Origin of the sequence: Bradyrhizobium niftali (assembly GCF_004571025.1) — a bacterium.
GTDB classification, from domain to species: domain Bacteria; phylum Pseudomonadota; class Alphaproteobacteria; order Rhizobiales; family Xanthobacteraceae; genus Bradyrhizobium; species Bradyrhizobium niftali.
Genome location: NZ_SPQT01000033.1, coordinates 55,822 through 112,617 on the forward strand (window position 1 = coordinate 55,822; position 56,796 = coordinate 112,617).

Below are 56,796 nucleotides of genomic sequence, written 5' to 3' on the forward strand. Positions count from 1 at the left end.
CGACGTCCCGGCGGAGTGGGCGAAGCGCGCCTGGGTCGACCAGGCCAAGTACAAGGAAATGTACGCCCGCTCGATCTCGGACCCGAACGGTTTCTGGGCCGAACAGGCCAAGCGCATCGACTGGATGAAGGCGCCGACGAAAATCGAGAACGTCTCCTTCGCGCCGGGCAACGTCTCGATCAAATGGTTCGAGGACGGCGTCCTCAACGTCGCCCATAACTGCATCGACCGGCATCTGCACAAGCGCGCCAACCAGACCGCGATCATCTGGGAAGGCGACGATCCCTCGCAGTCGAAACACATCACCTACAAGGAGCTGCACGACGAGGTCTGCCGGATGGCCAACATCCTGCGCACCCGCAACGTCAAGAAGGGCGATCGCGTCACCATCTACCTGCCGATGATCCCGGAAGCGGCCTATGCGATGCTGGCCTGCGCGCGGATCGGCGCGATCCACTCCGTGGTGTTCGCGGGCTTCTCGCCCGACAGCCTCGCCCAGCGCATCAACGACTGCCAATCCAAGGTCATCATCACCGCCGACGAAGGCCTGCGCGGCGGCAAGAAGGTGCCGCTGAAGGCCAATGTCGATGCTGCGCTCGCCAAGGCCGACGGCGTCGACTGGGTCGTCGTCGTCAAGCGCACCGGTGGCAGTGTCGAGATGAATCCGTCGCGCGACCTCTGGTACCACGACGCGGCCAAGATGGTGACGACCGAGTGCCCGGTCGAGCACATGCACGCCGAGGATCCGCTGTTCATCCTCTATACCTCAGGCTCGACCGGCCAGCCCAAGGGCGTGCTGCACACCTCGGGCGGCTATCTCGTCTTCGCCTCGATGACGCATCAATACGTCTTCGACTATCACGACGGCGACATCTACTGGTGCACCGCCGACGTCGGCTGGGTCACGGGCCACAGCTACATTCTCTACGGGCCGCTCGCCAACGGCGCGACCACGCTGATGTTCGAGGGCGTGCCTAATTATCCGGACAATTCGCGATTCTGGAACGTCATCGACAAGCACAAGGTCAACATCTTCTACACCGCGCCGACGGCAATCCGCGCCCTCATGCAGAGCGGCGACGAGCCGGTGAAGAAGACCTCGCGCGCCTCGCTCCGCCTGCTCGGCTCGGTCGGCGAACCGATCAATCCCGAAGCCTGGGAGTGGTACTACCGCGTCGTCGGCGACGACCGCTGCCCGATCGTCGACACCTGGTGGCAGACCGAGACCGGCGGCATCCTGATCACGCCGCTGCCGGGTGCGACCAGGCTGAAGCCGGGCTCGGCGACGCAGCCGTTCTTCGGCGTAGCACCTGAAATCGTCGACGCCGACGGCAAGGTGCTGGACGGCGAGACATCAGGCAATCTGTGCCTGACGCGGTCGTGGCCGGGCCAGATGCGCACGGTCTATGGCGACCACGCCCGGTTCGAGCAGACTTATTTCTCGACCTACAAGGGCAAGTACTTCACCGGCGACGGCTGCCGGCGCGACGCCGACGGCTATTACTGGATCACCGGCCGCGTCGACGACGTCATCAACGTCTCCGGCCACCGCATGGGCACCGCGGAGGTCGAGAGCGCACTCGTTGCGCATGAGAAGGTGTCGGAAGCTGCCGTGGTCGGCTTCCCGCACGACATCAAGGGCCAGGGCATCTACGCCTATGTCACCCTGATGGCCGGCGTCGAGCCGACCGAGGATTTGCGGAAAGAGCTCGTCACCTGGGTGCGCAAGGAGATCGGCCCGATCGCCTCGCCCGACCAGATCCAGTTCGCGCCGGGCCTGCCGAAGACCCGCTCCGGCAAGATCATGCGCCGCATCCTGCGCAAGATCGCCGAGGACGAGCCGGGCAGCCTGGGCGACACCTCGACGCTGGCCGATCCCGCCGTCGTCGATGATCTCGTCAAGAACCGGCAGAACAAGAAGTCGGCGTAACAAGTCGGCGCAAAGTTCGCTTGAGTGCCCCGGACGCGGCGCAGCGCTAGCGATGCGACGCAGAGCCGGGGCCCATGCCGCTTGCTGGGTCCCGGCTCTGCGCCGCGTCACTTCGTGCCGCGCCTTGTCCGGGACACGCGACCAAACCTCGCTCCGCACTTTGTCGCCCTCCCGAAACAACAGCCGTTCACACCTTCACGCTCTTGTCAGGGCGCGTGCCGGCTTGGCCGTGTCTTTCCCGCCAAGTGTTGTTTTCAGGTCATTTACTTTATTTCGAACATTTTCTTTGTTCCCCGTGCTTGCTGGCCCTTGGCGGCCGCGCGTGGAAACCATCCGGTTAACAGGCGCGGTTAAGAATATCCGGGCATGCGGGCAATTGCCGGTTCTGCGTAGTTTTGGACGATCCGTTCGGGGCAGGGGGAAAGTTGATGTCGATAAGGATTGCTGTGGCGCTCGCTGCCACCATCGGGGCGGGGATCTTGATGTCAACGGCGGCAGAGGCGCGGCCGGAAATGGTGGGGGCGCACCTGGCCGACTATTCGCCGGGCACCATCGTGGTCAAGACCAACGAGCGGCGGCTCTATCTCATTCTCGATAACGGCCACGCCGTGCGCTATCCGGTCGGCGTCGGCAAGTCCGGCAAGCAGTGGGCCGGCACGACCCGTATCGACGGCAAATATCGCAATCCGGCCTGGTCGCCGCCCGCCGAGGTGAAGCGCGACAAGCCGCAGCTTCCCGACGTCATTCCCGGCGGCTCGCCGCGCAACCCGATGGGCGTTGCGGCGATGACCCTCGCCGGCGGCGAATATGCGATCCACGGCACCAACGTGCCGGGCTCGGTCGGCGGCTTCGTCTCCTATGGCTGCATCCGGATGCTCAACGACGACATCACCGATCTCTACAGCCGCGTCTCCGTCGGCACGACGGTGGTCGTGACGCGCTGATCGAAGGATCAGGACAAGACAGCGAAAGCCGCGTCATTCGACGCGGCTTTTTCGTTACCAGAAGCGCCAGCTGCGCCCGCACCAGCCGTCGCGATGGCCGCCATTGTAACTGCGCGCATAGCCACCCGCGAGCAACACGGCCGAGACGTTGGCAGTGCGTTTGGTCGCGACGTCGGCGAGAACACGCCCATACTTGTCAGGGCCGAGATTGGTGATCGTGACGCCGCCCTGGCCGAGCAGATCGCGCAACGCGTCAGTGGCGGCTTCGGCCTTGTCCAGTTCCTCCCGGCAGGACGCCTTCATCTCGGGCGCGTCGATGCCGCGCAGGCGAACGCGCGCGACGAGAACGCGTCCGTCACGCTGGTGCACGCGAGCGAGAAAGGTATCACCGTCGATCGTGCGAATGACGTCGACCGGCTGACGGATGTCCGGATTGGCCTGCTGCAAAATGATCTCGGCATCTCGCGATTGACCGTCGGTCGCATGCGGGAAGGGCCAGTTCGTCCCGTGCCGGAACGTAAGCACGACGGCCACCACGATCCCGACCACGAACATCCACGGCAACAGCCCCGAAAAGTGACGGCCGAACGGCGAGCCACTGTATGAGGGCCGGTATGGATGGCTGGGATCGAAACGCGGCATCCGTGCACGCTAGGGCTGAGTCGGGCGATCCGGCAAGACAACCTAAAAAGACAGCCTAAAAAGACAGCCTTAAAAGTCCGAGGCGATACCCTTGCGCTCCCAATCGCCGTAGCGGGTGGGCTCAGGGCCCTTCGGTCCCTGCAATTCTTTCGGCGCCGCCTCGGCGTGGGCAACAGCAGCCTGCCGGCGCGCTTCGGCCTCGGCCAGCGCACGCTGGGCGGCCGGCGTGAGCTGCTTGCGATCGGAAACGGAGGGCTGGTCACTCATCGTGGAGGTTCCTAGCGCAGGATCACGGGGCGTGCGACGCCCAATAACGCATTGCTGAAATGGTCATGGCGGGCTGTAAACGCGAGAGGCCATTCTTACATTTGGCATATTCGCGTGCCAGATATCGCTTTCTCAAGGCATGCGCCCATATCGGCGGAACTGCCGCTTGCTCAGAACCTTACTTCCGCATGCCATCTCAACGTTTCGCCCCACCATCCGAAGTGCCTGGTCTTGCGGCGCGGCGGATTGCCGCCGACATCGTCGACGGCGTCCTGCACAAGCACCGTACGCTTGACGATCAGCTCGACGGCGGCGGCGCCCATCCCGGACTGAAGACGCTGGCCGACCGCGACCGCGCACTGATGCGCCGCCTGGTCGCGACCGTGCTGCGCCGGCTCGGCACGCTCGGCCATGTGCTGTCCCGCCTGCTCGACAAGGGCATTCCCTCCGACGCCCCGCGCGCGCAGAGCGCGCTGCTGATCGGCGCCGCCCAGATCCTCTGGATGGACGTGCCCGATCATGCCGCCGTCGATCTCTCCGTCCGCCTCGTGCAATCCGACCGGCGCGCTGCGCGCTATGCCGGCCTCGTCAACGCCGTGCTGCGCCGCTGTGCGCGCGAGGGCCAGGCGCTGGTCGAGGAAGTTGCCACGCAATCGCTCGACCTGCCGCCATGGCTGCTGGCGCGCTGGAGCGCCCATTATAGCGAGGCGACCGCAAGGAACATGGCACTGGCACTCGGCCACGAGCCGTCGCTCGATCTGACCGTGAAGTCGGACACCGAACAATGGGCGAGCCGCCTGCATGGCGAGACGCTGCCGACGGGGACGGTGCGGATGCTGCTGCATGGCTCGGTGACCATGCTGCCCGGCTTCGCCGAAGGACAATGGTGGGTGCAGGATGCCGCCGCCGCGTTGCCGGCCCGGCTGTTCGGCGACATCAAGGGTAAGTCCATTGCCGATCTCTGCGCCGCCCCCGGCGGCAAGACCGCGCAACTGGCGCACGCGGGCGCGCATGTCACGGCGGTCGACCGCTCGCCTGCCCGGGTGGCACGGCTGCGCGAGAATCTGGCGCGGCTGTCGCTCCAGGCCGAGACCGTCGTCGCTGACGCCGCGGAATGGGCGGGCCCCGCCGAAAGTTTTGACGGTATCCTGATCGACGCGCCCTGCACCTCGACCGGCACGATCCGCCGTCATCCCGACGTGGCCTGGCTGCGACAGGAGTCCGACATCGCCGCCCTGACCGCGCTCCAGCAGCGGCTGCTGCGAAAATCGGTCGCGTTGCTCAAGCCGGGTGGGACGCTGGTCTACTGCACCTGTTCGCTGGAACCTGAGGAGGGCGAGCACGCCATCGCCGCGCTGCTGGCCGCCGAGCCTGCGCTTCGCCGCCTCCCGATCGAGGCATCGGAGGTCTCGGGGCTGTCCGAGATCATCACCGCCGAGGGTGACCTGCGCACCCTGCCCAGCCATCTGCCGAACGCCGATCCCAAGCTCGGCGGGCTCGACGGATTCTTCGCCGCCCGGCTCGTTAAATCCTGATTTTGCACTGGTTTTTACAAACTCGACGTTGATTCCCGCCGTTCAAGGTGGTGTCAGACGGCCGATTTTGGGATTAATAAGGATTCGTCGGAATCCTCCTCTCCCCCTTCAAGGCAAGGCGTGTCGGTCGCTCAACGCAGACGTATCTCGACGCTGGTGATGAACCGCTTCGCGCGGAACATGCTCGCGCGCGCGAGCGGCGGTTCCGTTGCGCTGTCGCGGGTCTGGCCCGGCCGCACCGACCGCCTGATCATCGCGCCGCACGATCTGCGCACGGCGGACGCCACCCGTGCCGCCGAGATCTATGCCGGCCGTTTCGTCTTCGCTGGCAAGATCGTCAATTGCCAAGGCCGTTCGATCTTCGATCTCGAGCCGCCGTCGGACGATTGGGAGGTTGCGCTGCTCGGCTTCGGCTGGCTGCGCCATCTGCGCGCCGCCGACACCGCGCTGACGCGCGCCAATGCGCGCGCGCTGGTCGAGGACTGGATCGCCAATCCCGCCAACAAGCGCCGCCCCGTCGCGCGGCGCGCCGACGTGCTGGCGCGGCGCGTGATCTCGCTGTTGTCGCAGGCGCCCCTGGTGCTCAACGACACCGACAACAAATTCTACCGCCGCTATCTGCGCGCGCTGGCCCGCGAGATCCGCTTCCTGCGCTACACCATGGTCAACATCCCGGACGGGGTGCCAAAGCTCCAGGTGCTGATCGCGCTTTGCTACACGACGCTCTGTCTCGCCAACCAGGCGCGGCACATCCGCAGCGCCTCGAAAAAACTTTCGGACGAGTTGCAGCGGCAGATCCTGCCCGACGGCGGACACATCTCCCGCAATCCGGGCGCGCTGATCGAACTCCTGATCGACCTCTTGCCGCTGCGGCAGACCTTCGCCGCGCGCAACATCGCGCCGCCGCCGGCGCTGCTCAACGCGATCGACCGCATGATGCCGATGCTGCGCTTCTTCCGGCACGGCGACGGTAATTTCGCGCTGTTCAACGGCATGAGCGCGACGCCCTCGGACCTGCTCGCGACGCTGCTTGCCTATGACGACACCCACGGCGCGCCGATGTCGAACATGCCGCATACCGGCTTCCAGCGCCTCGATGCCGGCCAGACCACGCTGATCATCGACACCGGCCCGCCGCCGCCGGCGGGCGTCAGCCACGACGCCCATGCCGGCTGCCTGTCGTTCGAATTGTCCTCCGGCATCAGCCGCATCGTAACCAATTGCGGCATGCCGACCACGGGGCGTGACAATTGGCGGCCGTTCGCGCGCGGCACGGCGGCGCATTCGACGCTGACCTATCACGACACCTCCTCATGCCAGTTCGTGGAGATGTCGGCGATGAAGCGGCTGTTGCATGGTGCGCCTGTCACCAGCGGCCCCGTCGAGGTCGAGAGCTATCGCGAAATCGTGCAGAACGGCACGCTGCTCACGACGTCGCATGACGGCTATCTCGCCAAATTCGGCGCGATCCATCGCCGCGTCCTGATGATCGCCAATGACGGGGCGCGCATCGACGGCGAGGACACGCTGTCGCCGCCGCAAGGCGGACGTTTCAAGGGCGCCGATGCCGATTTCGCGGTCCGCTTCCATCTGCATCCGGCGGTGAAGGCGAGCCGGCTGTCGGATGCCCGCGGCGTCATGCTGGTGCTGCCGAACCGCGACGTCTGGACCTTCGAGGCGCTCGACGACAAGGTCGATCTCGAGGACAGCGTGTTCCTGGCCGGCAATGACGGCCCCCGCCGCACCGCGCAGATCGTGATCCGGCAGGATGCCCGCCAGGCGCCCTCGATCCGCTGGAGTTTTGTCCGCTCCACCGCTTCGCCCGCGGTCACCAATGCCCGCCGCAACGCCCGGCGCGAGCCGGAACTTCCGCTGTAGAAGCGCACGATTCGGCCCCATCTCATCGTTGTGAAAATGACCGAAAGCTGCTATCGAGCGCTCGCTCGCGCGACTGGCGACCTTGGATGGAGCACCATCGGGAAGCGCGGGACTGAGACGCCGCGCGCCTGGGCATAGACACTCCTTAAGACCGAGGATCTTGCTCATGACTGACCATCCCCGCCGCGTCACCCGCGCCCTGCTTTCCGTTTCCGACAAGACCGGCCTGATCGAATTCGCCAAGGCGCTTGCCGCCCATGACGTCGAACTGGTTTCGACCGGCGGCACCGCCAAGGCGATCGCAGCGGCCGGCCTCAAGGTGAAGGACGTCTCCGAGCTGACCGGCTTTCCTGAAATGATGGACGGCCGCGTCAAGACGCTGCATCCGAAGGTGCATGGCGGCCTGCTCGCGATCCGCGACAACAAGGAACATGCGGAGGCGATGAAGGCGCACGGCATCGCGCCGATCGATCTCCTCGTCGTCAATCTGTATCCGTTCGAGGCGACCGTCGAGAAAGGCGCGAGCTTCGAGGATTGCATCGAGAATATCGACATCGGCGGCCCCGCGATGATCCGCGCCGCCGCCAAGAACCATGACGACGTCGCCGTGGTGGTCGAGGCCGAGGACTACAAGGCGGTGCTCGACGAGCTCGCCGCCAACAACGGTGCGACCACGCTGAAACTGCGCCGGCGGCTTGCGGCAAAGGCCTATGCGCGCACCGCGGCCTACGATGCTGCGATCTCGAACTGGTTCAACCGGCAGCTCGAGATCGACGCACCCGATTTCCGTGCCTTCGGCGGCAAGCTGATCCAGTCGCTGCGCTATGGCGAGAACCCGCACCAGACCGCGGCGTTCTATGCGACGCCCGACAAGCGGCCGGGCGTCTCGACCGCGCGGCAGCTCCAGGGCAAGGAGCTCTCCTACAACAACATCAACGACACCGATGCGGCCTATGAATGCATCGGCGAGTTCGACGCCAAGCGCACCGCGGCCTGCGTCATCGTCAAGCACGCCAATCCCTGCGGCGTCGCTGAGGGCTCCGACCTCGTCAGCGCCTATCGCAAGGCGCTGGCCTGCGACTCCACCTCGGCGTTCGGCGGCATCATCGCGATGAACCGCGCGCTCGACGCCGACACCGCGCGCGAGATCACGAAGATCTTCACCGAGGTGATCATCGCCCCCGATGCCAGCGAGGAGGCGATCGCCATCATCGGCGCGCGCAAGAATTTGCGTTTGCTGCTCGCGGGTAGCCTGCCCGATCCGCGTGCGCCCGGCCTCACCGCCAAGACGGTGGCCGGCGGCCTCCTGGTGCAGAGCCGCGACAACGCCGTGGTCGACGACATGACGTTCAAGGTCGTGACCAAGCGTGCGCCGACCGATGCGGAGATGCGCGACCTCAAGTTTGCGTTCCGCGTCGCCAAGCACGTCAAGTCCAACACCATCATCTACGCCAAGGATCTCGCCACCGTCGGCATCGGCGCGGGCCAGATGAGCCGGGTCGATTCAGCCCGCATCGCGGCGCGCAAGGCGCAGGATGCGGCGGCTGAGCTGAAGCTCGCCGAGCCGCTCACCAAGGGCTCGGTGGTGGCATCGGATGCGTTCTTCCCGTTCGCCGACGGCATGCTCGCCTGCATCGAAGCCGGCGCCACCGCCGTGGTGCAGCCCGGCGGCTCGATGCGCGACGACGAGGTGATCAAGGCCGCCGACGAGCACGGCATCGCCATGGTGTTTACGGGCACGCGGCATTTCAGGCACTAAGCCCCCGCTGTCGTCCCGGACAAGCGAAGCGCAGATCCGGGACCCATAACCACAGGACGTCGTTTGGCGAAGACTCGGAGTTGCCGGCTCGCACGACGACTCCTCCCTGGGGTTATGGGTCCCTGCGTTCGCAGGGACGCCAGTGGAGATTTATCGCTCCCCCACCCGCATCAACAGCCCCAGTCCCGCGACGAAGAACACGACCAGTACGGCCATGCCGGCCTTCTGGCTCGCCGTCGCCGCGGTGATGATGCCGATCAACAGCGGGCCGATGAAGGACGTCACTTTCCCGGTCAGTGCGAACAGGCCGAAATACTGCGCGATACGGTCCTTTGGTGCGAGGCGGATCAGGAGCGTGCGCGAGGCGGCCTGAAGTGGTCCGCCGGCAGCGCCGATCAGGCAGCCCAGCACGAGATAGGCGCGCTCCGCGGCGCTCGAGAACAGGGGCGCGCCCGGCTGGGGGGCTGCGACCTTGACGAACAGCACGCTGTCCTTGTCGACCAGAAGGATCGCCGCCACCGACAGCAGCAGGATCAGCAAGCTGCCCGCAATGACGCGCTTCGGCCCTAGTCGATCGTCGAGCTTGCCGCCAAGCCATGCGCCAAGGGCGCCGGCAATCGCGAGCATGATGCCGAAAGTGCCGATCTGGATCGTGTGCCAGCCGAAGGTGCCCGCGGCATAGATGCCGCCGAAGGCGAACAGCGACACCAGGCCGTCGGTGTAGATCATGTTGGCGAGCAGGAACGCTGCGAGCGATTTCTGCTGCGGCAAACTCCTGATCGATTGCTTCAGCTCCGACAGGCCTTCGCGCAACGCCTCGCGCACCGGGCGCTTCGCCGGATAGTCCGGCGTGAACAGGAACATCGGCGTCACGAAGATGATGAACCACAACCCGGTCAGCGGTCCGGCGGCGCGATCTCCCTGATGACTGGCGGGATCAAGCCCGAACAGGGGCGTGAGACCGAGCAGCGTGCGTCCGGTCTCGGGATTCGCCGCGAGCAAGCCGAGCACGATGATCAGGCTGACGATGCCGCCGATGTAACCCGTGGCCCAGCCGGTGCCGGAGAGCCGGCCGATCCGCTCCGGCGGCACCAGGGTCGGCATCATCGCGTTGTTGAAGACGGTGGCGAATTCCGCGCCGACGCTGGCGAGCGCGACCGCGGTGAGCAGGGGCGGAATGACCGAGGGATCGCCGGGCTTGCCGATCCACAGCGTGCAGGACGCCAGCACCAGCAGCGCGCCGAACCCCGCGATCCATGGCTTCCTGCGGCCCGAGGCATCCGCGATCGCCCCCAGCACCGGCGACATCAGCGCGATGGCGAGGCCCGCAGCCGCCATCGCAAAGCCCCACAACGATTGGCCGGTGGCAGGATCTGGCGCAATGCTGGTGGCGAAATAAGGCGCGAACACGAAGGTCGTGATCAGCGTGAAATAAGGCTGCGCGGCCCAGTCGAAAAAGATCCAGCTGACGACGGCGGCGCGCGGCGGATAGGTCCGCTGGGCGCTGGCCATGCGCGCATCCGAGGCGATCGTCGTCATCACGCAGTCCTCATCACGAACAGTTTTGCCTGTCTTGGAGCAACCGTATAGCATTGCAGCGGTACGTGTGAACCGTCCCGAGGACCCGGCGGAAATTTTGATGATGTCGTCATTTTCGACACGGCGGACATTTTTAGCCTTCCTTGCCGCTCTGGCGCTTGGAGTGGCGTCTGCGACCGCGCAGGATGCGCGGCGCGCCTATGTCCCGCCCGCGCTCGACACGGTGCATGCCGTTGCAGCCGAGCACGGCATGGTGGTGGCGCAGGAAAAGATATCGGCGCAGGTCGGCGCCGATATCCTGCGACGCGGCGGCAATGCCGTCGATGCCGCGGTCGCGACCGGCTTTGCGATGGCCGTGACCTATCCACGCGCCGGCAATATCGGCGGCGGCGGCTTCATGGTGATCCATTCCGCTGAGCGCAACGAGGACATCGCGATCGACTATCGCGAGACCGCGCCGGCAGCGACCACGCCACAGATCTTCCTCGGTCCCGACGGCAAGCCCGACACCGCGAAGTCGCGCGATTCCGCGCTCGGCATCGGCGTGCCCGGCACTGTCGCAGGCCTCGCGCTGGCGCTGGAGAAATACGGCTCGGGCCAGTTCACGCTGGCGCAATTGCTCGAGCCCGCGATCGCGCTCGCCCGCGACGGATTCATCGTCAGCGACGATATCGCCGATAGCCTGCCGGGTTGGCACCGGCGCCTCGTGCGCTGGCCCTCTTCGGCCAGGATTTTTTCGCGGCCTGATGGCACCTCACTCGGCGAAGGGGATCGACTGATACAGAGCGATCTCGCCGAAACGCTCTCGACCGTCGCCACGCAAGGTCCGCGCGGCTTCTATGAGGGCCCGGTTGCGGAAAAACTCGCCAAGGCCCTGTCCGACGCCGGGGGCATCATGACGGCTGCCGACCTGAAAGCCTATCAGGCAGTGATCCGCGCGCCGGTGCGCGGCACCTATCGCGGCTACGACATCGTGTCGATGCCGCTGCCTTCCTCCGGTGGCGTGGTGCTGGTGGAGACGCTCAACATCCTCGAAGGCTTTCAGCTCGCGGAGTTGAAGCAGGGCTCGCCGGCGTCGCTGCATCTCCTGATCGAGGCCATGAAGCGCGCCTATGCGGACCGCGCGCGCTATCTCGGCGATCCCGCCTTCGTCAACGCACCGATCGAGACCCTCACGGCAAAGGACTACGCCGCCAAGCTGCGCGCCGGTATCTCCGCCGATCGCGCCACGCCGTCGAAGGAGCTCGTGTCTGCCGCCACCTCACCGCGCGAGGGCAGCAACACCACGCATTTCTCCGTCGTCGATAGCCGCGGCAACGCCGTCAGCAACACTTATACGCTGAACTTCAGCTATGGCGTCGGCCTCGTCGCTGATGGCACCGGCGTGCTGCTCAACAACGAGCTCGACGATTTCACCGCGGCGGTCGGCGCCTCCAACGCCTATGGCCTCGTCGGCTTCGAGGCCAATTTGCCTGGGCCCGGCAAGCGGCCGCTGTCGTCGATGTCGCCGACCATCGTGCTGAAGGACGGCAAGCCTGTGCTGGTGACGGGCTCGCCCGGCGGCAGCCGGATCATCTCCACCGTGCTCCAGGTGATCGTGAATGTGCTCGATTACAAAATGGATGTGGCCGCCGCCGTTGCCGCACCGCGGCTGCACCATCAATGGCTGCCGGACGAGGTGCGCGTCGAGCGCGGTTTTCCTGAGGATGTCCTGTTCGCGCTGAAGGCGATGGACCATCTCATCGTCGAGCCGATGGGACAGACCTCCGCCAATTCGATCGCGGTGACATCGAACGGCCCCCTCGGCGCACCCGATCCGCGCACGCGCGGCGCGGAGGCGGCGGGACAATAGCAACCTGAGCCGGGCGCTGGGCTTTTGAGACAGGCTACGGCGTGATATCGACGCAGCCTCCGATTTCACGACGAGCTTCCATGAAACTTTTCTTTCGTATCTCCGCCGCGCTCGTTGCGCTGGCGCTGCTGACAGCCGTCGCGCTCAGCTTCATCTACCGGCCGGGCGACGCGATCCGGGTCGCGACCGGCTTCGTCGCGCACAACGTTTGCAGCAAGACCTTCGTCTCCGGCCTCGACCCGCAGGCCGTGTTCGCGGAGACGACCGAGCGCGACGGCATACGCCGCCTGCGCCCGCTGATGCGGCTTGATCTCGATCACGCAGCGAAGGCGGCCGACGTCACCGTGCTCGGAGGCTTTCGCAGCCACGCGATCTTTCGCGACGGCTTTGGTTGCGTGCTGCAGCATGGGACGACCACGCCCTATCTGCCGAAGATCGACCTCGTCGCGGCGAAGACGCCGAAGGCGCCACCGCTGCTGCCCGACATCGCCGACGATGCCGTGGTCGCGCCTGGCGATCCCGCGTTGAAGGCGGCGCTCGATCATGCCTTCGAGGAGCCGGCCAGCCCGCCGTTCCGGCGCACCAAGGCGATTGTCGTGGTGCGCGACGGCCGCGTGATCGCCGAACGCTATGCACCCGGCATCGGCGTCGATACCCCGCTGCTCGGCTTCTCCATGACGAAATCCGTGATCAACGCGCTGATCGGCACCATGACCCAGCATGGCCTTTTGAGCCCGTCCTATCCGGCGCCGGTGCCGGAATGGCGCAACCCGTCCGATCCGCGTCGCGAGATCGAGGTCGAGCATCTCATGCGGATGACGACGGGACTCGACCTCGATGAGACCAACAGCGGCTTCGATCCGTCGAGCCGGATGATGTATCTGCCCGACGACATGGCGGGATTCGCTGTGCAGGCAGCCCTCGTGGCACCCGTCGGCCAGCGCTGGCGCTATTCGAGCGGGACCACGCAGATCCTGGCGCGCATCGTGCGCGACGGCACCGGTGGGCCCGAGCAAAGCCTGGCCTTTGCCTGGCGCGAATTGTTCAACCCGCTCGGCATGCGTCACGTCACGCTGGAGCTCGACGGCACCGGCACCATTCAAGGCACGACCTACATGCTGGCGAGCGCGCGCGACTGGGCGCGTTTCGGCCTGCTCTATCTCAACGACGGCGTGGTCGGCGGAAAGCGCATTTTGTACGAGGACTGGGTGGATTCTTGCGCGGCCGCCACGCTCGACACGGATTACGCAGCCGGCTTCTGGACCAACCGCAGCGAGCACCCGCACGCAAAAGGCCGCGTGCAGGCGGGCATTCCACGCGATGCCTTCTTTGCGTCAGGCGATCTCGGCCAGCGCGTCTTCATCATCCCCTCGCAGCGTATGGTCGTCGTCCGCCTCGGCGATTCCGTCGATCCGAGCGGCGACATCCGCGGCGTGGCGCGGTTGATCAAGGAGGTGATCGCGGCCGTGAACTAGGCCGTCATTCCGGGGCGATGCGCAGCATCGAACCCAAGAACTCGGGATTCCGGGTTCACGCTTCGCGTGTCCCGGAATGACGGTCTACCGCGCCAGCTCGTACGGCCCGCCCTTTTTCAGGGCGCCTTGATAGGCGGGACGCGCGTGGATGCGCTTGAGGAACGCCATCGCCTTGCGATGGCCCTGCTCCAGCCCGCCCTTGCGCGGCTTCGAGCGGGAAGCTCATCTGGATGTCGGCCGCGGTGAACTCGTTGCCGGCGAACCACTCGCTCTTCGCAAGCGGCCTTCCCAGTAATCCATTTGAGCTGTGGATTGACCAGCGCGGTCAGCGCCTGGTTCGAGACCTTGCGCCCGCTGCCACGCGTGCTACCACCGCGCAGCTTCAGAAACTGCCGGGGAAACGCACATGACCACAGCCGATCCGAACCGGCGCATCGAACGCGCCGAGATCGAGGATACCAGCCTTCTCGCCTTCTATCGCGACATGAACGCGCCGGAGCGGCGGACGTTCTGGGCCTGCGCGGCGGGCTGGGCGCTCGACGGCATGGACTTCATGATCTATCCGCTGGTGATCGGCACCATCATCGCGCTGTGGAAGGTCGACGCGGCCTCGGCAGGTCTCGCCGGCACCGTGACGCTGCTGGCCTCTGCGATCGGCGGCTGGCTTGGCGGCTACCTCTCCGACCATATCGGACGGGTCAGGACGCTTCAGATCACCATCATCTGGTTCTCGTTCTTCTCGCTGGTCTGCGCCGTCGTGCAGAATTTCGACCAGCTCCTGATTGCACGCGCCGTGCTCGGCCTCGGCTTCGGCGGCGAGTGGGCGGCGGGCGCCGTGCTGATGGGCGAGGCGATCCGGCCGCAATATCGCGGACGCGCGGTCGGCTCGGTGCAATCGGGCTGGGCGGTCGGCTGGGGTCTCGCCGTGCTGTCGCAGGCGATCCTGTTCTCGGTCTTGCCGGCCGAGACGGCATGGCGCTGGATGTTCGTGATCGGCGCGCTGCCGGCGCTGCTGGTGTTCTACATCCGCCGCTCTGTCACCGAGCCCGAGATCGCGGCTGAAGCCCGCGCCAAGCAGGCCGCGAGCGGCGATCGTCCGGCGATCTGGGAAATCTTCTCCGGCCCGGTCCTGAAGACCACGATCCTGGCCTCGTTGATGGCGACGGGCTGCCAGGGCGGCTACTACGCCGTCACCTTCTGGGTGCCGCAGTTCCTGACCAAGGAGCGGCACCTGTCGATCGTCGGTTCGACCGGCTATCTCTCGACGCTGATCATCGGCTCCTTCATCGGCTACCTCGTCGGCGCCTGGCTCGCGGACCGCATCGGCAGGCGCAATCTGTTCCTGATCTTCTCGATCGGCGCGATGGCCGTGGTGCTGCTCTACACGCAGCTGCCGCTGACCAACGAGATCCTGTGGGTGCTCGGCTTCCCGCTGGGCTTCTTCGCCTCGGGCTATTTCTCCGGCATCGGCGCGTTTCTCACCGAACTCTATCCGACGCGGCTGCGCGGCTCCGGCCAGGGCTTCTGCTACAATTTCGGCCGCGGCATCGGCGCGCTGTTTCCGTTCCTCGTCGGTGCGCTGTCGGCAACGACGTCGCTTGCGAACGCGATCGCGATGTTTGCGGTGGTGGCCTACGCGCTGTTCTTCATCGCCGCGTTTGCGCTGCCGGAGACGCGCGGTCGCGTGCTGCACGCGGACTGACTGCTCGGCGTCATCCCGGGGCGGCTCGAGGAGCCGAACTCTCGAGATTGTGGCGCGAGATTCCGGGTTCGGTGCTGCGCACCGCCCCGGAATGACGGCAGAGTGGCTTACCGCCCTACCTGGTACGGCCCGCCTTTTTCCAGCGCCCTGGCGTAGGCCGGCCGCGCATGGATGCGCTCCAGAAATGCCATCGCCTTGGGATGGCCCTGCTCCAGCCCGCCGCGCGCTTGCGCGGCTTCGAGCGGGAAGCTCATCTGGATGTCGGCTGCGGTGAACTCGTTGCCGGCGAACCACTCGCTCTTGGCAAGCTCGCCTTCCCAGTAATCCATGTGCTGCTTGAGCTGTGGATTGACCAGCGCGGTGAGCGCCTGGTTCGAGACCTTGCGCACCAGCGGACGAAGCAGCGCCGGCGCACGCTTCGGCATCAGCGTGAACAGCAGCTTGAGCAGCAGCGGCTGCATCGCCGAGCCTTCCGCGTAGTGCAGCCAGTAGGTGAAGCGCAGGCGCTCGGGCGTGTTCGGCGGCGGGATCAGCCGGCCGTTGCCGTAGGTGGCGATGAGATATTCGATGATCGCACCGGATTCCGCGATGGTGTTGCCGTTGTCGGTGATGACGGGCGACTTGCCGAGCGGATGGATGGCGCGCAGCTCCTTCGGCGCGCGCATGTCCGGCTGGCGCTGATAGCGCACGATCTCGTAAGGCACGCCCAACTCCTCGAGCAGCCAAAGCACGCGCTGCGAGCGGGAATTGTTGAGGTGATGGACGGTCAGCATCGGTGGGGTCCCCAGGCTAGGCGTGGTCGGTTGGCCGCGTTCGTGCCAGCCCGGGAACGCAATGTCGAGCCATCCGGACGGATATTTTCACCCGGGTATATTGACGTGAGCAATTTACCCGGGTATTAAACGGCCAACGTCATCAATTTTGGCAATGATTCCAATGCAAAGGACTTTCACAGCTTTCCAGGGCCAGCGCCGCCTGGCGTCCGGGCCGGCAGGAGAGGTCGCGCTGGTCGTCAAGCGGATCGCGCCGCCGCCGGACGAGCCCATCATCATCTTCGAGGACTCGACGGGCCGATCGATCGACTTCGATCTGCGCGGCGGGGACCGCGAGGTGCTGGCGCGGGTGACGAAGCTCGTCCCGCCCCCGGTGGAGGAGACCGCACCGCCGGCCGAGCCGCGCGGGCGCGGCCGGCCGAAGCTCGGCGTGGTCGCGCGCGAGGTGACGCTGCTTCCGCGGCACTGGGAGTGGCTCAACGCGCAGCCGGGCGGCGCCTCGGTCGCGCTGCGCAAACTCGTCGACGAGGCAAGGCGTGCCAGCGGCGACAAGGACCGCGAGCGGCAGGCGCGCGATGCGGCCTATCACTTCATGTCGACCATGGCGGGCAACCTGCCGCAGTTCGAGGAAGCCTCACGGGCATTGTTCGCGGATGACCGGCGGCGCTTCACCGGGCTGATCGCGGACTGGCCGACTGATATCCGCGACCACATCGTCAAGCTCGCCTACAGCGACCGCGCGTAAACCGCGCGGCGCTTTCTCTCAACCCTATCGACGCCGAAGCCGCGCCTCGCGCGGCAACGGCTTCGCATGCCCTGATGAAAGGCCAATCCATGTCCGCCGCCACGCCGCTCTGGACGACATTCCTCCGCTTCCTCGCACCCCTGATGCTGAGCAACGCACTGCAATCGTTGTTCGGCACCGTCAGCAACGTCTATCTCGGCCAGATGATCGGCGTCGACGCACTCGCGGCGGTCTCGGCGTTCTTCCCGGTGATGTTCTTCCTGTTCGCCTTCGTCATGGGCCTGAGCACCGGCGCCACCGTGCTGATCGGCCAGGCGTTCGGCGCCGGTGAACATGGCCGCATCAAAATCGTTGTCGGCACGACGCTCGCGGTCGGCCTGCTGCTCTCGATCTCGATTGCACTGGTCGGCGGCCTGTTCAGCCGGCCATTGATGATGGCGCTCGCGACGCCCGCGGACATTCTCGACCAGGCCTCCGCTTATGCGCGCATCATGCTGCTGACGATGCCGCTCGGCTTCGTCTTCCTGCTGATGACGGCGATGATCCGCGGTGTCGGCGATGGGCTGACGCCTCTGCTGGCGCTGGCGTTGTCGACCGCGATCGGCCTGATCCTGACGCCGATGCTGATCCGCGGCGCGTTCGGATTGCCGGCGGCCGGCATCGCCAGCCCGGCATGGGCGGCCGCGATCGCCAACGCGCTGACGCTGATTGCGCTCGCCGTCTATCTGCGGCGAAAGCAGCATGCGCTTGCTCCTGATGCCGCGCTGCTGCGTCATCTGCGGCTCAACGGATCCGTGCTCGGCAAGATTCTCGGCATCGGACTGCCGAGCGCGATCGGCATGGTGGTGATGGCGATCGCGGAGCTCGTGCTGCTCGGGCTCGTCAACGGCTTTGGCTCCGACGCCACCGCCGCCTATGGTGCCGTCAACCAGGTGATGGGCTATACGCAGTTCACGGCGATGTCGATCTCGATCGCGGTCTCGATCCTCGGCGCGCAGGCCGTCGGCGGCGGCGACAGGGCCCGGCTCGACGGCATCGTGCGTACCGGCCTCGCGTTCAACCTCGTCCTGACCGGCGGCCTCGTGGCGCTGATCTATCTCGCGCCACGCGCCGTGCTCGGCGTCTTCATCACCGACGGCGCCGTGCTCGATCTGGCGAAGGAGTTGCTCACCATCGCCTTGTGGAGCTCGGTGCCGTTCGGCCTGGCAACGGTGTTTTCCGGCGCCATGCGCGCCGCCGGCGTGGCGCTGACGCCGATGCTGCTCTCGATCTTCGCGATTCTCGCGATCGAGCTGCCGGCTGCGGTCATCCTGAGCCGCACGATTGGCCTGAAGGGCGTATGGGCCGCCTATCCGATCGTGTTCTGCGCCATGTTCGTTTTGCAGATGGGCTATTACCTCCTGGTGTGGCGCCGGCGGGCAATCCGTCGTCTGATCTGACCGGATCATCAAGGTATTATGACCATCATTAAACGGTGGACCCGTGGCGCGCCGTGCGCCACAATGGATGAAAAGCCAGATCAAAAGTCAGGTCAGGGAGAACGATTTGACCCGCACCGCCCCGCAGTTCCTGTTCGATTTCGGCAGCCCGAACGCCTATCTCAGCCACCTGGCGATCCCGGCGATCGAGCAGCGCATCGGCGTCAAATTCGAATATGTGCCGATCCTGCTCGGCGGCATCTTCAAGTCGACCAACAACAGGTCGCCGGCCGAGACGCTCGCCGGCGTCAAGAACAAGCGCGAATTCCAGGCGGTCGAGACCGAACGCTTCATCAAGCGATTCAAGGTCCAGCCTTACGTCTTCAACCCGCACTTCCCCGTCAACACGCTGAACCTGATGCGCACCGCGATCGCGGCGCAGCTCGAGGGCGTGTTCGAGACATATGTCGAGGCCGCCTTCCACCACATGTGGCGCGAGCCGAAGAAGATGGACGACCCTGAAATCGCGGCGAAGGCGCTGGCGTCCTCCGGCCTCGATGCGCAAAAGCTGTTCGCGCGCGCCCAGGAGCCCGAGGTGAAGGGCAAGCTGATCAAGAACACCGAGGAGGCGGTCGCGCGCGGCGCGTTCGGCTCGCCGACCTTCTTCGTCGGCAACGAGATGTTTTTTGGCAAGGAGCAGCTGCGCGAGGTCGAGGAGATGGTATCGGGAAAGTGATTCCCCGATCGTGCGCGGAACGAGCAATCTCCTCACCGTCGTCCTGGCCTAGTGCGCAATTGCGCACGGGAACCAGGACCCATAACCACCAAAGGTTATTGATGTGACGGGCTGTAGCTCCAACTTGTCCGACAACATGCAGTCGGGGTAATGGTTTCTGGCTCCCGTGCGCAATTGCGCACTAGGCCAGGACGACGGCAAAGAAGAAACAACAAGGACAATCCCATGCGTATCCTCGTGGTCGGCGCCGGCGCCATTGGCGGCTATTTTGGTGGCAGGCTGTTGCAGGCCGGCCGCGACGTCACCTTCCTGGTCCGGCCGCGCCGCGCCGCCGAGCTGGCGAGCGCCGGCCTCGTCATCAAGAGCCCGAACGGCGACGTGACGCTGAAGGCTCCGCCGACGGTCGAGGCCGACAAGCTCAAGGACAAGTTCGACGTCGTGCTCTTGAGCTGCAAGGCGTTCGATCTCGACGATGCCATCAAGTCGTTCGCAGCGGCGGTCGGGCCTGATACGGCGATCATTCCGATGCTGAACGGCATGAAGCATCTCGACACGCTCGATGCCAGGTTCGGCAAGGAGCGCGTGCTCGGCGGGCTCTGCGCCATCGCGGCGACCTTGAACGAGAAGCGCGAGGTGGTGCAGCTCCAGCCGATGCAGGCGATCAGCTACGGCGAGCGCGACGGCAAGCCGTCCGACCGGGTCAAGGCGATCGACGAAGCCTTCAAGAGCGGCATCGTTGGTGCCACGGCCAGCCAGAACATCATGCAGGACATGTGGGAGAAGTGGGTGTTCCTCTCCTCGCTCGCGGCCTCCACCAGCCTGATGCGCACCTCCGTCGGCAACATTCTCGCCGCGCCCGGCGGCCGGGACTTTTTGCTGGGCATGCTGGATGAGACCAGCGCGATCGCCACCGCGTCAGGCTATCCGCCGGGTGGCCCGTTCTTCGAGCGGGTGAAGGGCAACCTCACCACCGAGGGCTCGCCGATGACGGCGTCGATGTTCCGCGACATCAAGGCCGGCCTGCCGGTCGAGGCCGATCACGTCATCGGCGATCTCATCGCACGCGGCGATGCCGCCAAGGTGCCGGTGCCGAAGCTGCGCATCGCGTATACGCATTTGAAGGCGTATGAGAAGCAGCGGGCGGGGTAGCGGCCAGCCACGCGCTCGGTGTCGTCCCGGACAAGCGTAAGCGCAGATCCGGGATCCATAACCACAAGATTACATCGTACGCGAAGTCGTCACTCCGAGTCCCCGTAACCACGTCTTCCTGTGGTTATGGGTCCCGTATCTGCGCGCGCTTGTGGCGCGCTTGTCCGGGACGACGGTAGTGTTTGCAGCTATTCCCGCACTACTGCAAATGCGCCAGATAATGCGCGACCGCCGTAATCTCTTCTTCGCTCATCGCATAGGCGACATCGGCCATCGCGGCGACGCCGCCGCCGACGCGCTGGCCGGCCTTGTAGTCGAAGAGCGCCTTCACGAGATATTCCTCGCGCTGACCTGCGAGGCGCGCGACGGCCTTGGTGCCCGCGTAGGTGTCCGTGTGGCATGAGGCACAGCGGCGGCCGGTGGCGACTTGTGCGCCTTTCTTCGACAGATCGGGGTCCTTGTCCTCCGGACCCTTCGGCGGCGCGAGCTGCGAAAAGTAAGCCCCCAGGCTGCGGATGTCCTCGTTGCCGATCTCCTCGACGATCGGCTGCATCTGGTCGTTCTTGCGCGAGCCGGCGCGGAAGAACACGAGCTGCCATTGCAGGAATTGATCGGGCTGGCCTGCGAGCGAAGGAATGTTCTCGGTCTGCGAGATGCCGTTGTCGCCGTGACAGCCGGCGCAGGCGGCGGCCTTCTCCTTGATCGCCGCATTGTCGGCGGCGCTTGCGGAGAGGGCGCCGAGCGCGATGAGCGCAACCGTGCTGATTGCGTGCGAGATGAACTGCCGGGGCATGGTGGGGATTCCGATCTATCGAAGTCGTCATTCCGGGGCGCGCCGCTTGGCGCGAGCCCGGAATCCATAACCACGAATCGGGGTTATGGGTTCCGGACTTGCGCGCAAGCGACGCGCAATCCGGAACGACAGCATTGGACTGTGAAAATGAACGAGGCTGCGGCCGTCACCCGGTCGCAGCCCCGTTATCGTGTCGCGCTACTTCTTGCTGTACCTGATGCGATAGATCGCGCCGGCCCAGTCGTCGGCGACGAGAATCGAACCGTCCTTGGCGAGGATGATGTCGTTGGGACGGCCGAGATAGCCCTGGTCGCCCTCGATCCAGCCGGAGGCGAACACCTCCTGCTTGGCGTTCTTGCCGTCGGGCCCGACGATCACGCGCATGATGCGGCCGCCCTGGTACTTGTGACGATTCCAGGAGCCGTGCTCGGCGATCAGGATGTTGTTCTTGTACTCGGCGGGGAATTGATCGCCGGTGTAGAACTTCATGCCGAGCGGAGCGACGTGCGCGCCGAGGTTCAGCACGGGCGGCGTGAACTCGGAGCACTTGTGACCCATCGCGAACTTCGGATCGGGCAGGTCACCCTGGTGGCAATAGGGATAGCCGAAATGCTCGCCCATCTTCGAGATCATGTTCAGCTTGTCGCTGGGCAGATCGTCGCTGACCCAGTCGCGCGCGTTCTCGGTGAACCAGAACCTGCCGGTACGCGGATCGACGTCGCCGCCGACCGAGTTGCGAACGCCGAGCGCATAGATTTCGGCGTTGCCGGTCTTGGGATCGACGCGGCGGATCTGCGAGACGCTGGTCGGGGGCACGCCGACGTTGAAGGGCGGTCCGAACGGCAGGTAGAACCAGCCTTCCTTGTCGACCGCGATGTACTTCCAGCCATGCGCGGCATAGGAGGGCATGTCGTCATAGACGACCTTGCCGTCGCCGAGCTTGTCCAGATTGGCCTCCGCGTTGTCGTAGCGGATCAGCTTGTCGACGGCGATGACGTAGAGCGCGCCGTCCTTGAAGGCGAGACCGGTGGGCATGTTCAGCCCCTTCAGGATGGTCTTGACCTCCTTCTTGCCGTTGTTGTCCTTGATGGCATAGACGTTGCCGAGGCCGAACGAGCCGACGAACAGCGTGCCCTTGTCACCCCAGGCCATCTGCCGCGCGGCGAGCACGCCGGGCGCATAGACCTCGATCTTGAAGCCCGCCGGCAGCTTGATCTTCTTCATCATCGCCGCGAGCTCGGCCTCCGATGCGCCGGTCGGCGGACCCGACGGCGGCGCCAGGCCCTTCTGTGCCTCGGTCTCGTCGCCCAGGAACCAGTCGTCCGGCGGATGGGTCCAGAATTCCTTGGTGCCGGATTCGTATTTCTTCAGCTGCCGGTTCTTGTCCTGTTGCTGCGCATTGACAACGCTGGTCCCGGCAAGAAGGGCAACCGCTGCAAGCGCCAACACGGATCGATGGAACATCGATGTCATCGCGTCACTCCCCTATGGCAGCCGTCAGGGCTGCACGTTATTTTGTTATGGCTAGTCGAGAGGCGAAGTTTTGAGTCCGCCTGAGAGGCAGACGCAAAAAGGTTAGCACATCTGCGAGCGGTGAGAAGCGCGTGGCGCGCACTGCGGTTGCGCTCAATAAGAATTGAGACGGATTTTCTTCGGACGCTGGCACAGCAGCCGCAATGATCTCGCTGCAACGCGGAATCAAGATCGCGCGCGGCTGATTTTCAGGCAGCCGAAGGGGCGGTCACACAAAAAACGCGAAAACAACCCCATGCACAGTAGAACGGCAAAGACCATGTTGCGCCCGGTGACGGCACGCAGACATTTGATGCATCGAGCAAAACAGCAGCAGTGGCGCTTACGAGGCGACGGGGTAGGGTCCGTCGTCGAACACCGTGTCATGATAGCCTTTCGACCCGATCTCGCGCGCCAGCGTGCTGCGAAAATCCCGTCCCGCGACGAGGCTTTGCAGCACATGCGCGAAGTCGAATTCAGGCCGCCAACCCAATTCGCGCTGCGCACGATCGTTGACGTAGACGCGGTCGATCTGCGGAAACAGGCGCCAACTGTGCGCCGCATAGAGCTGCGCGCAATCCGGATAGAGCTCGCGCACGACACCCGCCGCGTCGCGCGCGATCGCCGCGAGATGGTGCGGTTCGAACGGACTCGTGGCCGACACGATGTAGCGGGCGAAGCCGATGTCGGGCGCGCGTTCGACGGCGAGCAGATGGGCGCTCACAGCGTCCGCTATATCCAGCCGGCGATAGAGCAGTTCGTTGGCCTGTGCGTTCTCCAACGTGTAGGCCGTGCGCATCGCCGGATCGTCATCGTCTTCCGGAAAGAAGCGCGAGGTTCGCAAGGTGAGGACGGGCAGGCCGCGCTCGCGAAAGAACAGCTCGCACAGGCTCTCCGCCATCAGCTTGGTCGTGCCGTAGATGTTCTTCGGCACCGGCGGCAGATCCTCGGTGACCCACACCGCGGCCTGTCCGGCTTCGGGGCGAAGCTGCGAGCCGAACGCGCTGGTGGTGCTGGTGAAAACGACGCTACGCACGCCGGCGGCGGCCGCCGCCTCGAGCAGATTGAGCGTGCCGGTGACGTTGGTGTCGACGAAATCCTGCCTGCTGTGGGTCGCCACATGCGGCTTGTGCAGCGTCGCGGTGTGGATCACGGCGGTGACGCCGTCCATCTGGCGCCGTACGAAATCGGGATCGACGATCGAGCCGACGGCATCGGTGAAGGGCGACGGCTTCAGATCGACCCCGTGCACAGGTGACCCGCGCCCGCGGAGCGTGCGGAGAAGGGCCTCCCCGAGATGGCCCGCGCTACCGGTGACCAGAATTGTCATTGCAGACCCAATACAGCCGCCAGCGGCGTGGAAAACCACGATTCCGTCCGGTTTGGCTGGATGCTCTGGGAAAAACTGGAGCGGGCGAAGGGGCTCGAACCCTCGACCCCGACCTTGGCAAGGTCGTGCTCTACCACTGAGCTACACCCGCATCCTGTGTCGGTCGCATGACGCGCCGGCAACGGCTGTCGTATGCCAAAAGCGGGAGGGGAATGCAACAGCTACCGGCGGCATAGATTGGTATCTTGGGGCCTATATGAACCCCGAAAGCGGCCAAATCGACGGAAAATGCCCCGGAACCGCCGAATCAGTCCTGATGCATTGAAATTCGGCCGTCCCGGCCCAATTTAGGAGCCGACGACGAAGCATATGCGTTGGCGACGTGCTAAAGACCCGCCATTCCAGACATAAGACGAGGGGATCCCGTGACGATCATCGACCAGGGTAACGGAGCGGCGGGCCCGGCTGCGGCCGACCTGATCAAGGACACCACCACCCAGACCTTCGTGAAGGACGTCATCGAGGAATCGAAGCGCCAGCCGGTGCTGATCGATTTCTGGGCGGAGTGGTGCGGGCCCTGCAAGCAGCTCACCCCCGTGCTGGAAAAGGCGGTCAAGGCGGCCAAGGGCAAGGTCAAGCTGGTCAAGATGAACATCGACCAGCACCCGGCGATCCCGGGCCAGATGGGCATCCAGTCGATCCCGGCCGTGATCGCCTTCGTCAACGGCCAGCCGGCCGACGGCTTCATGGGCGCGGTGCCGGAGAGCCAGCTCAACGCCTTCATCGAAAAGCTGACCAAGGGCGTGACGGCGCCGGGCGAGCCCAATATCGCCGAGATCCTGCAAGAGGCCGAGGCGGTGCTCGCCGAGGGCGACGCCGCCGCCGCGGCGCAGATCTATGCCGAGGTGCTGCAGCACGATTCGACCAACATCGCGGCGCTGGCGGGCCTCGCCAAGTGCTACGCCGTCTCCGGCGCGATGGAGCAGGCCAAGCAGACGCTGGCCATGGTGCCGGAATCCAAGCGCAACGACCCCGCGGTGAAGGCCGTGCAGACCGCGATCGATCTCGCCGAGCAGGCGGAGCAGCTGGGGCCGGTGGCGGAGCTGGAACAGAAAGTCGCCGCAAACCCGCTCGATCATCAGGCACGGTTCGATCTTGCGACCGCGCTCAACGCGCAAGGCAACCGGGCAGCCGCAACCGAGCAGCTGCTCGCGATCATCAAGCGTGACCGCAAATGGAACGACGACGGCGCCCGCAAGCAGCTCGTGCAGTTCTTCGAGGCTTGGGGCGGCACGGATGAGGCAACCATCGAGGGACGCAAGCGCTTGTCGACGATCCTGTTTTCGTGAGGGCAAGGCGCTAACACCGGCAGCGGGGACCAGATGCCGATCAACATCGAATATCGCGGGCCCGCCGACCTTCCGGAGATCATTCCGGTATTTCCATTGCCGGGCGCGCTCTTGCTGCCGCGCGGCCAAATGCCGCTCAACATCTTCGAGCCGCGCTACCTCGCGATGGTCGATGACTCCTTACGCGACGGCCATCGCCTGATCGGCATGATCCAGCCCGATGTGGCGCACTCGCCGAAGAATTCCGACAAGCCGGCGCTGTTCCGCGTCGGCTGCGTCGGCCGCATCACCCAGCTCGCCGAATCCGGCGACGGCCGCTACATCCTGGAGCTCACCGGCGTCTCGCGCTTCAGGATCGTCGAGGAGCTCGAGGTGCTCACCGCCTACCGGCAGTGCAAGGTGGATTTCTTCACCTATGTCGACGACTTCACCGCACGGATGGGCGAGGACGAAGTCGATCGCGAGGCGCTGCTTTCGGTGCTGGCGGACTTCTTGAAGGCCAACAATCTCAAGGTCGACTGGGAGGGCGTCGAGAGCGCGCCCAACGAGGCGCTGGTCAACGCGCTGGCGATGATGTCGCCCTATGGCCCGGCCGAAAAGCAGGCCATGCTGGAGGCGCCTGACTTGAAGACCCGCGCCGAGATTTTGATCGCGGTGACCGAGATGGATCTCGCCAAGAAGCGCACCAGCGGCGATCCGCCGCTGCAGTGAGGGCCTGAATGCTCAGGCAGCGCGTACGGCTGCTCCGGCACCCCGCCGCAGAATTCTGGCGATGTCGGATGCAGGCACCGGCCGGCTGAAATAGTAGCCTTGCGTTTCGACGCACCCCTCTTCACGGAGGATATCCAGCTGCTCCTTCGTTTCGACGCCCTCGGCGGTCGTCGTCTTGCCGAGGCTGACCGCGAAACGAACCACCGCTCGCGCGAGATGATGCGCCTCTGCCCTCGCGCTGGACAGTTCGTTGACGAAACTGCGGTCGATCTTGATCTTGTCGAACGGGAACTTTTGCAGAAAGCTCAGCGATGAATAACCGGTGCCGAAATCGTCGAGGGCGATTCGCACACCGAGATCGCGCAATTGGCCGAGGACTGCGAAAACAGCTTCGCTGTCATGCATGATCACCGTCTCGGTGACCTCGAGCTCGAGCCTGTGCGGCGCAACTCCCGAGCTCGCCAGCGCGCCGATAACGACCTGAACAAGCTCCTTGCTCCTGAATTGAGCGGGAGACAGGTTGACCGCGATCCTGACATCCGCCGGCCATTTGGCGGCTTCCGCACAGGCGGTTCTCAAGACCCATTCTCCCAGCGGCACGATCAAGCCGGTCTCCTCCGCAAGGGGGATGAATTGGCCCGGCATGACCAGACCTTGCTGCGGGTGATGCCAGCGTAGCAAGGCCTCGAAGCCGTTGACCTTGCCGGTCGCCGGGCTGACGAACGGCTGGTAGTGGAGCTCGAATTGACGGCCGGCAATCGCAACCCGCATGTCGCGCTCCAGATTGCGTCGCGCATGCATGAGCTCGTCGAGTTCCGGCTCGAAGAAACGGAATGCACCACGTCCACCACTCTTGGCCGAGTAGAGGGCGAGATCCGCGCTCTTCATGATCACGTCGGAATCGTTGCCATCGCGCGGCGCGATGGCGATGCCGATGCTGGTGCCCACCGTGACCCGGTGATCGCCGAGATCGAACGGCTCGCAAAGCGCCTTTCTGATGTTCTCGGCAAGGGCGGCGGCCTCCACGGCCGGGTTGGTCACGTAATCGATCACGGCGAACTCGTCGCCGCCCAGTCGAGCAATCAACGCGGTTTCCGTGGTGCATTCGCGCAAACGCGCAGCGACGGCGCGCAACAGGGAATCACCCGTCGGATGTCCTAGCGTGTCGTTGACTTCCTTGAAGCGGTCGAGGTCGAGCATGAGTACAGCCAGATCGAGGCCGCCATTGCGCGTAACTGCAATGGCATGCTCCATCCGATCCCTGAGCAGCACGCGATTTGGCAAGTCGGTCAACGCATCGTGTTGTGCCATATGAGCGATCTTGGCCTCGGACCGGCGTTGTTCGGTGACGTCAAGATGCGTGGCCACCCACCCGCCGCCGGCCATTGGCTGTCGCGTCACGCAGATCAACCGGCCATCAGCGAACTCGTCGATTCTGCTCGAGACTGCATCGTACGGCAACGCGGCCAGTTTCGAGAGGAATTGCTTGGCAGCGCCTTCGCTGGTGTCGCTCTTGAGGAGGCCGGTCACGACGCGATGCCTGATGATGTCGGCGTGCGGTGTCCCCGTCCTCAGCAGTTCCGGCGGCAGCTGATAGAGTCGGGCATAACGCTCGTTGCAGACGACGAGCCGCTTCTCCGCATCGAACATGCAGAGAGCCTCGACCATGTTGTTGATGGCCGTATCGAGCCTGAGTTTCTGGTCCTGGATTTCCTGTTGCGAATCTTCCACCTGCTGCCGGGCGAGCGAGAGCTCGCTGATGATCTGCTCGAATCTGCTGGTTCTGGTCGCAAGGCGGCGATCCGCCAGCACGCCGACGAAGCTCATCCCGAGCACCGACAGGGCCACGCCCGCAATTGCCACGGCAAGGAAGTTCGGAGAAAGCGACAATGTATCGTTTGCCAGCGTGGGGTCTGGAACGATCTGCACGGCCCCCATGGCCGTGAAATGGTGCGACACGATGGCGAGCGTCAGCAGCAGCGCCGCAGCAAAGGTCCCCCGCTTGTCCTTGCGGCCCAGGGCAACGGCGAGCGCAGCGTAGCCCAGGACCATGCCGAGGACGATCGAGATCAACACCAGCCCCGGCGACCAGGTCACACGACCCGGCACCTCGAGGGCCCACATGCCGATATAGTGCATGCTTGCAATGCCGGCGCCGATAATGCCGCCACCGGCAGCTGCGCGCCACCGGCCGGAATTGCTGACGGCAACGCCAAAACCGCCTGAGGTCAGGATCATCGCCGCGGCGAGCGACAGCGCAGTCAGAACGAGGCCGTAATTGGTCGAGACGCCGGGCTCGTAGGCGAGCATTGCGACAAAATGCGTTGCCCAGATTCCGTAGCCGATGGCGGCGCCGGCAATCGCAATCCAGATCACCCGCGCCCAGGCTCGCGAGGCGACCGCACGATGAAAGATGCTGACCGCAACGATACTTGCAACGAAGCAGACCAGGCCGGCAAGCAGGACGAGGCGCCAATCGTGCTCGACCGTAAGGCAGGAATAAACACGGAACATCCAATACCGCTCCCCTCGTCAATGTCGTCGATGGTGGATCGGCTAAACGTGCTTCGCGTTAATTTTGTGCAACGCCTGATTGCGTGCTTACCAGCGGGTTAACGCTGCCTGTGGAATTTACGGAAATTTGCGTTTGAGGTGTCGCGCCATCGACGGCAGGCGGACGTGCGCGGTGATCGGCAACGAACGTCTAGAGGTGAGTGCGGATGCGCTTGCGTCCGGTGATCATCGCGCGGATCAGGTTCTCGCGCTGGAGAATCCCCATCAGCACCACGCCCACGACGTGCAGCACGACCAGGACGATGACCGCGTCCGATGAATAATGGTGGGTGTCTTCGACCCACCAGACGCCGAAGAAGGTGACGGTCACCGACATCGCTCCCGTGATCGTCGAGACGGCGAGCGAGGCCAGCAGCGCCACCAGCATCAACGTGCCGGCGGGATTGAGACCGATATAGCGGCCGGTCATGCCGCGGCGCAGGTTCCAGAGATAGCCTGGCGCCGCGCGAAGCCTGACGCCGACCATGCGGAAGCGCGAATAGCGGCTTCCCCAAAAGCCCCAGACCAGGCGGAAGGCCAGCAGCCCAAGCACGGTATAGCCGACGATGCGGTGCAGGCGGTCATAGACGGTGGGGGTGAACCACGCGGCCAGAACACAGATCGCGAGGGCCCAGTGCCAGAGGCGCAACGGGAGGTCCCAGACCGCGATCGTCCGCGGAGCGGTTCGATCCGCGGGGGTCCTGTCGGACGCCCCGCGCGCTTCTGGCACCGCTTCTTCGATCAAGCGCAGACCACCCTCAAGCCTTACTTTGCGCAGATCACTTCGCGCAGGTTATTTCGCGGAAATTATTTCGCGACCGTGTGCTTCAGGCTGAGGTCTTCAGGGCTGTAGAACAGCTCGTAGAGCTTGCCTTCCTTGACGCCATAGACCTCATAGCACGAGCCTTCGATCTTGGAGCGCCGCACCTCGTAACCGAGCGCCTTGGCCTTGGCTTCGGCTTCGCTCGCCGGCTTCCACGACGCCTTGTCGAGCTTGGTGCAGTCCTTGAAACCGTCGGCCATGGCCGTCGATCCCGCGCCAATCCCGATCGTCAGTGCCATGGCAACAACACGAATGACCTTCACGAACCTCTCCTCCTTTGTCGTGGGCGCTGCGCGGGAAGCCGCGGAGCGAGACCGAAGGAAGCGAAGGAGGGTGTGAAGTCAATCCGGTTCGGGCATGGATCGCTTTAGATAAGTTCTAACGTCGGCCAAAAGCTGAGTGCTCTCCGTACGCAGTGTGCTTTTGGCGGGCCTCTGCGGCCTTACGTCTCACGGGCCGCAGGCGCGCCGGTCGGGCCGGTCATCGCTGGGTCGCGCTTCGCGCAACGGGATCGTTGCGTTGCAGCCAATCCGTCCAGGAGAGCCGACCGCGAACGCCGTGGCTGACGACGAAGCCCATGCCGCGCGCCTTCGCGTCCGAAAGGTTCATCGGCAGGATTTTTCGATGCAGTCGCCTCGCGTCCTGATACCGGCGAGCCAGCGAGACGAGCTCAAGGTCTTCGGGACCGCCAATCTCCGCGCGCTCGCCACGCATCCCGTCGAAGGCGCAGGCCACGACGTGGTCGGCGACATCCGACGTATCGACGGGATTGAACAGCGTCGTCGGCACCGGCCAGACCGGAAGCCAGGCGAGGCCCGAGAGCAGCCTGTCGAGCAGATAGTAGAACGGCATCGCGCGGACCAGCGACCAGGACAGAGCCGACGCACGCACCAGCCGTTCGCCAGCAAGCTTGACGCGCGCGTAGGGCAGGGTTGCCTCATCGAGGCCGACGATCGAGACGTGGAGGAAGTGCCGCACCCTGGCCTCCCCGCAGGACGACAGCAACCGCCCGGTGCCCTCGACGTCCACGGCGGAGGGCGACGTGAAGAAGTCTGTCGGGCGAATGCCGCCGCGCCGCGCGATCGGCGAATAGGTCGCCGCATTGATGACCGTATCGACATCATGCAGCGCTTCCCGCAACCCTGCGCCTGTAGCGAGATCGCCGCTCGCCCATTCGACATCCGATCGCGTGCCCGGCGATCGCGCAAACACCCGGACGTGACGTCCGTCGCGAACGAGGCGATCGACGATATCCCGGCCAAGATGGCCTGTGCCTCCGGTGACGAGTGTCAGAGCCATGCTTGAAGCTCCATCTGTAACGGCTCGCCGTTCGCCGTGGCGAGATAGCGTTCATTCGCGAGGCTCAATAGCCGGCAACCGCCATGGCAACGACGGCGCTGAGCGCCATCCAGCCGAAATGCCGGCCGCGCGTGGCCCATGCGTTGGCGCAGGCGGAGAAACCGAACACGCAGGCCATGGTGATGACGATCCAGTGGCGCGCCGGCGCCGAATCCATCCAGGGCGCCGCGATCAGGAGCACGCCACCGCCGATCCAGGCGACGGTCGATGCCTGCCAGACCAGGCGGATCAGGGTGCGCAGCCGTTCCGGCTCGATGCTCGCGCGAGGAAAGACCTTGGTCTCGCCGAGGATGCCATGGATCAGGGCCACGATGATGGTCAGGACGCCGGCGCACTGAAGCAAGAGATCACGCATCGATATCTCCATACATAACTGTACGGAGACATAGGGACTGGCCTGCCGCCTGTCAATACAGTACTGTATGGACTGTATGGTCCGATTCCGGAACCCGACATGACCGAACAGCTCTCCGCCGACGACTGGACCAGCCAGGGCCTGAAGGCCCTCGCGAAAAGTGGTTTCACCGCGCTGAAGGCCGATCCGCTCGCGAAGGCCATCGGCGTCTCGCGCGGCAGCTTCTATTGGCATTTCGCCGATCTCGGCGCGTTCCATGCCGCCGTGCTGAAGCGCTGGCGCGAGATCGCGGCCGAGCAGATCATCGCCGATGTCGAAGCCGCCAGCGACGAGCCGCTGAAGGCGCTGCTGCGCAGGTCCTTCGGCGCGCGGCTCGATCTCGAACGGGCGGTCCGCAACTGGGCGGCATTCGATGCCGCCGCGCAAGCCGCGGTGCGCGCGATCGACCGCCGCAGGCTCGACTATATCGAGCAGCTCCTGGGCAAGCGCGAGCTTGACCCGGCAACGGCGCAGGCTCGCGCGCAGATCCTCTATTGGACGTTTCTCGGCTTCGCCCTGTCGGGCCCGCCGGTGCCGGCGGCACGGCTCCGGGGCCTGATCGACGAGCTGCTGCGGATGATCTCTGCCGAGTGACGCCAACCGGCATCCCCTTCGCTCGAAAACGCCCTGGCCGGCGCGATGGGCGGACGCGAATTTCTGTGCTAGAGGCAGCCAATCGCCGGAGACCCCCATGAACGCGCCCACCGAACGCCCCGAAACCAGCGTCGATCCCAAATTGCTGGAGATCCTGGTCTGCCCGCTGACCAAGGGCCCGCTCGAGTTCGATTCAGCAAAGCAGGAGCTGATCTCGCGCAGCGCCAAGCTCGCTTATCCGATCCGCGACGGCATCCCGATCATGCTGCCGGAAGAGGCGCGCAAGATCGATTGATCTTGGCGCGATGGCTACATTTTCGCTGTCGTCCCGGCGAAGGCCAGGACCCATAACCACAGGGAGAGGTTGTGGCGCGAAGCTGGCAACTCCAGGTCTTCGCAAAACTGATGCTGCGGCGTATGGATCCCGGATCTACGCGCGCTTGGGGCGCGCTTGTCCGGGATGACGAGCGGAGTTTAGAGCGGCGACATTTTCCTAAAGCGCCTCGCCCTTCAACAACCTTGGCACCTCGCCCGTCAGCCCCGCGGCCTGGCGGATGAAGAGATTCTTCAGCGGGGGCGCGCGGTCGACGAGGCCGAGGCCGATGTCGCGCACGGTGCGCAGCAGCGTCGACTGGTTGGAGAACAGGAAATTCAGCGAGTTTGTGGCAAGGCCCATCGCCATGGTGTCGAAACGGCGCCAGCGCTGGTAGCGCTCGAGCACGTCGGCCGCGCCGAGATCCATGCCGAGCCGCGCCGCATCGACCACGACCTCGGCCAGCGCCGCGACATCCTTCAGCCCCATGTTGAGGCCCTGGCCCGCGATCGGGTGGATGACATGGGCGGCATCGCCGACCAGCGCGAGGCGCTCGGCGATGAAGGAGCGCGCCACGAAATAGGACAGCGGAAACGCGCGCGGCTTGTCGAGCGCCTTCACCTCACCGAGATGCAGGCCGAAGCGCTGCTCGAGCTCGCCGTGAAATTCCTCGTCGCTGAGCGCAATGATGCGCGCAGCCTCAGTCCGGCGCTCGGTCCACACCAGCGAGGAGCGCTTTCCGGATAGCGGCAGGATCGCGAAGGGACCTGCGGGCAAGAAGTGCTCTTCGGCGCGGCCTTCGTGATCGCGCTCATGGCCGACGGTGACGACGATGCCGGACTGATCATACTCCCAGCCATGGGTGGCGATGCCGGCGCGCTCGCGCAGCTTCGACCTCGCACCATCGGCGGCGACCAGCAGGCTGGCCGCGATCACGCTGCCGTCGCCAAGGGTCACGTCGATGCCGTCGGAACGCGCGTCGTAGGAGGCAACCGTGGTGGCGCGCAGATCGATGCCCTCGGCCTCGGCACGCACCACCAGCGCGTCGATCAGGCGGCGGTTCTCGACCATGTGTGCAAAGGGCTCGCCCGGCGCGACGTCGCCGGCGAAGTTCAGGAACACCGGACGCGTGGCGTCTTCGAGCTTGGAATCGGTGACGACCATGTCGAGGATCGGCTGCGCCTCGCCCCTGACGTCGTCCCAGGCGCCGATCGCCTCGAACAGGCGGCGGCAGGCGGCCACGATCGCGGTGGCGCGCGGATCGCGGCTGGGACGCGTGCTGAGGGCCGGGTCGGCGACGATGACGGGAATCTCCGGCCCGAGCCCCTGACGCAGCGCGAGCGCCAGCGCCAGGCCCGCAAACGCGCCGCCGCCAATGACAATGCTACCCTGTACCGACATACCCGAATTCCCGGCTAACTCTTGGTCTTGCTAGCAGACTTGAGCTGGGCGAAACAGTGCGGTGAAACAAGGGCGGAACGGCCCAATTCCGTCATTCCGGGGCGCGCGGAAGCGCGAACCCGGAATCCAGAGGTTATCGCTCGGGATTCCGGGTTCATCGTTGGCGCGATGTCCGGAATGACGAGGCATTTGAAAGCACCATCATGTCCAAGAGCCTGATCGACCTCATTTCGATCCTCGACCTCGAGCAGCTCGAGGTGAACCTGTTCCGCGGCAACAGTCCGAAGACGAGCTGGCAGCGGGTGTTCGGGGGTCAGGTGATCGGGCAGGCGATGGTTGCGGCCTGCCGCACCGTCGAGGGGCGCCTGCCGCATTCGCTGCACTGCTATTTCATCCTGCCGGGCGATCCGCAGATCCCGATCATCTACCAGGTCGAGCGCCTGCGCGACGGCAAGAGCTACTCGACCCGCCGCGTCACCGCGATCCAGCACGGCAACGCAATCTTCTCGATCATGGTGTCGTTCCATGCCGAGGAGGAGAGCGCGTTCGATCACCAGGACAAGATGCCGGATGTGCCGCCGCCGGAAAAGCTGACGGCGGAGGAAGTGGCGAAGCAGCCGCTGTTCAAGGAGATGCCGGAGTTCATTCGCCGCTACTATGAATCCGACCGTCCGATCGAGCTGCGCCCGGTCGAGCTCGGCCGCTATTTCGGCCAGAAGATCGAGGACGGCCGCATCCACGTCTGGATCAAGACCGCGGCGAAGCTGCCCGACGATCCGGCGCTGCACATGTGCGCGCTGGCCTACGCATCGGACTTTTCGCTGCTCGATGCGATCATGGCGCGCTACGGCCGCACGCTGTTCGACAAGCGCATGATGCCGGCGAGCCTTGACCACGCGATGTGGTTTCACCGCCCGTTCCGCGCCGACGAATGGCTGCTCTACGCCCAGGATTCGCCGAACGCGCGCAGCGGCCGCGGCTTGACCCGCGGCTCGATCTTCAAGCCCGACGGCACGCTGGTCGCCTCCGTCGCGCAGGAAGGCTCCGTGCGCGAGCGGAGGTAGCGCTCAATAGGCGCGAGCTGCCGCGCCGCGGTCGACCAGCGCGAATTGCGACACGAACCAGCGGCCGTACCAGCGCAGCATCCACGGAATCGGGATGAGGAGGCTGCACGCCAGCGAGAACACCACCGATCGCCACAGGATCTGCCAGCCGCTGCCGTTGAATGCGACCTCGCGCCGCGTGCCCTCGATGTTCCGGCAATTCCAGCGCATCCAGAACGCGATCACCCAGGCCCAGCCGATGATGGTGATGGTCGAGATCATCATCAGCAGGTACCAGCCGACATAGCCGATCGCGCTGCCCTGGAACGAAAGCGGCAGACGCTCGCCGTTCGAGGTGAGGTTGGCAACGATCCAGCGCAGGATCACCCAGGCGAGAAACGCATTGGCGATCACGGCAAGGAGCGGCGCGAACGATATGCCGGTCGCGCCGGCGTAAGTCAGGAGCGCGTTGGCCATCAAGGCCCACCAGATGTCCATCGGCTGGCCGGCAAAGCCGAAATTCGGGCGGCCCGGAACCTGGATGTGCGACGTGATGTATTTGTAGAACCAGACGGTGACCCAGGGTGCGGGGATCACCAGCAGGATGCCGATCACGAACACGATGCTGCGGCCGAGAAGGCCGAACGCGCTGAAATCAGCCGTCAACGATCCCCCGGCAGCACCGCCATAACCACCGCCGCCCATCATCGGCGGGCCGCCGGCCGGAATCATCGGCGGCGCGCCGCCGCCGACCAGGCCGGGAATCTCGGCGGCCTTCTGCCAGCCGGCCATGCCCTCGGTCCACACCAGCGTGTCCGGGCGCACGACGCCCTGGGCGATCAGATCGCGGAATTGCCCGTCCGGAAAGGGCCCCTGCTGCTTGCCCTCGGATGCGTAGAACCAGCTCGCCATGAAGCGTCCCCCTTAAACATACTTATGTACCGGCTGGGACGCTTCGGTTCACCGCATCCATGCCAAAAATGCATTGTGAAGGATGAACGGCTGCCCTGTACAGAGGCGGCCGTTCACAACGCCAAACGTTTTTCCGCTTCAATCTGCAACTTTTTTATGCCATTTGCCCGGAAAGATGCCAGATTGACGCGGCGCCGGGGACATACGGCGCGGCGCATCCCGGGGAATAGGCCTGACCATGAAACTCGTCGTCGCGATCATCAAACCCTTCAAGCTCGATGAGGTCCGCCAGGCCCTGACGGCGATCGGCGTCCACGGCATGACCGTGACCGAGGTCAAGGGTTATGGCCGCCAGAAGGGCCACACCGAGATCTATCGCGGCGCGGAATATGTCGTGAACTTCCTGCCGAAGCTGCGCATCGAGATCGCGGTCGCCTCCGATGTCGCCGACAAGGCGGTCGCCGTGATCACCGCGACCGCGCGCACCGGGCAGATCGGCGACGGCAAGATTTTCGTCACGCCGATCGACCACGCGCTGCGCATCCGCACCGGCGAAACCGACAGCGACGCGCTCTAAATTCGACTGTGTCGCGGGACCCTCATGGTGAGGAGCGCGGAACGCGCGTCTCGAACCATGAAGGCCCGGCTCTCGCCCGTGGCCATCCTTCGAGACGCCCGCTTGTCGCGGGCTCCTCAGGATGAGGGTGGAGTGCGGTGATGCAGTGAGACTAACTCTTGTCTAGATCGCAGCGGGCAACGACGCCACAGCTGCGACGCAATTTCTGTGCTGGGGGAACGACATGGCGGGATTGTTGCGCCGCGCGGCCGCTATGGCTGCGCCGATCGGGTTTGCATCGGTCATCGCGTCGCCGGCGCACGCTGCAGGCTCCGAGATCAACACCGCCGACACCGCCTGGATGATCGTCGCCACCGCGCTGGTGCTGATGATGACGATCCCCGGCCTTGCGCTGTTCTATTCCGGCATGGTGCGCAAGAAGAACGTGCTGGCGACGATGGCGCAGAGCCTTGCCGCCGTGACGATGATCTCGATTCTCTGGGTCGCGTTCGGCTATTCGCTCTGCTTCGTCGGCGACGGCCCATGGATCGGCACGCTCGATCGCTGGTTCCTTGCGGGCATGACGCTCGAGAGCGTCAACCCGGCGGCGAAAACGATCCCGGAATCGCTGTTCATGCTGTACCAGATGACGTTTGCGATCATCACGGTGGCGCTGGTCGCGGGCTCGGTCGCCGACCGCATGCGATTCTCCGCCTATCTGCTGTTCTCCGTCGCCTGGTTCATCTTCGTCTACATTCCACTGGCGCATTGGGTCTGGGGCGGCGGCTTCCTCGCCAGCATGGGCGTGCTGGATTTCGCCGGCGGCCTCGTCGTGCATCTGTCGGCCGGCACCGCCGGCCTCGTCGCGGCGAAGGTGATGGGACGCCGTCACGGCTACGGCACCGAAAATCTCTCGCCGTTCGACCTGTCGCTCGCCGTGATGGGCACCGGCCTGTTGTGGGTCGGCTGGTTCGGCTTCAACGGCGGTTCGGCCGGCGCGGCCAATTCGCGCGCGGTGCTGGCGATCATCGCGACGCATCTGGCCGCCTGCTCCGGCGCGCTGACCTGGGGCGCGATCGAATGGTCGACGCGGCGCAAGCCCTCCGTGCTCGGCATGATCTCTGGCGCGGTGGCAGGCCTCGGCACCATCACGCCCGCCTCGGGCTTCGTCGCGCCGTGGCATGGCATCGTCATCGGCATCATCGCCGGGGCGGTTTGCTACTGGGCCTGCACGTGGCTGAAGCACCGCTTCGACTATGACGATTCGCTCGACGTGTTCGGCGTCCACGGCATCGGCGGTCTGACCGGCACCCTGCTCGCCGGGGTGTTCGCAACCAGCGCCATCGGCGGCACCGCCGGCCTGATCGAGGGCCATCCGCAGCAGCTTCTGATCCAGCTTTATGGGGTCGCCGTCACCTTCATCTGGTCGGCAGGGGTGAGCTTCATCCTGCTCAAGCTTGTCAGCCTGTTCGTGCCATTGCGCGTATCCCGTGAGCACGAGCTCGAGGGACTGGATATTTCGCAGCACGGCGAGGCGTTGCAGTAAGCCGCGGGCAGCCGGTTCGAAGCCCTGAGCACCCTGGGGTCACTCGGGACTTGCGTGATACATAAGCGTGTGCTTATGTATCGTCATGATCGAAGCCGACATCTTCAAGGCGCTGGCCGACCCGACGCGTCGAAAGGTCTTTGAGAAGCTCGCTGGCGGAAGCCTGAATGCGAGCGCCTTGCGCGACGGGTTGGAGATCAGCCAACCGGCGATGTCGCAGCATCTCGCGGTGCTGCGCGCGGCAGGCCTGGTGCGTGAACAGCGGCAGGGCCGCTTTGTGAACTACGAAGTCGACCCAGACGGAATCGTCGCCATCGGGGCATGGCTTGCGCGCTACCGCGCCTACTGGCCGCAGCGCATGGAAGCACTCGCCGATCTCTTGAAGGACATGGATCAATAAGAATCTGGACCAATAAGGACCTGGACCGATGAGCGACGCCGCGAAGCCTGATCGTCCCGACGAAGCCCTGGTGCTTGAATATGAATTCGATGCGCCGCCAGCAAAGGTCTGGCGCGCCGTGACCATTCCGGCCTTGCGCGAGCGCTGGCTGCCGGATTGCGACCTTGCGGGCGCCGTGCCGGAATCGACGATCGCAGGCGAAGAGGTGCGCTACCGGCTTCGCGATTCGGAGCCGCCGTTTCGCGAGAGCCACGTCATCTTCCGGATCGAGCCGAACGAGGATGGCGGCACCCGCTTCCGCATCATCCAGCAAGCCTGCGACGACCTCGCGAAACTGCCGCAGCCGGCCAACACCAATTGCTGCCTGATGATGGCGGCCTAGCAGCAAAAGACTTCATCACCTGCAAACATGGAGGTCGCCAATGCGCGACATGCTTCAGCTCGTCCCTATGGTGGTCGAACAATCCACCCGCGGCGAGCGATCCTTCGACATCTATTCGCGGCTCTTGCGCGAGCGCATCATCTTCCTCAACGGCGAGGTCAATGATGCGATGTCCGGACTGGTCTGCGCGCAACTCCTGTTCCTGGAGGCGGAGAACCCGAACAAGCCGATCAACCTCTACATCAATTCCTATGGCGGCGTGATCACCAGCGGACTGGCGATGTACGACACCATGCAGTTCATCAAGGCGCCGGTCCATACGCTGTGCATGGGCACCGCACGCTCCATGGGTTCGTTCCTGCTGATGGCCGGCGAACCCGGTCACCGCGCCGCCCTGCCCAATGCCAGCCTTCACGTGCATCAGCCACTCGGCGGCTTTCAAGGCCAGGCGTCTGACATCCTGATCCATGCCACCGAAATGCAGGACACCAAGCGGCGTATCATCCGGCTCTATGCGCAACATTGCAGGCGTCCCGTGGAGGAGGTGGAACGGACCCTGGACCGCGACCACTTCATGACCGCGCAGCAGGGGGTCGAGTGGGGATTGATCGACCGGGTCTTTGCGGAGCGCGACGCTGCCTGACGGTCCGACGGCGGCTTCAGCCAGATACCGTCCGGCAAGCTTTGTTCTGCCCAAGCTGCTCGGCCGGTTGCGCGCATCCCGTGAGCACGAGCTCCAGCGGTTCGGTATTTCGCCGCACGGCGAAGCATTTCAGTAGCTCTGCCCATAATTAGATACCTTTTTGCTGCCCGACACATGAGCAACATTGTGTCGGCAGCCTGTCGTGCACTTATTTTGAGCAGACGTGACCAGCTTTTGAGCGCGACGTAATAGCGCACTGCACTGCAGCACGCGTCAAACGCGAAAACCCCCGCTTTCATAGTCCGTTAGGCAACACGCCCGTTCTGGCACGGCATTTGATTCTAGGGGTCCGGCTGTGCCCGCGTAGTGAAACTTCTCCCTCGTGGCGAACCAGTCGAGAAACGCCCGGCCACGTCCGGACCGGGCCCAAGCGGGGATAGGACCCATGAAAATTGTTATGGCGATTATCAAGCCATTCAAGCTGGAAGAAGTCCGTGACGCCCTGACCGCCATCGGCGTTCACGGTCTCACGGTGACGGAAGTCAAGGGATATGGCCGCCAGAAGGGCCATACGGAAATCTATCGCGGCGCTGAATATGCCGTGAGTTTCCTGCCCAAGATCAAGATCGAGGTCGCTGTCGCCTCCGACCAGGTCGACAAGACCATCGACGCCATCACGTCCGCTGCGAAAACCGGACAGATCGGCGACGGCAAGATCTTCGTCATCAACCTCGACCATGCGGTTCGTATCCGCACCGGCGAGGCCGATGCCGCGGCCCTCTGATTTCGCGCTCAACCTTATCCAATCAGGAGTAAACAATATGACGTTCAAGCGTCCCTATGGCGCGGGATTGGCGGCTCTCGCAGTCGGCCTGTTCGCTGCGACCGCAGCCTATGCCGAGCCAACGGTCAACAAGGGAGACAACGCCTGGATGCTGACATCGACAGTCCTCGTGCTGTTGATGACGATCCCGGGTCTTGCGCTGTTCTACGGCGGTCTCGTCCGTTCCAAGAACATGCTCTCGGTCTTGATGCAGGTCTTCTACACCGTCTGCGTCGTCACCGTGATCTGGGCCGTGTACGGCTACAGCCTCGCCTTCACCGGCGGCTCCGACTTCATCGGCGGCTTCTCCAAGGCCTTCATGATGGGCGTCACCACCGACTCGAAGGCCGCGACCTTCTCGGTCGACGCCAACATCTCGGAGCTCATCTACATGTGCTTCCAGATGACCTTCGCGGCGATCACGCCCGCCCTCATCGTCGGCGCCTTCGCCGAGCGCATGAAGTTCTCGGCGATCGCTCTCTTCATCCCGCTCTGGGTCACGCTGATCTACTTCCCGATCGCGCACATGGTCTGGTACTGGCCCGGCCCGGACGCGATCCAGGATGCGGCCAAGGCTCTGGCTGCGGCGACTGATGCAGCGGCGAAGACCGCGGCGCAGGCCAAGCTCGACGAGATCAACGCCGACGCCGGCTGGATCTTCAAGAAGGGCGCGATCGACTTCGCGGGCGGCACCGTGGTGCACATCAACGCCGGCATCGCAGGTCTCGTCGGCGCTCTCTTGATCGGCAAGCGCACCGGCTACGGCAAGGAGCTGATGGCTCCGCACTCGCTGACCATGTCGATGATCGGCGCCTCGCTGCTCTGGGTCGGCTGGTTCGGCTTCAACGCCGGCTCCAACCTCGAAGCCAACGGCGGCGCTGCCCTCGCCATGACCAACTCCTTCGTCGCCACCGCGGCCGCCGCGCTGTCGTGGATGTTCGCGGAGTGGATCGTGAAGGGTCACCCGTCGGTGCTCGGCGTCATCTCCGGCGCTGTCGCGGGTCTCGTGGCCGTCACGCCCGCCGCCGGCTTCTCCGGCGTCATGGGTGCGATCGTCCTCGGTCTCGTGGTCGGCGTGGTCTGCCTGTTCTTCTGCACCGTCGTGAAGAACGCGATCGGCTACGACGACTCCCTCGACGTGTTCGGCGTGCACTGCATCGGCGGCATCGTCGGTGCTCTCGGTACCGGCATCCTGGTGAACCCCGCCCTCGGCGGCGCCGGCATCATCGACTACACGGCGATCCCGCCGAAGGTTGCCGATTACGACTTCGCGGCGCAGATGGTGTCCCAGTTCTGGGGCGTCTGCACCACGCTGGTGTGGTCGGGCATCGGTTCGGCGATCCTCTACAAGGTCGTCGATGTGATCGTTGGCCTCCGCGCCAATGTCGAGAGCGAGCGTGAAGGCCTCGACATCACCGAGCACACCGAGCGCGCCTACAACATGTAACTCTCCTCCCGGGGCGCGGTCTCTTCGGAGGCCGCGTCCACAACTACGGTTTGGGCACATACCCGGCAATGCCCCGACCGTTGAGGGGCTCCAGCGCAAGTTGGAGCCCCTTTCTTTTTGCCTGATCCCGGCGAAGAAAAAGATTGCCATTCCGGACAACGGGCGCAGAAATATCGACCACAACGAACAACAAACCGGGAGGTCGCCATGCGTTTGGAAGGTGGATGCTATTGCGGCGAGGTGCGCTATGTGGCCGAAGGCGACCCGATGATGCAGGCGCAGTGTCATTGCCGCGAGTGCCAGTACATCTCGGGCGGCGCGCCCAACACCTTCATCGCGATGCCGGCGGCCGGGTTCAGCTACATCATCGGGCAGCCCAAGCAATTCACCCGCAAGGACCTCGAGCGCGCCGTGACGCGCGAGTTCTGCGCCGAATGCGGCACCCATCTGGTGACCAAGGTTCCGGGCCTTCCCGCCGCGATCCTGAAGGTCGGCACGCTGGACGAGCCGGAGCAGTTCCATCCGCAGATGGCGATCTACACCTGCGACAAGCAGGAATTCCACGCGATCCCCGCCGGCATGGCGACGTTCGAGAAGCTGCCGGGACACTGAACGCCTATACCGCGCAACTCGTCATGCCCGGGCTTGTCCCGCCTGCGCGGCCGAAGCTGCTCCGGCGAGGCGAAGCCCCGGGCATCCACGTTCTTGGACGCGGCCGGAAAGGCCGTGGATGGCAGGGACAGGCCCTGCCATGACGTCGCCGAAATATCCACGTCCCGACAGGAATATGATCAAGCTCCGCGGGCCGCCTCGAACCGGCGCCATGCATCCCGTTGTTATCCGGCCCCAAAATTCCCGCTCTGGACGGGGGCGGCGACCGATGGTTAATCGCGTCTTAACCTCGCCCTATCTATGGTGAACTGAACCGCTTCCCGCCGGCGCCTTGGTACGACCGGCTGTTCCAAGAGTGCTGGCGTCCAGAATGGCTATGATCGCTTCATCCCGTGCGCCCCTGGAAGCTGGAAGCTCCGACAGCGAACGCTCGCCCTTCGTCCGGCTGAACGAGCTGCTGGCACCCCATCAGCCCGGCAAGTCCTTGATTACGCTTGCAGTCGGCGAGCCCCAGCATCCCGTGCCTGATTTCGTCGGCCCGGTGCTGGCCAAGCACATCGCCGATTTCGGCCGTTACCCAATGAACCAGGGCACCGAACCGTTCCGGAAAGCGGCGAGCGCCTGGTTGTCGTCGCGCTTCAAGCTGCCGCGGCCGCTCGACCCCGCGGGCGAGATTCTCGTCCTCAATGGCAGCCGCGAGGGGCTGTTCCTCGCCGCGATCACGGCCGCGCGCTATGTCGGCCCGCGCCCCGGCAAGCCCGCCATCCTGATGCCGAACCCGTTCTATCCGGTCTACGGCGCCGGCGCGCGCGCCGCGGCCTGCGAGCCGGTCTATCTGCCGACCACCGTCGAGAACGGCTTCCTGCCCGATCTCAACGCCATCGACGAGGCGACGCTGGCGCGCACCGTGGCGTTCTACCTCGCCTCGCCCGCCAATCCGCAGGGCTCCGTCGCCAAGCCCGATTATTTCAGGCGGTTGAAGCAGCTCGCCGACCGCTACGGCTTCGTCATTCTCAGCGACGAGTGCTATTCGGAGATCTACACCCGCGAGGCTCCGGGCAGCGCGCTCGAATGCGCCGGCCCCGATTTCACCCGCGTGGTTGCGTTCCAGTCGCTGTCGAAGCGCTCCAACCTGCCGGGCCTGCGCGTCGGCTTCGCCGCCGGCGACAAGAAGTTCATCGGCATGTTCCTCGAGCTGCGCAACATCGCAGCGCCGCAGGTGCCGGTGCCGCTCCAGCATGTCGCCACCGTCGCCTATGGCGACGAAGCGCATGTCGAGGAGAATCGCAGGCTCTACCGGATCAAGTTCGACCTCGCCGACCAGATCATCGGCAATCGTTACGGCTATCGCCGGCCCGACGGCGGCTTCTGCGTCTGGCTCAACACGTCCGAGCTCGGCGACGACGTATCCATCACGCTCAGGCTCTTCAAGGAAGCCGGCGTGCGCGTGGTGCCCGGCAGCTATCTGGCGCGGCTCCAGCCCGACGGCTTCAATCCCGGCGCAGGCTACATCCGCCTCGCGCTGGTGCAGGATGGCGAGACCACGGCACAGGCGCTGCACCGCCTGGTCGAGACTCTGGGTTAGGCGGGGCCCGTGAGCATGTCGGCAATCGAACGTGTCATTCCACTGGTCGGCCATCTGCCGCCGTCGATCCGCGAGGCGCTGACGCGGCGCGTGCGCGAGCTCGCCGGCCTCGGCCTGATCGCGCTGTCGGGGCTCGCCTCGGCCGCGCTCATGACCTGGTCGGTGCAGGATGCAAGCCTCAGCCACGCGACCTCGCGGCCGATCCGCAACATCCTCGGCTATGCCGGCGCGATCGGCGCAGACCTTGCGATGCAGATCCTCGGGCTCGGCGCGATCATGCTGGTCCTGACTGTCGCGGTCTGGGGCTGGCGCATGATGACCCATCGCCCGTTCGACCGCGAGGCGCTGCGGCTCGGCTCCTGGATTCTCTGCACCGTGATCGCCGCGGGCTTTGTCAGCTGCTGGCCACACGGCGGCGCATGGCCGCTGCCGACCGGACTCGGCGGCGTGGTCGGCGATGCCCTGGTGCGCGCGCCCGCGGTGATTTTCGGGCCGCCCGGCACGATCTATCGCACGGTGCTCGGTGTGATCCTGTTCGCGGCGATGGCCGCGACTTTCCTGATCGCCTGCGGTCTTGGCGCGCGCGAGCATGACGACGAGCTCGCCGAGATCGAGGATGACGACAAGCCGCTCGATGAAGACGAGGAGAGCGATCGCGGTTCGGTGTCGCTGGGCTGGCTGTTCCATGCGCTGATGAGCACCAAGGCACGCCTGATCTGGCTGTGTGGTGCCGCTTACCGCTCGCTGGTCTCGAGCGGGCCGAAGACCAAGGTCGCTGCGTTCAGCCGCCAGGAGCCGAATCTCGGCGGCCGCGCCGCGCCCCCGATCTCGCCGCAGTCCGAAGACGAGGACTACGAGCACGAGGAAGAGGAAGACGAGGAGGAAGAGGAGGAGCCTGCCGCGCGCGCGCCGCGCAAGAAGGCTGCTCCGAAGGCTGCGGCCAAGAAATCCTCCGACAAGTTCGAGCTTCCGTCCGTGTCCGTGCTCGCTGCGCCCAAGGCCGGTGATCGCCAGCCGCTCAGCAAGGCCGAGCTGGAAGCCAATTCGCGCGCGCTCGAAGGCGTGCTGCAGGACTTCGGCGTGCGCGGCGAGATCGTGAAGGCCAATCCGGGTCCCGTCGTCACGCTGTACGAGCTGGAGCCGGCGCCCGGCATCAAATCGTCGCGCGTGATCGGACTTGCCGACGACATCGCCCGCTCGATGAGCGCGCTGTCGGCGCGCGTCGCTGTCGTGCCCGGCCGCAATGCCATCGGCATCGAATTGCCAAACGCCCATCGCGAAAAGGTCTATCTGCGCGAGCTGCTGGTCGCCAAGGAAACCGTCGACACGGTTGCCAAGCTGCCGCTCTGCCTCGGCAAGACCATCGGCGGCGACCCCGTCATCATCGACCTCGCGCGCACCCCGCACATGCTGATCGCCGGTACCACCGGCTCGGGCAAGTCGGTCGCCATCAACACCATGATCCTCAGCCTGGTCTACCGGCTGCGTCCGGACCAGTGCCGCCTGATCATGGTCGATCCGAAGATGCTCGAACTCTCCGTCTATGACGGCATTCCCCATCTGCTCACGCCGGTCGTGACCGACCCGAAGAAGGCCGTGGTCGCGCTGAAATGGGCCGTGCGCGAGATGGAAGAGCGCTACAAGAACATGGCCAAGCTCGGTGTGCGCAACATCGACGGCTACAACACGCGCCTGCTCGAGTTGAAAGCCAAGGGCGAGGAGCCGACGCGCACGGTGCACACCGGCTTCGACAAGGAGACCGGCAAGGCGATCTACGAGGAAGAGAAGCTCTCGCTCGACCCGCTGCCCTACATCGTCATCATCGTCGACGAAATGGCCGACCTGATGATGGTCGCCGGCAAGGACATCGAAGGCGCGGTGCAGCGCCTCGCGCAGATGGCGCGCGCCGCCGGCCTGCACGTGATCCTGGCGACGCAGCGTCCGTCGGTCGACGTCATCACCGGCACCATCAAGGCGAACTTCCCGACCCGCATCGCCTTCCAGGTCACCTCCAAGATCGACAGCCGCACCATTCTGGGCGAGATGGGCGCCGAGCAGCTGCTCGGCCAGGGCGATATGCTCTACATGGCCGGCGGCGGCCGCATCAGCCGCGTGCACGGGCCCTTTGCGTCGGACGACGAAGTCGAGAAGGTGGTGCGCCACCTCAAGACCCAGGGTCAACCGGAATATCTCGAGGCTGTCACGGCCGAAGAGCCGACCGAGGACGAGGACGGCGGCGCCGTGTTCGACGCCAGCGGAATGGGCGCGGATGGCGGCGGCGATCTATTCCAGCAGGCCGTTGCCATCGTCAAACGCGACCGCAAGGCCTCGACCAGCTACATCCAGCGCCGCCTGCAAATCGGCTATAACCGCGCCGCATCGCTGATGGAGCGCATGGAACTGGAAGGCATTGTCGGTCCCGCCAACCACGCCGGCAAGCGCGAGATCCTGGTCGAGGAAGAAGACAGCCATATGTGAGGCGAGCCGCCTCAAAACACTATTTCACGCAGAATCGATATCTGCTTTTGCCCGAAATCACGCTAAAAGGCGCCTAGCCATACAGGACGACGCGTTGATCAGACATCCGGACATTCGATTCGCTGCCACCATCGCCGCGCGAAGCGCGCGCGTGGCCGGCGTGCTTCTCGTCACCGCCGCAATGGTGACCGCGGCGTCGTTCGCGCAGACCGTGCCCGTGCCGAAGCCCGCGCCGAAGGGCCGCGATAGCGGTCCGGCCGCCGGCGGGCCCGCGGTCACCGGCGCGACCCAGACGCCGCCGAATCCGATCATCCCGGATCCGCGCCGCAACGTGCCGAGCAGCATCTTCCAGACCTTCGACGCCAGCCAGAAGGCGCAGGCCGCCAAGGTCAGCGCCTATCTGTCCTCGCTCTCGACGCTGGTCGGGAATTTCGTCCAGGTCGGTCCCGACGGCAGCAAGACGCAAGGCGATTTCTACATCCAGAAGCCGGGCAAGGTGCGCTTCGAATATGACGCGCCGAGCCCGATCGACATCGTCGCCGACGGATCATCGCTGGTGGTGCGCGACCGCAAGCTCGCCACCCAGGATGTCTATCCGCTGTCGCAGACGCCGCTGCGCTTCCTGCTGTCCGATCGCATCGACCTGATGAAGGATACCAATGTCGTCAACGTCTCGGCCGACGACGTCTTCGTCAGCGTCACCATCGAGGAGAAGCAGGCGCTGGTCGGCACCAGCCGCCTCTTGCTGATGTTCGGCGCCAAGGACGGCCAGCTGAAGCAGTGGACCGTCACCGACCCGCAGGGCTACGACACCACGATCGCGATCTACAATCTCGACGCAACCAAGAAGCTCGATCCCGGCATGTTCAAGATCGACTTCACCAATTACGGTCCATCGCCGGGCTGACGGTGCGTAGGGTGGGTTAGCCCTGCAGATGCGCAAAGCGCATCTGCTCGGCGTAACCCACCACTGTTTATCTCCGTAGGTTCAAGGTTGGTGGGTTACGCCTTCGGCTAACCCACCCTACAATTTCGGCCCTGTGGACAAGCATTTTCCCTGCGCCAATCCATGCTAAGACGCATCCCTCATGCGTCTTTCCCTGACAACCTGGAACATCAATTCGGTGCGGCTGCGCATCGATCTGGTCGCGAAATTCCTCAAGAGCGCGCGGCCGGACGTGCTGTGCCTCCAGGAAACCAAGTGCATCGACGACGCCTTTCCGCTGAAGCGTTTCAAGCGGCTCGGCTATGAGCATGTCGCGCTGAACGGGCAGAAGGGCTATCACGGCGTCGCCATCGTCTCGAAGATCCCGTTCGAGTCCAAGGACATCCGCACCTTCTGCGACAAGGTGGATTCGCGCCACATTTCCGTGTCCTTCGGCGACAGGGCCAGCATCGCAAAGCCGCTGGTGCTGCATAATTTCTACGTGCCGGCCGGCGGTGACATTCCCGATCCCGCGCTGAACGAGAAGTTCGATCACAAGCTCCGCTTCCTCGACGAGATGAAGGCCTGCGAGCCGCTGCATCCGCGCGGTGAGGACCGCCACATCCTGGTGGGCGATCTCAACGTCGCCCCGCATGAGAACGACGTCTGGTCGCACAAGCAGCTCCTGAAAGTGGTCTCGCACACGCCTGTCGAAACCGAGAAGCTGAACGCGGCGCTCGCAGCCGGCGAGTGGGTCGACGTCGCGCGCGAGCGCATCCCGATGTCGGAAAAGGTCTACACGTGGTGGAGCTATCGCTCCGCCGACTGGACCGTCGGCGACCGCGGCCGCCGCCTCGACCACATCTGGGTCTCGCGCGCGCTGAAAGATGCGGTCCAGGACTTCAAGATTCTCCGCGACGCGCGGAGCTGGGAGCGGCCGTCGGACCATGTGCCTGTCACGGTGACGCTGGAGGTTTAATTTCGGAAGCCCGTAGCCCGGATGGAGCGAAGCGCAATCCGGGTCAGTCTTTCCGTAGGCGAGAATCCCGGATTACGCTTCGCTCCATCCGGGCTACGAAGCTACGACCTCTCAAGTCGTCAGCTTCGCACCGGCCATCAGGATATCGCTCGCGATCTGGCTGGAGCGAACGGCGAATTCGTCGCGCAGGCGAACGGCGGCGGCGGGGTCGCTTTCGAGCACGCGCTGAAACAGGCTGCGCGCGACGCGGATGACGGAGGAATGCTCCAGCGCGATCGCGCTCGACGGCCGCTTCATCGGCACCACCAGCGCGAGCTCGCCGATCAGCGCGCCGGGACCTGCGATCATCTCGGCGCCGGCGCCGTCCTCGACCCGGAAGGCGCCGCGCTGGACCACGAAGCCGGCATCGGCGTCGTCGCCGAGATTGAACAGAATGTCGCCGCGGACGAAGTCACGCTGCTCGGAGCCGATCGCCAGCATGCGCAACGAGGCGTCTCCCAACAGGCGCAATGTCGGGACCCGCTCGAGAAGCGCTACGTCGTCGTCGATTGACATTCAGATCCGAGGCTCAAGGGCACGCGATCTAAAACGATTCGCACGCCCCTGAAGCGTATCACGGCACCAGCTTGTAGCCACCGGCTTCCGTGACCAGGATCTCCGGGTTGGCGGCGTCCTTCTCGATCTTCTGGCGGAGGCGGTAGATGTGGGTTTCCAGCGTGTGGGTGGTGACGCCGGAATTGTAGCCCCAGACCTCCTGGAGCAGGGTCTCGCGCGACACCGGCATCTGGCCGGCGCGGTAGAGGAAGCGGAGGATGGCGGTTTCCTTCTCCGTCAGCCGGACCTTGCGCGCATTGGCGGCGGTCAGCATCTTGGAGCCGGGCCGGAAGCTGTAGGGGCCGACCGAGAACACCGCATCCTCGCTGGCCTCGTGCTGGCGGAGCTGGGCGCGGATGCGGGCCAGCAGCACGGCGAAGCGGAAGGGTTTTGCGACGTAGTCGTTGGCGCCGGATTCCAGGCCCAAAATCGTGTCGGAATCGGTGTCATGCCCGGTCAGCATGATGATGGGGGCCTTGAAGCCGCCCTTGCGTAAGGAGCGGACCACCTCGCGGCCATCGGTGTCGGGCAGGCCGACATCCATCAGGACGAGATCGGGGGAATTGGCCTTTGCGGCGCTCGCGCCCTTGGCGCCGGTATCGACGGCGGAGGCTTCGAATTCTTCGTGCAGCGATAATTGCTCCACCAACGTATCGCGCAGATCGGTATCGTCATCCACGATCAGGATCTTGCGGGCATTGGCCATAGGGTATCATCCTTTTGGGGTCCGGCTCTGCGCGCATGCATGCCGCGCCCAGCCGCGAGGGGAAGTTTAGGGGTCGCCGTTATTATTGTTGTTCGTGTTGAAGTAGTGGGCTGTTACCGATTCACAAGCCAGAAGCACTCTAACCTAGAATAGCAGGGCATCTTGATGAATGTCCTGTAATGAATGCGACATCGCACGGTCACATGAAAAACAACGTTGCTTCAGCTACTTACACCAAGACCGGAAGCTCCGGACCGCTTCGAACGATCCGCGTTAAGCCTGCCGCCGGTAATCCGCGCCGGGGCTGGCTGACCGCCGGAGCGCTGACGATTCCGGTGGCGCTGGGGCGGGGCGGTATTCTCGCCAACAAGCGCGAGGGCGACGGCGGCACGCCCAGGGGCAGCTTCCGGCCGCGGCGACTGTGGTGGCGGGGCGACCGGCACAGCCGGCCGCAGACCTTCCTGCCGGCGCGGATCATCACCGGCGAGGATGCCTGGTGCGAGGATCCCCGGGATCGTCATTACAACCAGGGAATCCGGCTCGGCGAGGGGCAGGGCGGTGACCGGCTCAAGCGGGCCGACCATCTCTATGACTTCATCATCGAAATCGACCACAACACGCGCCCGCGTATCGCCGGTCGCGGCAGCGCGGTGTTCCTGCATCTGGCCCGCGACAATTTCGGCCCGACCGCGGGCTGCGTCTCCATGACCAAATCCGCGATGCTGCAATTGCTGCGGCGGCTTGGTCCACGAACAAGAATCATCATCGGGTGAAGGCACATGCTCGAGAAGGATCAGATCGCCGCCGCATCGCGCATTCTCGTTCAACACTGGCGTGACGGCACCAAGCTCGACGCGCTGGAGAGACATCTGCGGCCGCAGACCCGCGCCGAGGGCTACGCCGTTCAGGCCGCGCTCGAGGCGCAATCGCCCGGAAAACTGTTCGGCTGGAAGATCGCGGCAACGAGCTTGTCCGGACAGAAGCACATCAATGTCACGGGACCGCTGGCCGGGCGCATCATGAGCGACACATTGATTGCCGACGGCGGCACCGCGTCGATGAAGGGCAACGCAATGCGCGTCGGCGAGCCGGAATTTTGCTTCCGCATGGGACGCGATCTGGCGCCGCGCGCGGCGCCGTTTGCCGTCGACGAGGTGCTGGCCGCCGCCGACAGCCTGCATCCCGCGATCGAGATTCCGGATTCGCGCTTCGCCGATTTCGCCGGCGCCGGCGAGGCGCAGCTCATCGCCGACAATGCCTGCGCGCATCTGTTCGTGCTGGGCGCAGCGACGCCTGCGAACTGGCGTGCGATGGATCTCGTCGCGGAACGGCCGCAGATCACGCTGCGCGGCGAGCGCTATATCGGCCACGGCAAGAACGTGCTCGGCGATCCCCGCGTTGCGCTCGCCTGGCTCGCCAACGAACTGCGCGGGCACGGCATCACCTTGCGGGCAGGGGAGGTGGTGACCACAGGCACATGCCATCCGCCGCTGCCGATCCAGGCCGGCGATCACCTGGCAGTGGATTTCGGCGTGTTGGGGAAGGCGTCAGTGGGGTTTGCGTAGACGGCGCACACGCTGCTGTCATTGCGAGCCCATCTCTCTCCACGCGTCATTGCGAGCGCAGCGAAGCAATCCAGAATCTTTCCACGGAGGAACTCTGGATTGCTTCGCTACGCTCGCAATGACGAATTTGAGAGCTTGTATGGCTCCCGGCCCTCGCTCACGGCAATCACCGATGCCCGAAGATCGCGCTGCCCACGCGCACATGCGTGGCACCTAGCATGATGGCGGTGGCGAAATCCGCGCTCATGCCCATCGAGAGATTGTTCAATCCATTGCGCGCGGCGATCTTGGCGGTCAGCGCGAAATGCGCCGCCGGCGGCTCGTCGACCGGCGGGATGCACATCAGTCCGGAGATCGTCAGCCCATAGGTGTCACGGCAGCTTGCGAGGAAAGCATCGGCCTCGCCGGGCGCCACGCCGGCCTTCTGCGGTTCCTCGCCGGTGTTGATCTGGACGAAGAGCTGCGGATGTTTCTTCTGGGATTCGATTTCCTTGGCTAACGCCTGGCAAATGCTCGGGCGGTCAACCGAATGGATGGCGTCGAACAGCGCGACCGCCTCTTTTGCCTTGTTGGATTGCAGCGGCCCGATCAGATGCAGCGCGATATCGGGGTAAACGGACGTTAACGCCGGCCACTTGCCTTTGGCCTCCTGCACCCGATTCTCGCCAAACACGCGCTGTCCGGCGGCGATGACCGGGGTAATTGCATCCGCGTCGAAGGTCTTGGACACCGCGATCAGCGTGACCGAGGCGCGATCGCGCCGCGCGTCCTTGCAGGCGCGCGCGATTTCGGCTTCGACCGCGGCGAGCGCGTTTGGTGAATGGCCGGTTACCGGCGCGGCGTTGGCTTCTGTCATGACATCGATTGGCTGTGGTCGTAACCGAGGTAAGTCCAATTTTACCGAGTTCAAGAAAGAGTTTTTGAACCCTTCGCTTTACCTTGGCCCATGGGGTGGGCAGCGAAGATGGCAAACGTCAGTTTCAACCGTAAGCGAGCAAAACTCAAGCAGGTCCTGGGAATCCGGGCGCGGCTTGCGTTGCTCGCTGTGATTCTGGTGGCGCCCTTGATGCTCGAGCGCATCCGTTCGCTCGAAGACACGCGCAGGAGCCAGATCGCGCAGGCCGCGGCCGAGTTCAACATCGTCGCAAGGCACAGCGCCGATGCGCAGCGCGAGGTGATCTCGTCGGTCGAGACCATCCTGAAATCGGAAGCCTTCATCCGCGCCTCCGTCGGCGGCATCAGCAAGAGCTGCGACGTGCTGCGCGCGAGCCTGCCGTCGAACCTTCCATGGATTCGCACGCTTTTGATCGCCGGTCAGGACGGACGCATCCAGTGTGCCACCAACAACATGTATGTTGGCCTCGACCTCAGTGACCGGCCTTACTTCCAGCAGGCCCAGGAAACCGGCCGCTTCGTGCTGAGCGATTTCATCCTGTCGCGGCCCGTGCAGACGCCGACTGTCATGGCGGTGTACCCGGTATCCGCGTTCAGCGGCGTGTCCGATGCCGTGGTGCTCGCCACCGTCAACCTCGACTGGATGTCGAAGGTCATGAGCAATCTCGGCGGCCGCGCCGGCATCACTGCCGTGCTGGTCGACAGCGCCGGCACCGTGCTGGCCGCACCGGCCGACCAGCACAGCGTAGTGGGTCGTCCGCTCGACAACATGCCGCTGATGTCGGCAATCGCCGACAGGGCGCTGCGGTCGGACCAGGACGAGGGCTCGCTGTCTTTCCTCGCCGCCGACGGCTCCCGCCGCGCGGTCAGCTACATCCGCATCGCCGGCACCAACGCCCGGCTGATCGCCAGCATCGACGAGGACAAGGTGTCCGCGGCGGTGAGCCGCGACATCCGCACCGCTTATCTGCAGCTCGCGTTCGTCGTCGTATTCGTCCTGCTCGGCGCGCTGATCGCCGCCGAAAAACTCGTGATCAAGCCGATCGAGATGCTCGCCGACATGGCCAAGCGGCTCGGCGAGGGCGATCTGTCGGCGCGCGCGGCGCGCAATCGCCTGCCGGCCGAATTCGTGCCGCTGGCCCGCGCATTCAACGCGATGGCCGCACAACTGAGCCAGCGCGAGCGCGAGCTGATCGCGAGCAACGACCGCCTGACGGTGATGGCCTCGATCGACATGCTGTCGGGGCTCGCCAACCGCCGCGGCTTCCAGAGCCGGCTCGACTTCGAATGGATGCGCGCGCAGCAGTATGGCAGCGACCTCGCGCTGCTGATGATCGACGTCGACCACTTCAAGCTCTTCAACGACACCTACGGCCATCTCGAGGGCGATTCCTGCCTGACCAGGCTCGGCGAGTCGCTGTCCGGCATCGCCGCCGACACGATGGGCTTCGCGGCGCGCTACGGCGGCGAGGAATTCTGCCTGTTGCTGCCGAACACCGACGTGAATCGCGCCGTGGAGATCGGCGAGCTGGTGCGTGCGGCCGTGCTGAAGCTCTGCCTGCCGCACATCACGTCCGCCCACATGATCGTCACCGTCTCGATCGGCGTTGCCGCAACGAGGCCCAACGAGGCCTTGCGCCCCGGCGACCTGATCGAAGCCGCCGACGCCGCGCTCTACGCCGCCAAGCACCGCGGCCGCAACAAGGTCGTCGAGCACGGCGTGCAGGCGATCGAGACCGGCGCGGCTGGTATGATGATGGCGGGCTGACGGCCGCTGGCCCGCGGCCTCGGTGCGATCGAGGTCGTCTCCCGTCCCCACGCGATCTCACCACGGGCGGCAAGTTCGGCGCCTGGCAGCCACGGGTATCGAGGTCTTGGCCAGCCGCGTCCTCGCATTGGCCCCTTGATCACCCCCAACGGCGCCCTCGGTATTTGCGCGGGCGGACAGCAGCCCTGCCCCTTGCGGCAACCCGTTGACCCCACGGCTGCTTTTGTGGCCTAGTCCGCCGTCTTCAGGACGGCCGAACCCACGAAAAAACCAACGATTCCATGACCTCCGAACGCTATAACGCCCGCGATTCCGAACCGCGCTGGCAAGCCACCTGGGACGAAAAGGCGATCTTCGTCTCCCGGAACGATGATTCGCGGCCGAAATACTATGTGCTCGAGATGTTCCCCTACCCGTCCGGGCGCATCCATATCGGCCATGTCCGGAACTACACGCTCGGCGACGTGCTGGCCCGCTTCATGCGCGCCAAGGGGTTCAACGTGCTGCACCCGATGGGCTGGGACGCCTTCGGCCTGCCGGCCGAGAACGCCGCAATCGAGCGCAAGGTCGCCCCCAAGGCCTGGACCTACGACAACATCGCCGCGATGAAGAAGCAGCTCCGCTCGATCGGGCTGTCGCTGGACTGGAGCCGCGAGATCGCGACCTGCGATCCCTCCTACTACAAGCACCAGCAGAAGATGTTCCTGGACTTCCTGCGTGCGGGCCTTGCCGAGCGCGAGAAGCGCAAGGTGAACTGGGACCCCGTCGACATGACCGTGCTCGCCAACGAGCAGGTGATCGACGGCAAAGGCTGGCGTTCCGGTGCCGTCGTCGAGCAGCGGGAAATGAACCAGTGGGTCTTCAAGATCACGAAGTACTCGCAGGAGCTCTTGTCCGCGCTGGATACGCTCGACCGCTGGCCCGACAAGGTGCGGCTGATGCAGCGCAACTGGATCGGCCGCTCCGAGGGTCTCCTGGTGCGCTTCGCGCTGGATCAGGCGACGACGCCGGCCGGCGAGAGCGAGCTGAAGATTTTCACCACGCGCCCCGACACGCTGTTCGGCGCGAAGTTCATGGCGATCTCGGCGGATCACCCGCTGGCGACGGCCGCCGCCGCGAAGAACCCTGAGCTCGCGGAGTTCATCGCCGAGATCAAGAAGATCGGCACCGCGCAGGAGATCATCGACACCGCGGAGAAGCAGGGTTTCGACACCGGCATCCGCGCGATCCATCCGTTCGATCCGAGCTGGAAGCTGCCGGTCTATGTCGCCAACTTCGTGCTGATGGAATACGGCACCGGCGCGATCTTCGGCTGCCCCGCGCACGACCAGCGCGACCTCGACTTCGTCAACAAGTACAGCCTCGGCAACACGCCGGTGGTGTGTCCCGAAGGCCAGGATCCGAAATCGTTCGTCATCACCGACACCGCCTATGACGGTGACGGCCGCATGATCAATTCGCGCTTCCTCGACGGCATGACCATCGAGCAGGCCAAGGACGAGGTTGCAAAACGCCTCGAAAACGAGCTGCGCGGCAACGCGCCGGTCGGCGAGCGTCAGGTGAATTTTCGCCTGCGCGACTGGGGCATTTCGCGCCAGCGTTACTGGGGCTGCCCGATCCCCGTCATCCATTGCCCGACATGCGATGTGGTGCCGGTGCCGGATGCCGACCTGCCGGTGAAGCTGCCTGACGATGCGACCTTCGACAAGCCGGGCAACGCGCTCGACCATCATCCGACCTGGAAGCACGTCACCTGCCCCAAATGCGGGGCCAAGGCTCAGCGCGAAACCGACACCATGGACACCTTCGTGGATTCGTCCTGGTACTTTGCGCGCTTCACCGATCCCTGGAACGAGAACGCGCCGACGACGCCCGCGGTCGCCAACCGGATGCTGCCGATCGACCAGTATATCGGCGGCGTCGAGCACGCGATCCTGCATCTGCTCTACAGCCGCTTCTTCACCCGCGCGATGAAGGCGACCGGGCACGTTGCGCTCGACGAGCCGTTCGCCGGCATGTTCACGCAAGGCATGGTAGTGCACGAGACCTACCAGAAGGCCGACGGCTCCTATGTGCAGCCGGCCGAGGTCAAGATCGAACTCGGCGGCAACGGGCGCCGCGCGACCCTGCTGACGACGGGCGAAGACATCCAGATCGGCGCGATCGAGAAGATGTCGAAGTCGAAGAAGAACACCGTCGACCCCGACGACATCATCGAGACCTACGGCGCCGACGTCGCGCGCTGGTTCATGCTGTCGGACTCCCCGCCCGACCGCGACGTGATCTGGAGCGACGAGCGCGTCCAGGGCGCCTCACGCTTCGTGCAGCGGCTGTGGCGGCTGGTGAACGATTCCGTCGAACTCGGCAAGGCCGCGCCGGCGGCCCGGCCGGCCTCGTTCGGGGCGGATGCGACCGCCTTGCGCAAGGCCGCCCATGGCGCACTGGACAAGGTCACCATCGGGATCGAGCGGCTGCACTTCAACGTCTGCCTCGCCCATATCCGCGAATTCGCCAACGCCCTGTCCGAGGTACTCCAGCGCCCCGGCCAGCCGGCGGCTGACCTCGCCTGGTCGATCCGGGAAGCCAGCCAGATCCTGGTTCAGCTGTTCTCCCCGATGATGCCGCATCTGGCCGAGGAGTGCTGGCAGGTGCTGGGCCAGACGGGGCTGGTTTCGGAGGCCAATTGGCCGCAAATCGAACGCGATTTGCTGGTTGAAGACAGCGTGACCCTGGTGGTGCAGGTCAACGGCAAGAAGCGGGGTGAGGTCACAGTTGCAACAGCGGCCCAGAATCCGGAAATCGAGGCTGCCGTTTTGGCCCTCGATGCGGTAAAACTGGCCCTGGACGGCAAGCCCGTCCGCAAGGTGATCATCGTCCCCAAGAGGATCGTGAATGTTGTCGGCTAGGATCCGTATCGCAGCCCGCTTGCTGGCGGTGGCCGCTCTGGCGGCGCTGACAGCCGGTTGCTTCCAGCCGATGTATGCCGAGCGTACCGACGGCACCCCCGGGCTGCGCGAGAAGCTGATGGGGGTCGAACTCCCGCCGATCAACAAGATCAATGCCTCGCGCGAGGCCCGTGTCGGCGTCGAAGTCCGCAATGCCCTCGCCTTCAAGCTCTACGGCACGGCAACGGGAATGCCGCCGACCCACCGCCTGGATATCCGTTTCGCCTCCAGCCGGTCATCCCTGATCGTCGATCCCAATACCGGTCTGCCGAGCAGCGAAAACTACGGCATCGACTGCCAGTACAACCTGATCGAGGTCGCGACCGGCAAGTCGGTGATGACCGGCACCACGTTCTCGCGCGTGTCCTATGACATGCCCGGCTCCTATCAGCGCTTCTCCCGGAACCGCGCGGTGCGCGATGCGGAGGATCGTGCCGCCAACGAGATCGCCGAGAACATCAATACCCGGCTCGCCGCATTCTTCACCGCGGGCACCTGATTCAATTCCGTCATTCCG

General features: G+C 64.9%; 51 protein-coding genes, 1 tRNA gene, 1 pseudogene and 1 riboswitch (1 of these 54 only partly in view). Of the genes and pseudogenes, 34 read left to right on the top strand and 19 right to left on the bottom strand.

From position 1 onward, the window contains the following. On the top strand, window positions 1-1,930 hold the 3' portion of the coding sequence (gene acs, locus E4K65_RS38825; protein ID WP_135178592.1) for an acetate--CoA ligase. The gene continues 17 nt to the left of window position 1, outside the view; the window shows 1,930 of its 1,947 coding nt (coding positions 18-1,947); its start codon lies off the left edge, out of view; its stop codon occupies window positions 1,928-1,930. Between the two features lie 428 nt (window positions 1,931-2,358). Continuing rightward, complete coding sequence (locus E4K65_RS38830; protein WP_135178593.1) at window positions 2,359-2,874, top strand: L,D-transpeptidase; 516 nt, start codon at window positions 2,359-2,361, stop codon at window positions 2,872-2,874. Window positions 2,875-2,928: 54 nt separating this feature from the next. Here the strand turns inward: E4K65_RS38830 and E4K65_RS38835 are convergent, their stop codons facing one another. Next, entirely contained in the window at window positions 2,929-3,516 is a 588-nt protein-coding gene (locus E4K65_RS38835; RefSeq protein WP_135178594.1) for a thermonuclease family protein, read from the bottom strand. Window positions 3,517-3,585: 69 nt separating this feature from the next. After that, a complete protein-coding gene (locus E4K65_RS38840; RefSeq protein WP_135178595.1) occupies window positions 3,586-3,783 on the bottom strand; it encodes a DUF1674 domain-containing protein in 198 nt (65 codons plus the stop codon). A 188-nt stretch (window positions 3,784-3,971) separates the two neighbouring features. Between E4K65_RS38840 and E4K65_RS38845 the strand changes: the two genes are divergently transcribed. The 3 genes from E4K65_RS38845 (at window position 3,972) to purH (ending at window position 8,955) form a co-directional block, all read left to right on the top strand. Further along, window positions 3,972-5,318, top strand: coding sequence for an RsmB/NOP family class I SAM-dependent RNA methyltransferase (locus tag E4K65_RS38845; protein ID WP_135178596.1), 1,347 nt, complete (start codon window positions 3,972-3,974; stop codon window positions 5,316-5,318). A gap of 159 nt (window positions 5,319-5,477) precedes the next feature. Next, window positions 5,478-7,196, top strand: coding sequence for a heparinase II/III family protein (locus E4K65_RS38850; RefSeq protein WP_167771511.1), 1,719 nt, complete (start codon window positions 5,478-5,480; stop codon window positions 7,194-7,196). 59 nt (window positions 7,197-7,255) lie between these two features. Beyond that, window positions 7,256-7,337, top strand: a riboswitch (ZMP/ZTP riboswitch). 25 nt (window positions 7,338-7,362) lie between these two features. Then, the gene (gene purH / locus E4K65_RS38855) at window positions 7,363-8,955 is read left to right on the top strand and encodes a bifunctional phosphoribosylaminoimidazolecarboxamide formyltransferase/IMP cyclohydrolase (RefSeq protein ID WP_135178598.1); all 1,593 of its coding nucleotides are present in this window, start codon (window positions 7,363-7,365) and stop codon (window positions 8,953-8,955) included. Window positions 8,956-9,105: 150 nt separating this feature from the next. Here the strand turns inward: purH and E4K65_RS38860 are convergent, their stop codons facing one another. Further along, window positions 9,106-10,494, bottom strand: coding sequence for an MFS transporter (locus E4K65_RS38860; RefSeq protein WP_135178599.1), 1,389 nt, complete (start codon window positions 10,492-10,494; stop codon window positions 9,106-9,108). A 100-nt stretch (window positions 10,495-10,594) separates the two neighbouring features. Between E4K65_RS38860 and ggt the strand changes: the two genes are divergently transcribed. Together ggt and E4K65_RS38870 are read left to right on the top strand one after the other, a co-directional pair. Continuing rightward, window positions 10,595-12,346 carry a gamma-glutamyltransferase gene (gene ggt, locus E4K65_RS38865; RefSeq protein WP_135178600.1) on the top strand — a complete coding sequence of 584 codons (1,752 nt, stop codon included), beginning with the start codon at window positions 10,595-10,597 and terminating at the stop codon, window positions 12,344-12,346. An 80-nt stretch (window positions 12,347-12,426) separates the two neighbouring features. Further along, window positions 12,427-13,821, top strand: coding sequence for a serine hydrolase domain-containing protein (locus E4K65_RS38870; RefSeq protein ID WP_135178601.1), 1,395 nt, complete (start codon window positions 12,427-12,429; stop codon window positions 13,819-13,821). Between the two features lie 84 nt (window positions 13,822-13,905). Here the strand turns inward: E4K65_RS38870 and E4K65_RS49870 are convergent. Beyond that, a pseudogene (locus tag E4K65_RS49870) lies at window positions 13,906-14,171 on the bottom strand (glutathione binding-like protein); the annotation flags it as partial. Window positions 14,172-14,227: 56 nt separating this feature from the next. On the opposite strand from E4K65_RS49870, the gene E4K65_RS38880 reads away from it, so the two are divergent. Then, complete coding sequence (locus E4K65_RS38880) at window positions 14,228-15,523, top strand: MFS transporter (protein WP_135178602.1); 1,296 nt, start codon at window positions 14,228-14,230, stop codon at window positions 15,521-15,523. A 107-nt stretch (window positions 15,524-15,630) separates the two neighbouring features. Here E4K65_RS38880 and E4K65_RS38885 read toward each other — a convergent pair whose 3' ends face one another. Further along, a complete protein-coding gene (locus tag E4K65_RS38885; protein WP_135178603.1) occupies window positions 15,631-16,296 on the bottom strand; it encodes a glutathione S-transferase family protein in 666 nt (221 codons plus the stop codon). A gap of 163 nt (window positions 16,297-16,459) precedes the next feature. Here E4K65_RS38885 and E4K65_RS38890 point away from each other — a divergent pair, with 163 nt between their 5' ends. The 4 genes from E4K65_RS38890 to panE all read left to right on the top strand — a co-directional run bounded on the left by E4K65_RS38890 (window position 16,460) and on the right by panE (window position 20,344). Next, window positions 16,460-17,041 (top strand): DUF2239 family protein, encoded by a 582-nt coding sequence (locus E4K65_RS38890; protein WP_167771502.1) that lies wholly within the window; start codon window positions 16,460-16,462, stop codon window positions 17,039-17,041. A 74-nt stretch (window positions 17,042-17,115) separates the two neighbouring features. Then, entirely contained in the window at window positions 17,116-18,480 is a 1,365-nt protein-coding gene (locus tag E4K65_RS38895; protein WP_135178605.1) for an MATE family efflux transporter, read from the top strand. Between the two features lie 106 nt (window positions 18,481-18,586). Continuing rightward, on the top strand, window positions 18,587-19,195 hold the full coding sequence (locus E4K65_RS38900; RefSeq protein WP_027543831.1) for a 2-hydroxychromene-2-carboxylate isomerase: 609 nt from the start codon (window positions 18,587-18,589) through the stop codon (window positions 19,193-19,195). Window positions 19,196-19,420: 225 nt separating this feature from the next. Beyond that, complete coding sequence (gene panE / locus E4K65_RS38905; RefSeq protein WP_027543830.1) at window positions 19,421-20,344, top strand: 2-dehydropantoate 2-reductase; 924 nt, start codon at window positions 19,421-19,423, stop codon at window positions 20,342-20,344. 199 nt (window positions 20,345-20,543) lie between these two features. Here the strand turns inward: panE and E4K65_RS38910 are convergent, their stop codons facing one another. From E4K65_RS38910 to E4K65_RS38930, 4 genes are all read right to left on the bottom strand, one after another. Next, a complete protein-coding gene (locus E4K65_RS38910) occupies window positions 20,544-21,137 on the bottom strand; it encodes a c-type cytochrome (RefSeq protein ID WP_135178607.1) in 594 nt (197 codons plus the stop codon). A gap of 198 nt (window positions 21,138-21,335) precedes the next feature. After that, window positions 21,336-22,610: a PQQ-dependent sugar dehydrogenase gene (locus E4K65_RS38915; RefSeq protein WP_135178608.1), complete on the bottom strand. Its 1,275-nt coding sequence runs from the start codon at window positions 22,608-22,610 to the stop codon at window positions 21,336-21,338. Between the two features lie 382 nt (window positions 22,611-22,992). Further along, a complete protein-coding gene (locus E4K65_RS38925) occupies window positions 22,993-23,979 on the bottom strand; it encodes an NAD-dependent epimerase/dehydratase family protein (protein WP_167771503.1) in 987 nt (328 codons plus the stop codon). A 76-nt stretch (window positions 23,980-24,055) separates the two neighbouring features. After that, window positions 24,056-24,130 (bottom strand) — tRNA-Gly (locus E4K65_RS38930). Between the two features lie 274 nt (window positions 24,131-24,404). Between E4K65_RS38930 and trxA the strand changes: the two genes are divergently transcribed. Both trxA and E4K65_RS38940 read left to right on the top strand, forming a co-directional pair. Beyond that, entirely contained in the window at window positions 24,405-25,328 is a 924-nt protein-coding gene (trxA, locus tag E4K65_RS38935) for a thioredoxin (RefSeq protein ID WP_167771504.1), read from the top strand. A 33-nt stretch (window positions 25,329-25,361) separates the two neighbouring features. Next, window positions 25,362-26,039, top strand: a complete 678-nt coding sequence (locus tag E4K65_RS38940; RefSeq protein ID WP_135178611.1) for an LON peptidase substrate-binding domain-containing protein — start codon at window positions 25,362-25,364, stop codon at window positions 26,037-26,039. Window positions 26,040-26,051: 12 nt separating this feature from the next. Here E4K65_RS38940 and E4K65_RS38945 read toward each other — a convergent pair whose 3' ends face one another. From E4K65_RS38945 to E4K65_RS38965, 5 genes are all read right to left on the bottom strand, one after another. After that, a complete protein-coding gene (locus tag E4K65_RS38945) occupies window positions 26,052-28,553 on the bottom strand; it encodes an EAL domain-containing protein (protein ID WP_135178612.1) in 2,502 nt (833 codons plus the stop codon). A 190-nt stretch (window positions 28,554-28,743) separates the two neighbouring features. Next, window positions 28,744-29,337 carry a cytochrome b/b6 domain-containing protein gene (locus E4K65_RS38950; protein ID WP_209312132.1) on the bottom strand — a complete coding sequence of 198 codons (594 nt, stop codon included), beginning with the start codon at window positions 29,335-29,337 and terminating at the stop codon, window positions 28,744-28,746. Between the two features lie 62 nt (window positions 29,338-29,399). Further along, window positions 29,400-29,678, bottom strand: a complete 279-nt coding sequence (locus E4K65_RS38955; RefSeq protein WP_027543822.1) for a PepSY domain-containing protein — start codon at window positions 29,676-29,678, stop codon at window positions 29,400-29,402. 217 nt (window positions 29,679-29,895) lie between these two features. Beyond that, on the bottom strand, window positions 29,896-30,714 hold the full coding sequence (locus E4K65_RS38960) for an SDR family oxidoreductase (RefSeq protein ID WP_135178613.1): 819 nt from the start codon (window positions 30,712-30,714) through the stop codon (window positions 29,896-29,898). Window positions 30,715-30,778: 64 nt separating this feature from the next. After that, complete coding sequence (locus E4K65_RS38965; RefSeq protein WP_135178614.1) at window positions 30,779-31,129, bottom strand: hypothetical protein; 351 nt, start codon at window positions 31,127-31,129, stop codon at window positions 30,779-30,781. Window positions 31,130-31,228: 99 nt separating this feature from the next. Between E4K65_RS38965 and E4K65_RS38970 the strand changes: the two genes are divergently transcribed. Both E4K65_RS38970 and E4K65_RS38975 read left to right on the top strand, forming a co-directional pair. Then, on the top strand, window positions 31,229-31,762 hold the full coding sequence (locus tag E4K65_RS38970; RefSeq protein WP_135178615.1) for a TetR/AcrR family transcriptional regulator: 534 nt from the start codon (window positions 31,229-31,231) through the stop codon (window positions 31,760-31,762). A gap of 97 nt (window positions 31,763-31,859) precedes the next feature. Beyond that, complete coding sequence (locus E4K65_RS38975; protein ID WP_011083431.1) at window positions 31,860-32,057, top strand: Trm112 family protein; 198 nt, start codon at window positions 31,860-31,862, stop codon at window positions 32,055-32,057. A gap of 198 nt (window positions 32,058-32,255) precedes the next feature. On the opposite strand, the gene E4K65_RS38980 is transcribed toward E4K65_RS38975, so the two are convergent. Beyond that, window positions 32,256-33,476, bottom strand: a complete 1,221-nt coding sequence (locus E4K65_RS38980; protein WP_135178616.1) for a ubiquinone biosynthesis hydroxylase — start codon at window positions 33,474-33,476, stop codon at window positions 32,256-32,258. 203 nt (window positions 33,477-33,679) lie between these two features. On the opposite strand from E4K65_RS38980, the gene tesB reads away from it, so the two are divergent. Next, complete coding sequence (gene tesB / locus E4K65_RS38985; RefSeq protein ID WP_135178617.1) at window positions 33,680-34,540, top strand: acyl-CoA thioesterase II; 861 nt, start codon at window positions 33,680-33,682, stop codon at window positions 34,538-34,540. A 3-nt stretch (window positions 34,541-34,543) separates the two neighbouring features. On the opposite strand, the gene E4K65_RS38990 is transcribed toward tesB, so the two are convergent. Next, window positions 34,544-35,431 carry a DUF4339 domain-containing protein gene (locus tag E4K65_RS38990; RefSeq protein ID WP_135178618.1) on the bottom strand — a complete coding sequence of 296 codons (888 nt, stop codon included), beginning with the start codon at window positions 35,429-35,431 and terminating at the stop codon, window positions 34,544-34,546. A 238-nt stretch (window positions 35,432-35,669) separates the two neighbouring features. Here E4K65_RS38990 and E4K65_RS38995 point away from each other — a divergent pair, with 238 nt between their 5' ends. The 12 genes from E4K65_RS38995 (at window position 35,670) to xth (ending at window position 47,807) form a co-directional block, all read left to right on the top strand. After that, complete coding sequence (locus E4K65_RS38995) at window positions 35,670-36,008, top strand: P-II family nitrogen regulator (protein ID WP_008142802.1); 339 nt, start codon at window positions 35,670-35,672, stop codon at window positions 36,006-36,008. A gap of 223 nt (window positions 36,009-36,231) precedes the next feature. Next, window positions 36,232-37,533, top strand: a complete 1,302-nt coding sequence (locus E4K65_RS39000; protein ID WP_135178619.1) for an ammonium transporter — start codon at window positions 36,232-36,234, stop codon at window positions 37,531-37,533. Window positions 37,534-37,618: 85 nt separating this feature from the next. Continuing rightward, complete coding sequence (locus E4K65_RS39005) at window positions 37,619-37,933, top strand: ArsR/SmtB family transcription factor (RefSeq protein ID WP_135178620.1); 315 nt, start codon at window positions 37,619-37,621, stop codon at window positions 37,931-37,933. Between the two features lie 28 nt (window positions 37,934-37,961). After that, on the top strand, window positions 37,962-38,315 hold the full coding sequence (locus E4K65_RS39010; protein WP_135178621.1) for an SRPBCC family protein: 354 nt from the start codon (window positions 37,962-37,964) through the stop codon (window positions 38,313-38,315). Between the two features lie 40 nt (window positions 38,316-38,355). Continuing rightward, window positions 38,356-38,958, top strand: a complete 603-nt coding sequence (locus E4K65_RS39015; RefSeq protein WP_135178622.1) for an ATP-dependent Clp protease proteolytic subunit — start codon at window positions 38,356-38,358, stop codon at window positions 38,956-38,958. A gap of 445 nt (window positions 38,959-39,403) precedes the next feature. Then, complete coding sequence (locus E4K65_RS39020) at window positions 39,404-39,742, top strand: P-II family nitrogen regulator (protein ID WP_008142813.1); 339 nt, start codon at window positions 39,404-39,406, stop codon at window positions 39,740-39,742. 37 nt (window positions 39,743-39,779) lie between these two features. Beyond that, window positions 39,780-41,228: an ammonium transporter gene (locus tag E4K65_RS39025; RefSeq protein WP_038965116.1), complete on the top strand. Its 1,449-nt coding sequence runs from the start codon at window positions 39,780-39,782 to the stop codon at window positions 41,226-41,228. 207 nt (window positions 41,229-41,435) lie between these two features. Continuing rightward, window positions 41,436-41,840, top strand: coding sequence for a GFA family protein (locus E4K65_RS39030; RefSeq protein WP_135178623.1), 405 nt, complete (start codon window positions 41,436-41,438; stop codon window positions 41,838-41,840). A 370-nt stretch (window positions 41,841-42,210) separates the two neighbouring features. Then, the gene (locus E4K65_RS39035; RefSeq protein ID WP_135178624.1) at window positions 42,211-43,425 is read left to right on the top strand and encodes an aminotransferase class I/II-fold pyridoxal phosphate-dependent enzyme; all 1,215 of its coding nucleotides are present in this window, start codon (window positions 42,211-42,213) and stop codon (window positions 43,423-43,425) included. Window positions 43,426-43,434: 9 nt separating this feature from the next. After that, the gene (locus E4K65_RS39040) at window positions 43,435-45,903 is read left to right on the top strand and encodes a DNA translocase FtsK (RefSeq protein ID WP_135178625.1); all 2,469 of its coding nucleotides are present in this window, start codon (window positions 43,435-43,437) and stop codon (window positions 45,901-45,903) included. Between the two features lie 151 nt (window positions 45,904-46,054). Next, window positions 46,055-46,810 (top strand): outer membrane lipoprotein carrier protein LolA, encoded by a 756-nt coding sequence (locus E4K65_RS39045; protein WP_135178636.1) that lies wholly within the window; start codon window positions 46,055-46,057, stop codon window positions 46,808-46,810. A 181-nt stretch (window positions 46,811-46,991) separates the two neighbouring features. Continuing rightward, a complete protein-coding gene (gene xth / locus E4K65_RS39050; protein ID WP_135178626.1) occupies window positions 46,992-47,807 on the top strand; it encodes an exodeoxyribonuclease III in 816 nt (271 codons plus the stop codon). A 111-nt stretch (window positions 47,808-47,918) separates the two neighbouring features. Here the strand turns inward: xth and E4K65_RS39055 are convergent, their stop codons facing one another. Then, the gene (locus E4K65_RS39055) at window positions 47,919-48,362 is read right to left on the bottom strand and encodes a cyclic nucleotide-binding domain-containing protein (RefSeq protein WP_135178627.1); all 444 of its coding nucleotides are present in this window, start codon (window positions 48,360-48,362) and stop codon (window positions 47,919-47,921) included. 58 nt (window positions 48,363-48,420) lie between these two features. Then, the gene (locus E4K65_RS39060) at window positions 48,421-49,107 is read right to left on the bottom strand and encodes a response regulator transcription factor (protein ID WP_008142830.1); all 687 of its coding nucleotides are present in this window, start codon (window positions 49,105-49,107) and stop codon (window positions 48,421-48,423) included. 203 nt (window positions 49,108-49,310) lie between these two features. On the opposite strand from E4K65_RS39060, the gene E4K65_RS39065 reads away from it, so the two are divergent. Together E4K65_RS39065 and E4K65_RS39070 are read left to right on the top strand one after the other, a co-directional pair. Then, window positions 49,311-49,880, top strand: coding sequence for a L,D-transpeptidase family protein (locus E4K65_RS39065; RefSeq protein ID WP_167771505.1), 570 nt, complete (start codon window positions 49,311-49,313; stop codon window positions 49,878-49,880). A gap of 6 nt (window positions 49,881-49,886) precedes the next feature. Next, window positions 49,887-50,672: a 2-keto-4-pentenoate hydratase gene (locus tag E4K65_RS39070; protein ID WP_135178629.1), complete on the top strand. Its 786-nt coding sequence runs from the start codon at window positions 49,887-49,889 to the stop codon at window positions 50,670-50,672. A gap of 166 nt (window positions 50,673-50,838) precedes the next feature. Here the strand turns inward: E4K65_RS39070 and E4K65_RS39080 are convergent, their stop codons facing one another. After that, window positions 50,839-51,528 carry a YggS family pyridoxal phosphate-dependent enzyme gene (locus E4K65_RS39080; protein WP_027543801.1) on the bottom strand — a complete coding sequence of 230 codons (690 nt, stop codon included), beginning with the start codon at window positions 51,526-51,528 and terminating at the stop codon, window positions 50,839-50,841. Window positions 51,529-51,636: 108 nt separating this feature from the next. Here E4K65_RS39080 and E4K65_RS39085 point away from each other — a divergent pair, with 108 nt between their 5' ends. The 3 genes from E4K65_RS39085 to lptE all read left to right on the top strand — a co-directional run bounded on the left by E4K65_RS39085 (window position 51,637) and on the right by lptE (window position 56,778). After that, the gene (locus tag E4K65_RS39085; RefSeq protein ID WP_167771506.1) at window positions 51,637-53,334 is read left to right on the top strand and encodes a diguanylate cyclase domain-containing protein; all 1,698 of its coding nucleotides are present in this window, start codon (window positions 51,637-51,639) and stop codon (window positions 53,332-53,334) included. Between the two features lie 281 nt (window positions 53,335-53,615). After that, on the top strand, window positions 53,616-56,240 hold the full coding sequence (leuS, locus tag E4K65_RS39090) for a leucine--tRNA ligase (protein WP_135178632.1): 2,625 nt from the start codon (window positions 53,616-53,618) through the stop codon (window positions 56,238-56,240). Continuing rightward, the gene (gene lptE / locus E4K65_RS39095; RefSeq protein ID WP_135178633.1) at window positions 56,227-56,778 is read left to right on the top strand and encodes an LPS assembly lipoprotein LptE; all 552 of its coding nucleotides are present in this window, start codon (window positions 56,227-56,229) and stop codon (window positions 56,776-56,778) included. The genes leuS and lptE overlap by 14 nt, the downstream gene beginning before the upstream one ends. The last annotated feature ends 18 nt before the right edge of the window (window positions 56,779-56,796 follow it).

Bases quoted from the DNA above. Each gene is read 5' to 3' on its own strand.
- E4K65_RS38940 (WP_135178611.1), top strand. From the start codon at position 25,362: ATGCCGATCAACATCGAATATCGCGGGCCCGCCGACCTTCCGGAGATC.
- E4K65_RS39080 (WP_027543801.1), bottom strand. From the start codon at position 51,528: ATGACAGAAGCCAACGCCGCGCCGGTAACCGGCCATTCACCAAACGCG.
- E4K65_RS39020 (WP_008142813.1), top strand. From the start codon at position 39,404: ATGAAAATTGTTATGGCGATTATCAAGCCATTCAAGCTGGAAGAAGTC.
- E4K65_RS39035 (WP_135178624.1), top strand. From the start codon at position 42,211: ATGGCTATGATCGCTTCATCCCGTGCGCCCCTGGAAGCTGGAAGCTCC.
- E4K65_RS38975 (WP_011083431.1), top strand. From the start codon at position 31,860: ATGAACGCGCCCACCGAACGCCCCGAAACCAGCGTCGATCCCAAATTG.
- E4K65_RS38910 (WP_135178607.1), bottom strand. From the start codon at position 21,137: ATGCCCCGGCAGTTCATCTCGCACGCAATCAGCACGGTTGCGCTCATC.
- E4K65_RS38850 (WP_167771511.1), top strand. From the start codon at position 5,478: ATGAACCGCTTCGCGCGGAACATGCTCGCGCGCGCGAGCGGCGGTTCC.
- E4K65_RS38995 (WP_008142802.1), top strand. From the start codon at position 35,670: ATGAAACTCGTCGTCGCGATCATCAAACCCTTCAAGCTCGATGAGGTC.
- E4K65_RS39070 (WP_135178629.1), top strand. From the start codon at position 49,887: ATGCTCGAGAAGGATCAGATCGCCGCCGCATCGCGCATTCTCGTTCAA.
- E4K65_RS38840 (WP_135178595.1), bottom strand. From the start codon at position 3,783: ATGAGTGACCAGCCCTCCGTTTCCGATCGCAAGCAGCTCACGCCGGCC.
- E4K65_RS38845 (WP_135178596.1), top strand. From the start codon at position 3,972: ATGCCATCTCAACGTTTCGCCCCACCATCCGAAGTGCCTGGTCTTGCG.
- E4K65_RS38830 (WP_135178593.1), top strand. From the start codon at position 2,359: ATGTCGATAAGGATTGCTGTGGCGCTCGCTGCCACCATCGGGGCGGGG.
- E4K65_RS39030 (WP_135178623.1), top strand. From the start codon at position 41,436: ATGCGTTTGGAAGGTGGATGCTATTGCGGCGAGGTGCGCTATGTGGCC.
- E4K65_RS38945 (WP_135178612.1), bottom strand. From the start codon at position 28,553: ATGTTCCGTGTTTATTCCTGCCTTACGGTCGAGCACGATTGGCGCCTC.
- E4K65_RS39055 (WP_135178627.1), bottom strand. From the start codon at position 48,362: ATGTCAATCGACGACGACGTAGCGCTTCTCGAGCGGGTCCCGACATTG.
- E4K65_RS38965 (WP_135178614.1), bottom strand. From the start codon at position 31,129: ATGCGTGATCTCTTGCTTCAGTGCGCCGGCGTCCTGACCATCATCGTG.
- panE (WP_027543830.1), top strand. From the start codon at position 19,421: ATGCGTATCCTCGTGGTCGGCGCCGGCGCCATTGGCGGCTATTTTGGT.
- E4K65_RS38860 (WP_135178599.1), bottom strand. From the start codon at position 10,494: ATGACGACGATCGCCTCGGATGCGCGCATGGCCAGCGCCCAGCGGACC.
- xth (WP_135178626.1), top strand. From the start codon at position 46,992: ATGCGTCTTTCCCTGACAACCTGGAACATCAATTCGGTGCGGCTGCGC.
- E4K65_RS39010 (WP_135178621.1), top strand. From the start codon at position 37,962: ATGAGCGACGCCGCGAAGCCTGATCGTCCCGACGAAGCCCTGGTGCTT.
- E4K65_RS38890 (WP_167771502.1), top strand. From the start codon at position 16,460: ATGCAAAGGACTTTCACAGCTTTCCAGGGCCAGCGCCGCCTGGCGTCC.
- E4K65_RS39085 (WP_167771506.1), top strand. From the start codon at position 51,637: ATGGCAAACGTCAGTTTCAACCGTAAGCGAGCAAAACTCAAGCAGGTC.
- E4K65_RS38980 (WP_135178616.1), bottom strand. From the start codon at position 33,476: ATGTCGGTACAGGGTAGCATTGTCATTGGCGGCGGCGCGTTTGCGGGC.
- E4K65_RS39000 (WP_135178619.1), top strand. From the start codon at position 36,232: ATGGCGGGATTGTTGCGCCGCGCGGCCGCTATGGCTGCGCCGATCGGG.
- E4K65_RS38870 (WP_135178601.1), top strand. From the start codon at position 12,427: ATGAAACTTTTCTTTCGTATCTCCGCCGCGCTCGTTGCGCTGGCGCTG.
- E4K65_RS38835 (WP_135178594.1), bottom strand. From the start codon at position 3,516: ATGCCGCGTTTCGATCCCAGCCATCCATACCGGCCCTCATACAGTGGC.
- E4K65_RS39065 (WP_167771505.1), top strand. From the start codon at position 49,311: ATGAAAAACAACGTTGCTTCAGCTACTTACACCAAGACCGGAAGCTCC.
- lptE (WP_135178633.1), top strand. From the start codon at position 56,227: ATGTTGTCGGCTAGGATCCGTATCGCAGCCCGCTTGCTGGCGGTGGCC.
- E4K65_RS39060 (WP_008142830.1), bottom strand. From the start codon at position 49,107: ATGGCCAATGCCCGCAAGATCCTGATCGTGGATGACGATACCGATCTG.
- E4K65_RS38960 (WP_135178613.1), bottom strand. From the start codon at position 30,714: ATGGCTCTGACACTCGTCACCGGAGGCACAGGCCATCTTGGCCGGGAT.
- E4K65_RS38885 (WP_135178603.1), bottom strand. From the start codon at position 16,296: ATGCTGACCGTCCATCACCTCAACAATTCCCGCTCGCAGCGCGTGCTT.
- E4K65_RS39015 (WP_135178622.1), top strand. From the start codon at position 38,356: ATGCGCGACATGCTTCAGCTCGTCCCTATGGTGGTCGAACAATCCACC.
- E4K65_RS39025 (WP_038965116.1), top strand. From the start codon at position 39,780: ATGACGTTCAAGCGTCCCTATGGCGCGGGATTGGCGGCTCTCGCAGTC.
- E4K65_RS38970 (WP_135178615.1), top strand. From the start codon at position 31,229: ATGACCGAACAGCTCTCCGCCGACGACTGGACCAGCCAGGGCCTGAAG.
- tesB (WP_135178617.1), top strand. From the start codon at position 33,680: ATGTCCAAGAGCCTGATCGACCTCATTTCGATCCTCGACCTCGAGCAG.
- E4K65_RS38915 (WP_135178608.1), bottom strand. From the start codon at position 22,610: ATGACATCGATGTTCCATCGATCCGTGTTGGCGCTTGCAGCGGTTGCC.
- E4K65_RS38925 (WP_167771503.1), bottom strand. From the start codon at position 23,979: ATGACAATTCTGGTCACCGGTAGCGCGGGCCATCTCGGGGAGGCCCTT.
- E4K65_RS38990 (WP_135178618.1), bottom strand. From the start codon at position 35,431: ATGGCGAGCTGGTTCTACGCATCCGAGGGCAAGCAGCAGGGGCCCTTT.
- leuS (WP_135178632.1), top strand. From the start codon at position 53,616: ATGACCTCCGAACGCTATAACGCCCGCGATTCCGAACCGCGCTGGCAA.
- E4K65_RS38895 (WP_135178605.1), top strand. From the start codon at position 17,116: ATGAAAGGCCAATCCATGTCCGCCGCCACGCCGCTCTGGACGACATTC.
- ggt (WP_135178600.1), top strand. From the start codon at position 10,595: ATGATGTCGTCATTTTCGACACGGCGGACATTTTTAGCCTTCCTTGCC.
- E4K65_RS39005 (WP_135178620.1), top strand. From the start codon at position 37,619: ATGATCGAAGCCGACATCTTCAAGGCGCTGGCCGACCCGACGCGTCGA.
- E4K65_RS38880 (WP_135178602.1), top strand. From the start codon at position 14,228: ATGACCACAGCCGATCCGAACCGGCGCATCGAACGCGCCGAGATCGAG.
- purH (WP_135178598.1), top strand. From the start codon at position 7,363: ATGACTGACCATCCCCGCCGCGTCACCCGCGCCCTGCTTTCCGTTTCC.